The organism is Citrobacter sp. RHBSTW-00029 (assembly GCF_014104295.1).
Taxonomy (GTDB): domain Bacteria; phylum Pseudomonadota; class Gammaproteobacteria; order Enterobacterales; family Enterobacteriaceae; genus Citrobacter; species Citrobacter youngae.
Genome location: NZ_JABXRT010000003.1, coordinates 57,672 through 112,937 on the forward strand (window position 1 = coordinate 57,672; position 55,266 = coordinate 112,937).

Here is a 55,266-nt window from a genome sequence, read left to right on the forward strand (position 1 = left end):
TTTTGACGTTAATGGTGTGCATTCAGGTTTTCTCCTTATGGATTTATTAAATCGTTCGACTTCATCACTGAGCGGCAAAGGGCAATGAATAAAAAGGCGTGCAGCGCTTATATACCCTTTTATTTATTCCTGGCTGATGCTAAAAGCAGCCCTCTGCGAATTGATGAAAGAGACAAACAGAAGAATGCCGGATGAGAGGTGACAGGCAGGAATAAATAATAATATGACAATTATGCGTCTGAGTAATATGTGCGGCGTGTAGCGCAGCAGGTATTACCCTGCGCCGCAGGCGCGCGGCCTTTGACAGCAGTCGGGCAGGTTAACGTCGAACGCGTTACGGGAATAGATATTGCGAACAAAACCATCAGTACGCAGGGTCATATTTTTACGTGTCATCCTCGTTTCCCCTCTCACTCAGGATTTGTTAAAAATTTCAGACAGTGCGCCACGGATGAAATACAGACAGGCATCTGTGCGAGTGAACTTATCGCCGTAATGCGCATGAGCTTCCTGCACACAAGCCACGTTGTAGTGCCCACGGTCGATAATCCGTGCCATTTTTTTCACCCATCTTTTGGTAGATTCTTTGGTGGCGGTTTTGACCTTGACGTTCTGTGTGTTCATCCTGCGTTTCCTCTTGTCTGGTGATTAATCCATCTTTCGGTGAGTTCCCTGGCGGCAAAGGGCAAAGTAGCGACGACGTACGGAGGAAGGAAAGGGGCGGAGACAAAAGTTTTTGCGGCCCCAGGCAAAAAGTTTTGGCGGAGTTTATATACCCCTTGGATGACGACACGGCGGTGCTACGACCAGCCCTCCGCCCGGGGAACTCACCGAAAGATGGATTACCAGAGGCAGGGAAAGAGGATGAACACACCCGACACGGCGGAACGGCGTGGCGACATCAGAGTGACGGCAGTCTTATCGCAGGCACGGTGAAAAGCGGCGCATCCGTTTACGGATGCAGCAAGCGAGGGGTTGGTGTTGCGACAGCCTGGGATGGACACCCGCTGCCCCAAAGGAGCCGGGCAGAGACAGCATTGCTGGCTCTGTGCGAAGCATGACAGCCCCGGTTCCCGTCAGGGAAGTCGCCCGGGAATGGCTGTGATACCCGCCTGTTCAGTAGCCAGACCTGCCAGCGTATAGTTTTTTTTATCCAGCACATCAGCCCGCAGCAGCAGACTGTTAATCAGAAAGGTATCCAGCACCGGCATTCTGTGCAGACATGTCATTCGTAGCCCGCTGGCAGACTGCAGCAATATCATCCAGTGGCCACAGGCTTCTCCGGGGCTGGTCAGCATGATGAAGTGCCGACAATGCGGTGGTATATACCGCAGACAAACTGGCCATACTCCACCATACTCACAGAAAATTTCAGGTGAAGCCACCCAGCCCTCCGGCAAAAGCAACTCCCCCGCTACGGCCTGCGTCAGCACCTGACGTGACGACCAGCCATCAGCGCGAAATTGTTCAAAATCCCCGGGAGTCATGGAAACCAGCGCCGGTAATGTCAGTCCTGTATTCAAATTCGGCATCCCTCTATTACCTCTGTTATTACTGAATTCTGCATGCGCAGCATACCCGGTATCGTACCTGACTTCGCTCCCCTGCTCACTTTTGGGTCAGCAGGGGATAATAACCTGACTCAGCGGGGAGACTTTCCGCGGAAATACGCCGGGCGAGCTTCCAGTTCACGCCTGATAAATTCATCAGCAAACAACGGCGCGATACGGTTTACACGGCGTTCCAGATTCCGCCGACGGGCAGCCGCTTTCCGCTCATCACTCCAGCGCCGGACCTGACTTTCATCCAGAAAATCGACACACACCGCATACCCTGCGCCCGCCACCCAACGGGACATCACCGACTCAGGTGCGGGCTGCCCTGCCTCCACCAATTCTGACACCAGTTCCTGCGGTCCGGGACACGGTGTCCGGGGCAGTCTCCAGCGCAACGAGTAACGCCACTTCATGCCTGACTCCGGTGCATCAGCTTGTTGGGGACCATCCAGCGCTCCAGTTGTCTGACCGGTTCCGGGCTTTCTTTAGCGAGGGCATCAGATTCAACCATCACACTCCAGAAGGGCTGATTCACCATCATCCAGCGTTCCATTGGTGCCAGCGACGGAAAACGCTCGCTCCAGCGCCAGAACATTTCCTCCAGGTCGTACTGGTGCAGTTCAGTACCCGACCAGCGGGCGCTCCAGCTGCTGACCGTTTCCGGGGTATGAAAAGCCAGCTCAATTTCCGCCTGCCCCGCCAGCGCCTGATACGCCGTTTCGCGCTGGCACGCCTCCTTCCGGCGCTGGCGGGTGTATTTTTCAGCCCCCAGTTCACTGTGCCGGCGGGTACGCTCCTGCATCTGAAACTTCGTTTCCGGGAACAGTCGCCAGCCATCCGACAGCGACAGGGGCAACCAGCAACACGCGCCCCGGCTTTCAATCAGCCGGTCGATAGCCGCCAGCCAGTCCTGTTTATTTCCCCGCAGAGACTGTCCTGTCAGCCCCGGAGAGAACCAGCCGATATCCTTTACGGTGACACGCTTACTGCCGTTCAGGATGCGGAAAAAGGCATGGGCATACGCAAACTCCACAACATGAGCACCCCTTTCATACTTGTGCTCCACCTCTGCGATGGCCTGCATTGCAGCACGACGCTCATGACTCAGGGGGACCAGTGACAAACTCGCCGGGATCATTGTGCACCCTCCATCGCCAGAACACTGATAATGCTGGCCTGACTGTAGCCATCGGCATCGAGGCGGGCGACGAGACTCAACGTGTGGCTGATAACCTCCGGCGACCAGGCTGGCAGCGTGCGCATAACAGAGAACGGGCGACCACTGGCAGGAATAAACACCACCATCCAGGACGGGCTGATATCACCGGGGCTGCACACTGCCAGGCTGAAATTGCCGTGGGAGGGTGTGAAACGGATCTGCACCGGGAAAAAACCGCCGAACTCGCTGCGGTACTCGCCGTTCAGGACCCAGTGAACCGGGCAGTCAAGGTCACGCATCACGGCATGGGTCAGTTCGCGGCGTAAATCTTCGCCACCGTCGCGCCAGTCTTCAAACTCCTGGGGGATCATGGTGTTCAGTACATCGGGGGTAATAATGTTACGCATAATGTTCTCCTTAAATACCGCCCCGTAACGGGGCGGCCTCCGTTATCAGGCTGCGTCGTGCAGGGTGTGGGGGCTGTCTGCATCAAAAGCCGCATCGGGTGCATCAGTACTGCCGTTTTCAGTATCAGATACGTCGTTTTCTGCATCAGACGGGGATTTTTCTGCATCAGGGGCGCGCATCCAGACAGGCACCCATCGTGTACCGGAAAGACACTGTTCAGCATGGCTGGCGGCATCTCCTTTCTTCATACTCCCGATATCTGACGCGGCCCCTGACAGTCCGGCCTCTTTCAGCGCCTCCACAATCTGGTTCTTACTCAGCAGACTGAGGAAGTTTGCCGCCGTTGGCTGCCACCAGTCGCGCAGGTTGAACCCGATTGCCGTTTCAACGCCATCGAGGTCGCTCTGTGTCGTATGCCCCATTGTTCTGGTCTGCACGCCATCGACAGAACAGGCTGTACAGAAGACCATCAGGGACATCAGCATCTTTCCGTCAAGGGTAAAAAAGGTGGTGAAATCCTTTTTCCAGCCTTCCGGCAGCAGCGCCTCCAGACGGGCTTTTTCCTGCATCAGACACAGCCATGCCTGACCACTCTTTCCGGTCGGAGCCTCACTCGTGAGTCCGCTGTGGTGTACCTCCAGACGCATAACAAATGGATCACGGGTGGTGTTGCAATAGTCGAAAACGCAGGTACACAGCCGCCATACCATCAGGGCCACAGCTTTTTCGGGCTGCTGTACCAGGGCGGCCTGCACTGCCAGCGTTCTTTCTGAAGACATCTTTTTGAGCAGCGGGGCGCTGATCCCCTCCGTCACATCCGGCTTGCTGCTGACCACATGGAGGGAGCCGCCACTGCCATTATCTTCCTGCCCTTCTTTCGCCTCGTTCTGAGGCTTCTTCTGCACCCCACGCTGGACACAAAGCTCACCGTCATACAGGCTGACCACCACGCCACAGGCTGATTTCTGCTCCGGCGTCCACGCCCGGATCGATGCCGCATTTTCAATTTCGTCAATCAGCACCTGAATCGCGGCTTCATCCTCAAACGTTTCTGTGGCCTCCTGAGTGACGTACAGTTCATCAAGACGCTGCTGTTCGTCAGCGGTGTACTGTGCTTCCGGCTCTGGTAACAGCAGATAATGTTCGCGGTCATCACCGTAGTTTCTGACCGCGCCCTCCCGGGCCAGTGACCATGACCATCCTTCATGCAGTTCGATTGCCAGTGCGGCGGACTCAAGCTTCTCCTGCACCAGTCGTTCGACCAGCACACCGTCTGCCGTACCATCACCCTCCTGGGCGCTGAACAAATCCTCACGCACCACGCCCCCTGCAGACTCATACATTTCACGCCCGATAAACACGAAGCGGGAGTGGTTCACACCGATTTCGGTGTCCGTGATGGCGCGTTTAAGCATGTGCGCGGGGGCATAGCTGTGCTGCGCCTTCACACGCTCGTAAATCTCCACCTGACGCACCGGATCATTCTCCAGACTCAGTGCCTGACACTGCTCCACATCGAGCCTGTTCTCTGCCAGCAGGACGAGAAGTTCCGGGGCAAGGTTCGCCAGCTTCAGCATTCGCTGGACGTGGCGCGAGCTGTACCCCAGCTGGTCACCAATCTGCGCCGGCGTCTTACCCTGCTCAGACAACGTGCGAAACCCGCTGATTTGTTCTGCCGGATGCATCGCCGCCCTCTGGTTGTTCTCCACCATTGAGGCGACCACCGCCAGGTCGTCGCTGACGCGCTTGACGACAACGAGATACCCGGCATCGATGCGCTGTTCGCTGAGTAACAGTTGCAGGGCAGCAAGACGACGACCGCCCGCAGCAACGCCTGACAGGCCATCAGGCAGCGAGTGAACCACCAGATTCTGGATCAGGCCGACCGCGAGAATGGAGTCAGCCATTTCCCTGACACTCTCATCCGGGTACGGAATAATACGGACGTTCAGCGGGGATTTGACGAGCGCCGACAGCGGCACCATTTCAATCTGAGCGGCCTCAAGCGCCGCCTTAAGGGCTGCGGCTTCGGCAGGTTTAACCGTTTTTTTGCTGGTTTTCGCGGGGGTTTTTGCTTTAGACTCGGTTACTGACATAGTTGATACCTCACTGGATATTGATGACTGTCCGGCCCTGCGGAGTTAGCGCTCCGGCAGGGCACCTCTTACTGCTGTTTACGAATGCCGTAACGTTCGATGTAACGGTTAAGCCAGATCCCGGCATCCGCTTCAAAATTCCATGCCTGCCACACCATTTCGCCGTTCTGACGAACGACCAGGCGAAAATGCGAACCCTGATCGTCTTCGATGGCGACATTTTCAAACTGTGCCACCACTGCTTCCGCCTGTGCTCTGGTGAAGGTGTCATCTGGTAACGGTCCGGCGTTATAAATGCTCATATTTTCTCCTTTTACTGCCCCGCTGGTTGCGGGGCGTATTCATCATGCTGGTCAAAACGGGGCATCATCATCCATCGGTGGATAATCGTCCGGTAACGGCTGCGGCACCTGCTGAGACGGTGCGGCGCTCTGACGGCCTTTTCTGCCGCCCTTCGCTTTCGGGGATTTTTCAGGAGTGCCAGCTGGTTGTGACGGAGTGGCTGGCGTCTGCGGTTGTGCGGACTGCTGCTGCGGAGCCGTGCTCTGAGACTGACCGCCGTCACGACGACCACCCAGCATCTGCATAGTGCCGTTCTGTCCGACAACGATTTCAGTGACATAACGTGTCACGCCGCTGTCGTCCTGCCAGTTTCGGGTGCGCAGTTGCCCCTCGACGTACACCTGAGCGCCTTTGCGCAGATACTCGCAGGCCACTTCCGCGAGCTTGCCAAACAGCACCACGCGATGCCATTCGGTGTTTTCGCGCATCTCTCCGGTCTGTTTATCGCGCCAGGACTCCGAAGTGGCGAGGCTGAGGTTAGCGACCGCGCCGCCATTGGGCATGTAACGGACTTCTGGGTCCTGGCCCAGATTACCCACGATGATGACTTTGTTGATGCCGCGTACGGTCATGATGAATCTCCTTCCGTTTGTTTTGCTTTTAAAAACCATCACCCGTTGAGTTGCCGGGGCCGCGGTTTTGACGTTTTGCGGGGACCTGCTGAACACTCCCGCTGGTTATTACCTTCACCCGTTTGAGAGCCGTTCGCCGCAAGGGCGTAAACGACCACGGCCCGGTGCAGGTGTCCGGGGTGAGCGGTCAATTTTTTACGGTCTAATGAAGCCTGCGGAATGGCCGGAAAAAATTTATCGCGAAAGGCTTCGCCGTCCCTGGACAGCCAGGCGGGTTGTGGTTGTCTCAGCCCCGGCGAAAGGACTCAAAAGGGTGAAAAAACCAGGCAAGGAATGAGCAGGCCCCCGCCGCAACGACGGAAAGCGCGGGCGCGAAACGGCGTTGCGCCTTACAGCCCGGCGGCAGTTTGCCGGGGTGCGAAAAGCGCAGGAAACGGCGCGCCAGGGGCGGCGTGACCGGAACGGTCGCAGCAAGCCTACTTTTGACTTTCGCCATCAGACCCTAGCCGTATGGCCCGAAACCCGCAGGGATTCGGCGGAGACTGGCAGGTGCGCAGCAACTGCCCTGGCGGAGTGGGGCTCGACGACTGGACAGCGCCAGCTGGCCAGGAGCCGAAGGGGGCCAGTACCCTGATATTTCAGATTTCAAAAACACAGGGAAGCAGCAGCATGAAAAGGAACCGGAACAGGAACAGAAAACATCACCCTGTGAAACAGCAGAGAAAGCTCTCACCCGACAGACAGTCCAGCCAAAGAGACCATGAACAGACGCGGATGGAGGGCGGCGGCGCGAAGCGCGGCCCCCTTCAGCGCCGCAGGCGCGCGGCTTTTTCCGGCGCGGACAGACGGGGGCGTCCTCCCCCGCCCGGCTCACAGTGCCCGTCAGTTCTGAATTCTGAGAAGGACGGTTGATACATCGGTATACGTGAATGTGCCACGCGGCAGCGGCTCCCAGACATCAGACAGGGGTTTCAGGATCTTCTGCTGGCGTGGCCCGTTCAGACAAACCGCCGTCAGTATTCCGCCTGATTCGAGCAGCGTTAAGGCGTGCTGTATGTGGCGGATATCCTGCGCATGCTGAAACGGCGGATTCATCAGGATTTTGTTCCAGAGGCTTCCCGGCTTGTATTCCAGAAAATCCCCGCACCGGACGTTAACGCCCGGAAACGCCGCTTGCAGATGTGCGGCTAACGCGGCGTTAAGCTCCACGGCGTCACACCGTGCCAGCGGGGCCACCTCCCGGATGGCCCGTAAAATGGCCCCCGTTCCGGCCTCCGGCTCCAGAATACGATCAGAATCGTTAAGCTCTGCCAGGTCAGCCATCTGACGACAGACCGGATCGGGAGTGACGAAAAGCTGCGAGCTGGCCCGGATTTCGGCCACGGGGGTGCGTCCGTCAAGTCTGGCCCGCATCGCCTGAATACGGTCCCTGAGTTCACTATGCATATGAATGGCCCTTACCTCCCCGGCGTAATGCCGGGGAGTCTGTCGGTTATTTTTGCGGGATTTCCACGGTTTTCATGTCGGTGATGTACACATTATCGAGCGTGTAACCGCTGGTCATGATGCGGCGGAAGCGGTACGCGCCATGCTCATCATTTTCAGCGACACCCCGGACCGACTTATAATCAGCCGGGGTTTTCGACCATTCGGCTTTTGTCATTTCGCGGAAACCCTCCCCCGGATAGTTAACGATCGGCGGGCGTTTCGCGGCCTGTTTTGCGGCGCGGGCTTCTTCCGCAGACGGGGCTTTATAGTCCGTGATACGGTCGGGGGTCAGTGTCATGGTCCCGTTGCAGCGCATAAAGCTGTAATACGGGGTGACAACCGAACTGACCGCGCCGTTACTTTTATTGATGCGGATGATGGTCAGCCACTCGCCCCGGCTCTGAACCTGCCCGCCCGGCTCAAAATCCTGGGTACGGGTGACCACGCCGCCGCTTTCGTCCAGCATGGCGCGTTCATAGGCCAGGCGGTTCTGGTAATGATTCAGCCAGCGCTGCTGATGGCGGATCGTGCGTTCATGATATGGGGCGGCAATGTCGCGGGCCTGTTCAAAAGTAATAATCTCATTCTCAAGCGCCGAATGCAGGGACATCTGGCCTTCGTACTGGCTTTTCTCCGGCGGGCGCGGGTATTTTTCCAGCGTGAAACAGGTGTAAATATGATCGTAATTGCTGATAAGCCGCGCCATTTTCAGATCCAGCGTCTGCGCCCGCCACATCGTCAGATATTTCTGCGCCTGTGCAATATTCCGCTCCGCCTTGCGCTTGTCCGCCTCGATTTTTCTGATACGACGGTAACGCACATCCGGGCGTTCTTTGTATTTCGCCAGACGCAGGGAGGCATGCGCCCGATCCTCCCAGTATTCCGCACGTTCAAAGAGCATCACGGCGCGTTTCATACCGTTCTCAATACGCTGCGCATCCCGTCGCGCGCGGCGTTCGCTGTGATGGCCTACCAGGATCGGCTGTCCGAACGGGATAACCGACGCCAGCGCATCCACCTGCGCGAGCGTCTGCTCTGACTCCCCGGCGCGTTTTTCGCTGTAGCCGCTGAAACGGTCGGCGCGTTGCTCCTGACGGTCAAACAGGGTGTTGTCATCGTCTTCAATATCTCCGGCAAGAGACAGAAGCACGTCCTCACGGGCTGGCGTCCAGGCTGGCGCGACAAACAGTTTCTGTTTCGGCGCCCAGCGAAAACCCACGGCGTGGATCTTCTGATACGTTTCATCATCCAGACGCAGCGCGGCATACAGGCGCAATTTGTTGTCATCCGGGGAGTATGTCGCCCGGTACGACTGCACGGGGCTGTCTTCAGACGCGGGCGGCGGGGTGATGCTGGCAGTCAGTGCCAGTGCGGTAGTCTGTGTCATGTGAGTTTCTCCTTCCTGTGGTTGCCGCCCCTCGCGGGGCGGCTCACCTCATCAGTTAAATGCGCGTTTCAGTTCAAGCGTGCGGAGTACCTGCCCGTAGGCGGTATTTGTCATCGCGGGGATATGTACCCCGCGCCCCTTGCGGATACGTCTGGCGATGTGTCGCCCGAATGCCTTTAACGCGGGATTAATTTCTGATGCCGAAATATCGGCCCGAATGATGCGCGTATGACGGCGGGGCTTTACAGCCTCTGCGGAAGGTGAAACAATAGTTACTGTCACTTTAGTTAACTCCTTATGGTAGTTAATGAAGCCGTAAAAACCGTTACAGCGATTTTTACGGCGTGGGAAAAGCAGGGTTTACCCTGCTTTTTTCATGTCTGCGGGTTGCTGCCCGTTCCTTCTGCCTCCTTCTGTACTTTGTCCGTAATGTCTTCGGGGTCGCCTAAAAACCAGCCGCTGACGGGTTGATAACGTTCGATAAATGCCCTGACAGCCCGCTTTCCGGTCACGGCGCGGATACGGGTAAACATCGGTATAACGCCCTGTGCATCGCGTCCGCTGAACGCAATCTGATAAACACGCATCGCCTGAGCCTGCATTTTTCTTCCTCCTGGTTTTTAAAGAACATCACCCGTTGAGTTTCGGGAGCCGCGGTGTTGACGTTTGCGGGAACCTGCTGCGCTGCTCCCTCTGGTATTTAACTTCACCCGTTTGAGAACCTTCGCCGCAGGGGCGTAAACGAGCACGGGCGATGGCAGCCGTCCTGGGCGCGGTTTACCGCGTGCCATTTACCCTGGACGGCTGACAGCGTTTGTGCTTGTCTCAGCCCGGGCGAAAGGGGCTTAAACGGTGAAAAGGCACCAGAAGTGGATGAGAGCAGGGGCCCGCCGCAACGTCGGGGCGCGGCACGCGAAACGGCGTTGCGCCTTACAGCCCGGCAGCCTTACCGCCGGGGTGCGAAAAGCGCAGGAAACGGCGCGCCAGGGGCGGCGTGACCGGAACGGTCGCAGCAAGCCTGCCGTTGACGTTGCGACAGCCTGGGATGGAAACCCGCTGCCCGAAGGGCCGGGCAGAGACAGCGTAACTGGCTCAGTGCGAAGCATGACAGCCCCGGTTCCCGTCAGGGAAGTCGCCCGTCGTCAGCGAAATCCGTCAGGAAATATCGGCAGCAGGATGAAAGGAAACAGGAACAGGAACAGGAACAGGAACAGGAACAGGAACAGGCAACGTATTATCACCGGCAGAAAAAAACCTCACACACTGGCCAGAAAAAACTATCACCCGGCATGAGAAAAATCCGGCCAGCGACAGGCAGAATGCTTCAGGACTGAAGCTACTTTTTAACCTCATCCTCTTTTCTGGCATATTCCGGGGCATTTTTGTCAGGCAGCTGCTCACTGAACTGACGGTAATAGTGCAACCGCCCCCAAAAATACGCTCTGAGATGTTCAGGCAGTTCTCTGACCACCAGTTCAGCGACCACCGGCATAGCCAGCCTTTCTTTATACGCCACGCCTGAAGCGACCAGGTCAATGGCCACCTTATCCTGCTCTTCTTTCGATGTTGCGGCGAGATTAAATCCGGACATCATATACTCCGACAGAAAGGGAAACCGGCGGTAAGTGTACGCAATCTGAGTCAGGGGGGGAAAAGGACGGGGAGCGGCGCGAAGCGCGGCACGAGTCCTTCCTCCCGCAGGCGCCAGCCTGCATGGTTTTTCGCGCGGGCTGACAGGCGGCATAACCACCTGCAATCATGCTTACCTGCCCTGTCCTCCCTGTAAGATAAAGTGACCGCCGATGTACACGGCGCACTAATATCTGTCAGTAGTTCCCTTCGGTCTGGTTATGGTGAGGAATATTTGCGGAAAGCAGGTATCGCAACGTATCCAGTGCGGCTTCTTCTTCGGCGGCCCTGTCCTGCGTCTGGTAACGCGGAAGGTTCATTCCGGCTTCCATCAGGGGCAAAAGCGTGCGCAGCATATCTTCAGGGATGGCAATCTGGCGCGGGGGACGCTGTGCGACTAACTCGCGCAATACGCCCTCAACAAAGTTCTGGCCAATACCATCACGCCAGAGCGAATCACTGTCCGACTCGCCAATGGCGCGCAGTACGGCCTGTGTGTCATCAGCGGTCGGGTTAAACTCCGCCCCCACTTTGCGCACATCGTCTTCACACCAGACGATGACGGCTATCTTTTCGTTGTTCTCGTACACTTTCAGTAAGTCGCAGCAGATGGTGCTGACGGTTCCGTACATAACAGTCTCCCTTAAATAAATGAATGTCGCTTACAGCGGGGCGGCATCGCCGCCCCGTCGGTTAATCAGTCGAGCGCGGCATAAATGGCGGTGCATTCAGGGTGAAACGTAATGTGATTCCAGAGCTGGGTATCACGCAGCATGTACAGGCGTGTGAGCGCGGCATTGCCGCAGTCGTGATGTGTCCAGCAACGGCGGTTAATGGCAAGCGAGGTCAGAATAATCCCGGCGGCGTCGGCGCTGACGGTACGATCAAACCAGTTTTCACCGTTGATCATGTGTACCCGATCGCAGTCGGGCATCATGTACCCGCCGCCTTCCGGCAGACGGATGAAATGCCAGGTAACGCCGCTGTATTCGGGCATCCATTTTTTCGCCAGGGCATACACCTGTAATTCAGCCAGCATAAAATCGGTGCCGAACATGTACGGCAGGAAAGACAGGCGGTCGGATTCTTCGACGTTAAGGGTGTGCTGACGTGTAGCTAACTGCATGGTAAACCTCCGTAATCACATGGTCTGCGACACCGGGCGGTGCCGTGCATCCAGACCAGTCGGGCGATCGGGCGTGGATACAAGGGCGCAAGGGAAGCCGCAGCCTGACGCGCACGGCAGACGGGAGCTGAAGGGTGAGACCGTGAAACCTGAGCGGTCGAACGACCGGAAGATAACGGCTGACGTGAAGGAAGGACCGGGTGACCGCCGCGTGCACTTTACCCTTGTATCCACGACAGCCCGACTACGATGGATGCACGGCACAGCCCGCACACGGCTCCGGACTGACAGAGCGGAAAACCACCAGGCCACGTCACACCGGGACGGGGCCGCCATAAAAGCGGAGCCGGCGACATCCTTTTCAGCTTCTGAGTCACCGGCGGATAAAAGAAGGGGTTTCCCCCTTCCCTCCCTGACTTAATCCCCGATGGGGTCTGTGTTGCGGACCTCGTTCAGCACATCCCGCAACACGCGACGGTCAAACCAGCGGCGGACCGGTTCCCCCGGGAAACGCAGAAGATCGGTCATCACTCCGGCCGCTTCGATTTCCTCCCGGGACTCATTCACCAGGGTGAGCAGGACCGGACAAAACCGCGCACCCCGGACCAGTATGCCGTCCAGCACCTGATCCAGCCGTTCCCCGTCCTCACTGTCCAGCCAGTTGTCGTGCTCGTATTCGTCCGCAACCAGTCGCCAGTCTCCGAAACGTTTTTCCATCAGCCGCGGCGCGGCAGACGGCACCAGAGCCGCCGCGATGCGCTTCGCGTCCTGACGAACAATGTCACAGATCCGGTCAATGAAATCTTTCAGGAAGGCCAGCAGGTCCCCGCATTCGGCTTTTGTCAGCCATTCCTGCGCATACGGCAGACTGATACAGGTAAAATCAGTCAGGGCTTCGGGCCGGGGATAAGACTGAGCCGGATACAGATGCAGCCGGGCGGGCGTACCTGCCAGCCGTTGCGCGCTGGCGGTCAGCAGTTTCGCCCGTCCGTCATTCAGGGCCTGGCACAACCGGGTTGTCAGCGCCAGGATCTCGTCTGCATCGAGCACGCCACTGGCGAACAGCCAGCCGGGTACGGTTTCGGGCGCGACGGGCGTCATACCAACTGAGTCGGGCCAGCCGGACCGGCGCAGCAGATTGTCACCGTGGCGCAGAATGAGGGCGTTCAGGGTATCGTTATTCATGGTTATTCTCTCTGTATACTGTACGGGAAGTGTCGCCCCGTCAGAACGGGCGGGGCGGTCGGTCACATCAGGCGGCCAGGAGCTGCCTGAGCCACGTAATATCGGCCTGGGCATCAGCCACGGACGGGTAATGCTGGCTAACAAGCGGCCAGGCCCGGGCGTCCTCTGCGTCCAGCGCCAGCCCCGCGACGTCAGTCAGGCGGGCCAGCAGATCAGCGGGAACGATGACGGTCGGGATGTCGGCCCGTAATCCGGCATACATCTCCTGGACCGTGCGAAATGAAATACCCTCTTCGGTATGGCCGGTCACGCTGCCGATTTCCTGCAAAATCGCAGCGGCCTCGCTTTCCGTCATGTTTTCCACCTGGGCCATTACGTCCTGCTTCGTCCAGACCAGCAGGGCAAAGTGATCATTGTTGCCAAACATACGTTTCAGCTTTTTATTCAGTTCCTTACGGGTGCCGTACATCATGATCTTATGTTCCTCTGAGCAGATTCAGTCCACGCCGCCGGGGCGGCGTGGGTATTCAGTTTTTCAGTAAGGCGCGCACTTTCGCCGTATCAGCCAGGCGGCGGGTCACGCTGTCCGGGACCGGGTGGTTGCCGTCGCGGGCGGTCCATTCCCTGTGCCATAACGCCTGTTCGGCGGTCGTCAGCAGGGTTTCAAGCAGGTCAGCCGGCACCATCACCGCCGGAACGGCCTGTTTCACCTGATCAATCAAATCCATGACCGCACTGGCAGACACGCCCGACTCAAGCCGCTGTTCTTCCGGTATGGCGTCCAGACGCGCCAGAACGTCCTTTATGTCCTGTTCAGACACGGCACATTCCATGCCGTCGGCCAGCGCTTCGATATCCGCCGGGGACCAGACAACCAGGTTCAGCGGGGTTTCTGCGGGATACTGCTCACTCAGCAACCGGCAGAGGGTTTCACAGGTTCCGTACATGTTTTTCTCCTTAGTCCTTAAAGCAGGTATCCAGCTCAAGCATTTCGTTGTACGCCGCCATAAACAGGGCATTGATGCGGAAGAGCGTCTGACGAGCCAGGCGTTCGGTCAGCACTTCGGAATCAAAGCGATAGCGGTGCTGCATGTCGTTCAGCGCGTCCCGCAGGTCACTCATGTTGTTGGCCAGTTCCGCCACGTCTGCGCGGAGTTTTTCGTGTCCGGCATAGTTCATTACGCGGCCTCCGGATAAAAGACGTCGTTGGCTGCCGGGCGCTGCATGGCGCGCTGCACGGATGACAGGCGCTCAATTCCGGCTTTGTGGTACTGCTCCATCAGCTCAATCCCGATATAACGGCGCCCTGCCTGGACGGCGGCCACACAGGTGGAGCCGGAACCGGCAAACGGATCGAGAACAATGGCGTTCGGGTGTGTGAAGCTCTCGATCAACGGTTGCAGACTGGTCACGGGTTTTTCGGTCGGATGGTGACGGTTGCCGCTGTATTTCCAGCCCAGAACATCCGGTAACGGGTCCGGCGGCAGCGCCGGACGGCCTTTCGCCAGGATATAGGCGCATTCATGGCGGTAGCCGACATAGGCCGATTTCGACGAGTAGGTTTTGGTGAAAACCAGATGCCCGACCACGCTGAACCCGGCGCTTTTCCATGCGGCCATGAAGCGATCGACGCGGTTCCAGCCGTAGAAGCTCACCATCAGCGCGTCTTTTTTGAGGACGCGATACATCTCATTGCAGGCTGGTTGGAGCCATTCATCGGTTTTGTCACCGGCAATACTGCGGCCGGAACGGTCACGGAACCCGACCAGATACGGGGGATCGGTGAGAATGAAATCAACGGCACGCTCCGGAAAGCCGGACATAATATCGACGCAGTTACCCAGGATAAAACGGGACATAGGGACACCTCGTGGTTACAGGGGGCACCCAGGAGGACGTCGGTACGACGTCCGTTCCCTGCTGCCCGGAGCCTGTACGCCGCGACCGGTAACGGGTCAAGCTGACCGTGGAATAACGAGCCGACAGTCCCCATCATCGGCGAGCTTATGCCGCGAAAGCAGCTTGAAGGGCGCTCCTTAAAGTGCGAGTGGATGGCGTAAAATCACAGCGACGCCGGACAGGAGCGGAAACGCCGCCCGTCCCGTGTCCGTCCGGGCGCGGCACACTGGCTCCGGGCAGTGGATATCCCCGCGCCCCGCGCGGCATGGATGCGGAGCAGCGCGACATCATTATTCCGGCCTGAAGTACCGGGCAGTCGGCCTGCCCGGTCTTCCGTCAGCGGGTAATATCCCGCCAGTCGTTCCCCCACTCATCGTGCAGTCGCGGCATATCCGTTGAGCCGGTCACTGTCCACGCATCGAGGAACTTCAGCCCGCGCAGGATACTGTTTTCCACGTCATCGAGCAGAATAATGCTGTTAAACCAGACCACGCCTTCGGGGAACTCCCAGCGATGCCGGTCATCCTCGCGTCTCAGCGATGGCCACCAGGTGCGCCCCATTTCCAGAATGCCCGCTTCAGCCTGCGCCAGGTCACTCGCGGAAACCAGGTAATACACCATCATTTCAGTGCCACCGATGTCGACGCTCAGGCCAACAAGCCAGGTATTCAGATTTAATTCCATGTTATTCCGGGCGGTTTCCCGCCCGCCTCCGGTCAGCCGCCAAAATGCGCCACGTTGTTGATAATCCACTCCGGGCCGATCACATCAGGGAAGCTGTCCTCATCGTCCGGGTCAGCCTCGCCCCATTCCAGCTCGTCAGTGATGTACACGTCCGTTTCGCCGCTGACGTACCGGGCATAACCGCAGTAATTGCAGCCCTGCTCCGCAAACCAATGCTCCACTTCACCGCCATATCGCTGACTGAGTTCAGCCACAACGACCTCGCCAACCGGACTCCAGGGGGTGTCAAAATCCACCGTCAGCGTGTTCTCTCCGGCGAAACAGATATTTGACTCATAACCGACCGGCCACTTGCAACCGTACCGGGTCAGATAGTGGTCATATGACGACGGGACACCCGTCAGCAGGCCACCGTTGAAGCCGTTCACTTCAATATCCAGGCGCGTCGGCAGGACATCACGCAAATCCACTGGCTCTGCGGCAAACAAATCATCACCAGCATCGCACAGGCTGTTCCACCATTCCTCCACCGGCGCAGGCCGGAAACTGTTTCCCCAGTCAAAAGATTTTTGCTGGTACAGCTGCCGGATGACTACCTGTTCCGGTTCACTGAGGGTAGCCCAGCGGGCATGCCCGATATGGCTGTCCAGCCAGCACTGATGCAGCGTCTGGCAGGTTTCCACATCCAGCACAGCTCCGGCCATAAACATCGCCAGCCAGTCGCTGTATGCCTGGGCTGAAGCCCGGTTGTCTGCGGCCATCCCGTGAGCAACCAGTTGCGGGTATGGCGTGTAACACAGTTCTGTCAGGGGGCGCAGTATCCCCGCACAGCCTGCCAGGAAAAGCTGAATACCGTCTTTTCTGGCGCGGCGATGCAGGGACAGCCCGCCTCCGGCAATCCACGTTTTGAGGGCATCACTGTTTTGAATACCACTGAACATCAGTCGGTTGGCACACCAGTTCGGCATGGGAAGCTCCTTACACAGTCAGGGTGGGCAGGAGGCATCACCGCGATACCGTTCCCTGCCGCACGCTGCCTATTCGTCGCGTCCGGTAACGGGTCAACGCCGACCGTGGAATAACGAGCCGACAATTCTCATCGTCGGCGAGCTTATGCCGCGAAAGCGGCTTGAAGGGCGCGCCTTAAACTGGCGAGGGTATGGCGTAAAATCACAACGACGCCGGGCCTGAGCGATAAAGACGCCCGTCCCGTGACAGGCCGGACGCGGCACACTGGCAGCGGGTGGCAGTCAGCAACAGGCGGGCAGGAATGGCCGTGGTGATCAGAGGATTTGTGGGAAGGGAAAACACCAGAGAGGGAGCAGATGACATACCAACAGTTCTGCGCCGGTCCTCCACAGGGTTATTAACCGATTCTGTGGATAACCTGACATCTGTTTTTCCAGGCAGAACAGTTACCTGACGGGAAACAGCAAAATTTCACTTGCAGGACAGGAAATATCTTAAATAATACTGTATATGCAAACAGGTGTTTTAAGAGGTATGCCATGTTACTTTTTGTCGCCCCCGAACAGGAGCCGGTGCAGTCCACTGCCCCGCTGTTCACCGAACGTTGCCCGGCGGGTTTTCCGTCGCCGGCCGCCGATTACACCGAAGAAGAGCTGGACCTGAACACTTACTGTATCCGGCGTCCGGCTGCAACGTTCTTCGTCAGGGCTATCGGGGATTCGATGCGGGATATGGGTCTGCATTCCGGCGATTTAATGGTGGTCGACAAAGCAGAGAAACCCATGCAGGGGGATATCGTTATCGCGGAAACAAACGGCGAATTCACGGTTAAACGCCTGCAGCTGAAGCCCCGCATTGCCCTGCTGCCGATGAACCCGGCCTACCCCACGCTCTATCCGGAAGAACTGCAGATTTTTGGGGTGGTGACGGCTTTTATACACAAAACCCGGAGCACAGACTGATGTTTGCGCTCGCGGACGTGAATTCGTTCTATGCCAGCTGCGAAAAGGTCTTTCGCCCTGATCTGCGGAATAAACCCGTTGTCGTTCTCTCAAATAATGATGGCTGCGTCATTGCGAGAAGCCCTGAAGCGAAGCGGCTGGGCATAAAAATGGGGGTACCGTGGTTTCAGCTGAAGTTGGTGAAATTTCCGGAGCCGGTCATCGCGTTCTCCAGTAATTACGCGTTGTATGCGAGTCTCAGCAACAGAGTGATGATCCATTTAGAGGAAATGGCGCCACGGGTGGAGCAGTATTCCATTGATGAGATGTTTCTGGACATTCGCGGCATAGACCGCTGCATTAATTTTGAGGACTTCGGTCGGCAGCTGCGTGAGCACGTCCGGAACGGAACCGGCCTGACTATCGGCGTGGGTATGGGGCCAACTAAAACGCTGGCGAAGTCAGCTCAATGGGCCTCCAAAGAATGGTCGCAGTTTGGTGGCGTTCTGGCGTTAACGCCGGGAAATCCCCGCCGCACGGAAAAACTGCTCTCACTGCAGCCGGTGGAGGAAATCTGGGGGGTTGGCCGGAGAATTTCGAAAAAGCTGAACACAATGGGAGTCACCACGGCACTGCAGCTGGCGCGCGCGAACCCTGTATTTATCAGGAAGAATTTCAGCGTTGTGCTGGAGAGAACCGTCCGGGAACTCAACGGAGAAAGCTGTATTTCGCTGGAAGAAGCGCCTCCGCCGAAACAGCAGATTGTCTGCAGCCGATCCTTTGGGGAGCGTGTTACGACGTATGAAGCCATGCGCCAGGCAGTTTGTCAGTACGCTGAGCGTGCAGCTGAAAAGCTGCGCGGCGAGCGTCAGTTCTGCAGGCATATTGCCGTGTTTGTGAAAACATCGCCATTCGCCGTAAATGAGCCCTACTACGGTAATCTGGCCAGTGAAAAACTGCTCATCCCCACGCAGGATACACGGGACATCATTGCCGCTGCCGTCAGAGCTCTGGACAGGATCTGGGTGGATGGTCACCGTTACGCAAAGGCAGGCTGTATGCTGAACGATTTCATGCCAACTGGGGTATCGCAGCTGAATTTGTTTGATGAAGTACAGCCGTGGGAACGGAGCGAGCAGTTGATGCAAGTTCTGGATAGTATTAACCATTCCGGTCTGGGGAAAGTGTGGTTTGCGGGACGGGGCATTGCTCCTGAGTGGCAAATGAAACGAGAAATGCTTTCCCCTGCGTACACAACGCGCTGGAATGATCTCCCGGTGGCAATGATAAGATGATCTGCCACCGAAAGATTTCGCATGCGAAATCTAGGTTGTATCAACCCGTCAGAAATCGTCATCTGAATAGCCAGATTTCGCATGCGAAATCTCTGCTTCAGCGGCAGACAAACTTATCTCTTTATGGCCTACCGGGGTTACTAACGATGTATACTTAACGCCCCTGATTTCATGGATCTCAATACTGCCCAACTTCAGTTCAAGTACGTCTTGCTGAGGTTTGTTTCGGGAGAGAACGGTAAACTCTCGTCTGAAATCACGATTGGTCGTTGTCATCTGAGGGTCAAACTCAGCGTAGTCATCGTCTTCTCTATACATTGAAACTTGCGCTTCCAGTCGTCTGAGTTTGGCGTTTTTAACTGCCGATGACTTATGAAACAAGATCACATTACACGCGTTTTCCTCCCCTTGGCCAGAAGGCATTTGAGCAGACGAAAACTTGATTCCATCCAGTGAATATTTGTCCGTGATAGACAGATAATCAGCAATAGCTTGCGTAAGCAGATAGTTCGATTCAGCGAGCTCAGGCACAACCGGCATAACTAGTTTGCGTGATAGTGTTGCTATGAAACGGCTACGCTCATATCTGACCAGATATTCAGGATCAAAACGGCTTACACCGTTTACAGCCACTCTGCCGAGTACCGTCAAATCGAGGAGACGTACAGGACGCAGTACCCGAAATTCAGAAACTACTACGAAACTACCGACCGGAGGACGGACTTCCGAAACGGCATTAGTTTTGGATGTTGCTCCATAAAATACAGATATTCCTTTCGCGTTCATCCGACCATAAGGTGCTAAATCGGAAGGAGGGGGGCCAAGCCTTGATTCTGGCATGTGCAACGCAGACTTAATGTCATCCTCGGACTTAAAAATCCGTCCACGATAAAGAGGCGTATCTGGAGTGAAATCGGTAAAGGCTGAAGGGTGATTATCAAAGAGATAACCGAACACTTCATCAAACGTTTCAAGGGCATCATGATTGAAAAAACGATTACTTTCACGAAGCTTCTTTTCCATTAAAGCCCATTTGTTGGAAAGCTTAGAAGAAATTGATATTGCTGAGATGAAGAGTGGATCTTCACCATATTTATGTTCTTCAGTTCCCCGTTCGAACCAGCAATCCAACAGTATTTTTGAAAGGTCTTTAATCACATCGATGTTGGATGAAACCTCTTGTTCAAGAATCTCGATAAGAGGAGAACCTTCCTGAACACCATACTCATGGTCTACTTCGCCAGGAGAATAATATTTTTCTATCAGCCAGTCAGTTTTATTTCCCAATGCATGCATAGACATGGTTCGGTCTTCATTACCACAGTAGTCGCATGGTCTGTAAGAATCCGGGTCATTAATGATCATGTGAAAGAGAACCGGGTCATTCTTCAAACAGTGACTGCAAACTCTCTTGTAATTCTCGTCAAGCATCGTGATGCTCCTGTAAAAATTTCGCATGCGAAATCTCAATATCTAATTTCGCCGATAGAGTTCTTTAACGCTTGCAGATAGCTGGTAGTGCTGTTTTGCCCACCGCCCGTAGTTATTAACGGACTCATACTGACGCTCGGCAGCACCATCACGGTAATACTGTATATGGATAATCCCATGTAGCTGCAGATAGCTGGCTACCGTTGTTACATTATTGCGAATGAAGCGCGTGTGGCTCTGGAACACATCAAGATCAACTCCGTCCTGTCCTTCATCAAGCGCATCAAGAATAAAAGCGATTAATGCAGAAGCGATAGAACGTCTGCCAGAGCCTGCGATACAAGCATCAAGCTCTTGAAAGGTCATGTGGATTTCCTGTTGTAACGGTAGCTGGCATCCTCTTCAATTGCCGCCACGAACCATCCGGTAGCCGTTTGCCTGTCTATGCTATCAGGCAAGGAAGCGACTAACTGCTCAAGTGGAAGTGTACGATTAGCTCTGAATATCAGCGCCGACATACCACACCAGTCCTGGTTACTTTCTGGCTTCCAGCCGATGCTGAGCATCAATGTTAACGCTGTCTGAGCTGCCCACAACGGAGTTTCAGCCGGGTTAGAGGACCATGAAAGTAACGCCGCGCCGGGTACGGGCCTGCTTCTTGTAACATATCCCAGATTGATAGCCGCTTCTGTTAATGCGGCAGCTGCTTCGGATTGAGTTCCGGGATATCGAAGCGCCCAGAGGCGGACAATTTGGCCACGGAATGCCATGGCCATTTCGGTGAACGGGGTTGATTTCATCACTGAGAGCGCATCCCTTTGACGCGTAGTTCAGAAGCCTCAACTGAAATCTCACCAATTTCCATTTTCACCCACACATACCCAGCTTTATCTGGCGCACGGTCAGTCATTATTACCCCTTGCTGACCGTCTATCTCGACAACAACCTGCCATGTTTTTACATCTGAATTACAGTCTAAAAGCTTGGTTGATTTTTTGTTCTGAGACTTAGATTTCGCATGCGAAATCTCACCTTTGCTTTTGTTCTTAACTGCATCAAGAACAGCTTTAACCTGCGAACGTGAAATACCAGACTCTCGCGCAGCTGCGACAAGCTTCTCGGCCTCTTCGGGAGACTTTTCATTTACCTGTATCAGTGTGTATGCCAGATCGACATCGGATGTGATTTTATCCCGGAGAAGGGCGGTAACATTTTCTGGTGCATCAATGAGACGAAGGTGTTTACTGACAAATGAGGTAGGCTTACCCATTGTTTTTGCGATCTGCTCACCCGTCATATTGAACTCATGCTTGAGCTCATAGAACGATTTTGCAGTCGCTAATGGTTTCAAACCAGACTGCTGCAGATTTTCAATGAGCTGACCGATGATGCGTTCTTTTCTTTCCCGTGGTGGTTTACCGACATAAATATCAATGTGGGTATCACCACGCTTGCGGGCAGTGCGAACACGCGTTTCGCCTAACCATATCTGGTAGCCACGTCTGTCACGAGGATAACAACGAGGCGGGGTAAGCATCCCTATCGTTTCGAAGGTATCAGCCATACCATCGATAATATCTTCCTCGAAGTCTTCTTCAGGTCGCACTTGTTCTTCAGCATAAACCAGATTTATATCGACACGGATTATCTGTCCATCAGGTTCGATATCCGGTCGGGCAATATCCGCCATAATCTGGTGCGCAGCTATATCATGGTTCTGCTCATCTGGTTGTTTATTTGCAATGACCTGTTCAATATCAGAAACAACAGATGCATTTTTTTTCATTTCCTGCTGCGCCTGGAGTCGTCTCATAAACGGTTTCTTGGCCATTACTTACCTCCTGCGAGCAGAATAATTTTCTTAGTAAGTTCTTTATACTGAATTGCAGGAAGACATTTGGGGTCATATTCATCAAATGAGAGACCAAGTTCGATCGCTTCCTTTGCAGCAGCAGGTACAAATGATATATAGGCGAGAATGTATTCTTCAGAGTAGCCTTTTCCCTGAAGGATCTCGATGAGGAGATTCAGGTTCAGTGTATCAATAGGCCCCAGATATCCTTCTTTAAGTGGCTTTTTATAATTTTTGACCTGCGTCTGCGTCACATAAGTCCCCATGAACTGCAGCGAAGGATTGTAGTTCCGCTTAATTTTCTGCATATAAGTAAGCTGTTTACCAACTGCATTACGGGCCTGCTTCTCCAGCAGGGTAGGGATCAGAAGGTAATCAGCTGACATATGCGCTGCGATCATGACATTTGAATAAGATGGCGCTGAATCAGCAATAATAAAATCAAACTGTTTCTTCAGTTCTTCAATACGGTCCCTGAAGTCGAACATGCAGTCGCTGTTTCGGTAGTTAATTTCATTAAGTTCACTGGTAGCACCGATAAAAAAGCGCCCGCCAGGAAGCTCAATCGGTCGAATCTCTGTTTCAGAAAAGAAAAGCTGATATGTATTCGCTTCACCGGGTGTAAAACTGTTACTTAAAGGTTCGCGTTCTATCTCATAAGGTAAGCCGTCAGGGAATGCCCTCTCCGTCAGACCAGTTGTCCAGTCCATATCAATTTCAAGCACACGGAAACCAGCTTCACGAAGGTCATGTGCGATTTCACTGGATGACTGCGATTTAACGATTCCGCCCTTCTGACTACATACAACGATCAGTTTTCCGATAGGTCCAATTTTCAGTGTCATGTAACAATCCTTAAGATTTCGCATGCGAAATGTTTGAGAAGGGGCGGCACGGCTTGAAAGAGTATTTCAATAATGAAATGAATTCATTGCGGGATTTCATACACACTCCTGTGAGTCAGGCGTTTCGCCAGGTGCAGAAGCAGCTATCTGCCACTGCGTTTGTTGTCGCGCTTTCATGACAACACAAACAGTATACAGAGAAAATATAAGATATCAATAATGATACGCAATAGATTTCGCATGCGAAATCACATTTTATGTCCGTTAGTAAAAGCCGAACCAGCGGCTTTTTTACGTCACTGGTTTAATACCCTCGCCATCTGGACACTCCGATAATTCTGTCCAGTTCTGCTGGCAGCGCAGGATCTGGCCTGATAGTCTTGGGTAATAACTACAGGAGGTAGAGATGACATTTTTCCTTATTATTGCGTTTGCTCTGATAGTCGTCGGTAGGCTTCTGCTGCGAAAGAGCCTAAATAAACTCCACAATGAGTATTACCGCCGCGCTGACGAGCGGGGATGCGCGGAACGTTATGAATCGTTCGTTCGCCTTTACAATTCCAGAGATCCCCGCATTTTAGAAATTGCTTATCTGGAAGCCATTTCCTGCACTAAGGCCGCTTGAGCGGCCTTTTTTATATCCCTCGTTTAATTCTCCGCTCGGTTAGACATTCAGGTATTTCTGTCCACGTCAGTTAGCTCAGGTCCATAACGAAAGAATCCAGCCAGCTATCACATCGTTTGAAATTGATGCGAAAACTCCACACGCGCCTCCAAGCCACCATTTATGCTTTCCCACAAAACGCTTTAGCTTTTCCCCTCTGGTAAGTGATGCCTCATGCAATTCGATAAGCGTTATCCATTCCTGTATCTTCTGTTTATAATAATTCCAGCTATTCTTATCTACCTGTTCCTGAGATAGCGGTTTTATTCTTCTGGAGATCCAGCCGCAGAATTCGGGAGGCATAATTTCCGATAACTCTTTTACACCAAAATCAAACCGGTGCTGGTTAAGAAGAGATATAATTTCTCTCTGTTCAGCGGTGTTAAGCCCAGCGCGGTCGCGGACTTCAATTAGTTGGTCCAGTGTCATAAGCAAGCCCTCTTATGGTTGAAGACCCCTATTTTATCACCTCCGGAACATGGCCGTAGAAGTCGCCCTGTTATGTCCATTTATAATAAATTTGCGTTCGCCTGGACGTTCAGTTGTTTCAGTTCACTTACTTACCTTACCTCCGCCAGAACGCCCACCATGCATGTTGTTTGCCCTGAAGTGCAGCTTTATCCTGAAGTAATTCAGCACTAACTACCCCCTGAAGCATAGAAACGGAGTCTCTCGCGGCATTACGGTAGGAATCAATAAGATCACTGGGCTTTCTGAGCAAAATAAATTGCGATACTTTTGCCTGAGTATCAAACGCATAAACTCGTAATTCAGACGAAGAAGTGAGACTCACAATATTATGCAACCGCATATAATCGGTGTAGTCCTCGCCACCTGGATCACATGATTCATAAAGATATTTCTGCATTAGCAATTGCGATGAAGAAAGGAAATCTATATAGCGGTCAGTTTTTTTATCTATATCACGCAGTCGCTGAGCTACTGCTTCTTTCCTAATTTCATGGAGGTGTGTTAATTTCAGTGTAATCCAGCCGCCAACAATGGTGATTAACGCGCCCAGACCGATTTTAACGGCACTGTCAGCCACATCCACCCACTCAAGCGCCATCTGCTATCCCTTCTATTTCTGTGATGATCATGACTGTCAGTATAAATCCCCGGCGGATTGGACATACAGCGCTTTCTGTCCAGTTCAATCCATGCCTCGCTCTATCACCTTCAATCATGCACCAAGAATGTACAAAAAATGTTTTCTAACTTGGACATTTCGGCACTATCGGAAAAAGTGTCCAGAAAATATTTCTGGTGATCGTATTTAATTTTGTTGACCCGCTGCGCAAACCGTGAGTCTGTTCAGAACTTGCTTCTGAACAGGGGAGGGGTTGGACAAGCCCGCCGGGCGCGTCAGCAAGTCACATTGGGGTATGCTCTATATATACCACCCGAAAAAATACTGGCGAATGTTATTGTTACCACATAAGTGATACCATTATAAGCAAGACCACTTAAAAGTTACCAGAAGGACAAAATATGTTCGTTTTTGGTTACCTCCGGGCATCCACTTCAGAGCAGGATGCCAGCCGCGCAAAAAATGCGCTGAAGGCATTTGCAAACCAAAATGGCCACCGTATTGCTGGCTGGTATATCGATAATGTCTCCGGTACGACAATGAACCGTCCTGAACTGATCAGGCTTCTTGGTGATGCGGAACCTGGTGATGTGATTCTCATAGAACAGGTCGACAGGCTTACCCGCCTGGATGATGCAGGCTGGGAGACACTCAGAAAGCAAATTACCGATAAGCAGCTGGCCATCGTCAGTCTTGATCTACCGACCAGCCATCTGGCGCTATCCAGCACAGTAAGTGATGACTTTACCCGAAGCATGCTGAAGGCCGTAAATGGCATGATGCTGGATATGCTCGCCGCTATTGCCCGAAAAGATTACGAAGACCGTCGACGCCGTCAGTCAGAGGGTATCAGTAAGGCGAAAGCTGAAGGAAAATACCGAGGCAGGGTGGCCGATGCACAGAAACATGAATTGATACGCACTCTGCGTCTGGCCCACGGAAAATCACTGCGTGAAACAGCCCGGCTAGCTGGCGTATCAAAGATGACAGTAATCAGAGTCTGTAACGGCAATCATAAACAGGATACTGATTGACGATACTTATTCACGTTAGGTTCAGAACAAACAATTAAGCTTATGGAGCGAATATGGCTGAAAGAATATCTCAAAGAGAACAGGAGTTGTTGGAGGAATTCCTTTGTACTGTTCTGGATGATTTCAGTAAAGGCAGTATAACCCGCCATCAGGCTGTCAGCGGTATCGCGACATTATATACAGCTGCCGCAGAAGGACGGAGAGAAGAGGTTTTAGAATATCTGAGAGAGGGAAGAAAGTTGCTAAGGCAGTAATTGATGATGAGTAAAGATGGTTTAGGGAGGGGACCGAACCACCCCGGAACGGCCCCCTGAAGGAATGGCAATTCCGTTCACCGCCAATATTAGCTTTTTCCAGGCTGTGATAACATCTCCGGGTCATTTTTCAGAGCCAGGGCAGATGAAGAAGAAAAACAGCATACCCACTCCTCACGATGCCACGTTCAGGCAGTTCCTGACGCAACCGGATATTGCCCGGGATTTCATGGAAATCCACCTGCCTGCAGAGCTGCGAGCAGTCTGCGATCTCAGCACGCTGAAACTGGAATCAGGCTCGTTCGTTGAGGATGATCTCCGCCAGTATTTCAGCGACGTCCTCTATAGCCTGAAAACTACAGCCGGCGACGGCTATATTCATGTTCTGGTCGAGCACCAGTCAACGCCGGACAAACATATGGCTTTCCGCCTCATACGCTATGCGGTAGCCGCCATGCAGCGCCACCTGGAGGCAGGGCATAAAAAACTGCCACTGGTGATACCGGTGCTGTTCTATACGGGTAAGCGCAGCCCGTATCCGTACTCTACTCGTTGGCTGGATGAATTTGACGCTCCCGAGCTGGCAGGCAAACTCTACAGCAACGCTTTCCCGCTGGTAGACGTTACGATCATTCCGGATGATGAAATCGCTGGCCATCGCAGCATGGCCGCCCTGACTTTACTGCAAAAGCATATTCACCAGCGGGACCTGGCAGAACTGGTCGACCGGCTGGCACCCATCTTGCTGGCGGGATACTTGTCTTCATCGCAGGTGATATCGCTGGTACACTATATAGTGCAGGCAGGCGAAACATCCGACGCCGAAGCCTTTGTACGCGAACTGGCACAGCGTGTGCCGCAACACGGAGACGCACTTATGACCATCGCACAACAGCTTGAACAGAAGGGCATCGAGAAGGGGATTCAGCTCGGTGAACAACGCGGCATTGAAAAAGGCGAGCGCGAAGCCACCCTTAAAATTGCACGAACCATGCTCCAGAACGGCATTGACCGCAATACCGTCATAAAAATGACCGGTCTGACTGAAGACGACCTGGCGCAGATCCGCCACTAATCACCCTTTCCTGGCACTCCCTGTCTGGTCATCAGCGAATACTGGTGGGGCAGGGAGTCACCAGACTCAAGTTCAGCCAGCCACAGCGATTAAACAGCTTCATCACCTCGCCACATTCCCCCGTCAGACACGCTGTCAACGGATTTATCTGTAAAGCGACATAGAGATTGGCTCGTAAGAGATAAATGCCGTTCACACCCGCACTGAGCGCCACAGCATTCCGACCGGCCCCCAGTTAGCAGCTTCTCAGTCGGGCACAATCCAGTAAAAAAGCGATGAGTCATCGATGGAGATACAGGCTAGAAAAGTGCGGTTCTGGCTTGTTCATATCCCGAATGACCACGTGCGTAACATTTTCATTAAATACAATTATGTCAATTATTTTTATTCACAATATGGGGTCGGTTCCGGCTGAGGGCGAAATGACACCCTAAGCTTTCGGTTCCTTGGGCCAAAGATATTCGCCAGTCAGTAGAATGTGCGCCCAGCCCAATGGGGATATGTGGGGAAGAAATTCAGGGGGAACATCCAACCCTTCGTTCCGCCGCTCCGTGACGGCATGACCAAGATGGACGGTATTCCAGTAAATGATCACCGCAGTCAATAAATTGAGCCCAGCGATTCGGTAGTGCTGCCCCTCTGTCGTGCGATCGCGAATTTCCCCCTGCCTCCCGATACGGAGCGCATTTTTGAGCGCATGGTGGGCCTCTCCCTTGTTAAGACCGATCTGAGCACGCCGCTGCATGTCCGTATCCAGGATCCACTCAATAATGAAAAGGGTCCGTTCAATACGACCAACTTCACGAAGCGCAACTGCAAGGTTGTTTTGTCGTGGGTAAGAAGCGAGCTTGCGCAGGAGTTGGCTGGGCCTGATTTTGCCAGCGGTCATCGTCGCGGCACAACGGAATATCAGGCCAGTTCGCAACGATAAGATCCTCCCGGGCTTTTCCACCTACCAACTTGCGTAACTCCCTGGGGGTCGTATCGGGATTAAATACGTACAACCGCTTCGATGGCAGATCCCTGATTCGCAGAACGAGATTGTAGCCGAGCAGGCTACTGGCTCCGAACAAATGGTCGGTGAATCCTGCTGTATCGGCATACTGTTCGCGAACATGGCGACCGACCTCGTTCATCAGTAGTCCATCGAGAATATACGGTGCCTCGCTCACGGTCGCCGGGATCGACTGACAAGCGAATGGCGCGAACTGGTCGCTTACGTGAGTATACGCTTTGAGGCCGGGAACAGAACCATATTTGGCATTGACCATGTTCATGGCTTCGCCATGCCGCGCTGTCGGGAAAAACTGACCATCGCTCGATGCTGACGTGCCCATCCCCCAGACGCGTGACATCGGCAGTTTACCCTGCGCGGCCACCACAATTGCCAATGCCTGGTTCATGGCTTCGCTTTCAACATGCCAGCGGGCAAGGCGTGAGAGCTGCCAGTAATCATGCGTGTTTGTAGCTTCCGCCATCTTACGCAGGCCCAGATTGAGCCCTTCAGCGAGCAGGACGTTGAGCAGACCGATCCGGTCGCGACATGGAGCCCCGGTTCTCAGATGGGTAAACGCATCTGTGAAACCAAGGGCTGCATCAACTTCAAGCAGCATGTCGGTAATCCGAACGGACGGCATTCGGCGATACAGATCCAGTATGAGTGCCTCGGCACCATCCGGCACGTCTGCTGTCAACCTGTCGATCCGCAACGTTCCATCTTCTATGCTACCGTGCGGAATAGTGCCGTTACGGGCAGCCCGGGCCAGCCGCTTAAGAGCGATCGTGAGTCGCGCCTTTCTGTCTGCCAGCCAATCCTGTGGGTTGGAAGGCACGGCCAGTTTTGCATTTTCCTGCGCCGCGATCATCGGCACCAGTACCTGCTTGAGGTCACCATAGCGGCGCGAATGAGCGAGCCAGACATCTCCGGAACGAAAAGCATCCCGGAGGTGAAAGAGTACCGCCACTTCCCAAAGACGGGTATCTCCTTTTTCCTGAGCTCGTAAATGACGGTTCCATTTGGAGTTGGGCCGCAGGAAACGCCTTTCTGGCGATGCAACACCTTTCATCTCTCCGATCGACAAAGCTGCTGCTACCAATGGTCCGGCGACCGGCGCGGCTTCGAGCTTCAGACAGCGCAACATGCGGGGCGCATAACGACGAAAGCGATGGTATCCCTGCCCGACATATGCAAGAGGCTCATCGGCTAGCGTGTTGCTGAGTTGAGTCCCTGTCGCTACCAGTTGAGCGAGCCGGTCCCATGCAACCGAACTGGCGACAGCCATCTCCAGCGGGGTTCCGTCACTGCGGGCCTCAAGCAACGAAGCTCCCAGCGCGGTGAAGGTACGGATCGTATCCGTGAGTGTGGCTTTAGAGCCGGAAATTGTTTCGTCATGCTGGCGCTTCGCTTCCCGCCAGGTTTTTCCTACGATCCTGTCATGGGTTTCGACTATGGCATCAGCAATCGCCGCTTCCCACTCCACAACACAGACGGCAAGGATCGCCCAGCGGCGGTCCGAAGTGATGTCACGCAAACCGTCGGTGAAGTAGCGTGGCACTGTTGCAAATAGTCGGTGGTGATAAACTTATCATCCCCTTTTGCTGATGGAGCTGCACATGAACCCATTCAAAGGCCGGCATTTTCAGCGTGACATCATTCTGTGGGCCGTACGCTGGTACTGCAAATACGGCATCAGTTACCGTGAGCTGCAGGAGATGCTGGCTGAACGCGGAGTGAATGTCGATCACTCCACGATTTACCGCTGGGTTCAGCGTTATGCGCCTGAAATGGAAAAACGGCTGCGCTGGTACTGGCGTAACCCTTCCGATCTTTGCCCGTGGCACATGGATGAAACCTACGTGAAGGTCAATGGCCGCTGGGCGTATCTGTACCGGGCCGTCGACAGCCGGGGCCGCACTGTCGATTTTTATCTCTCCTCCCGTCGTAACAGCAAAGCTGCATACCGGTTTCTGGGTAAAATCCTCAACAACGTGAAGAAGTGGCAGATCCCGCGATTCATCAACACGGATAAAGCGCCCGCCTATGGTCGCGCGCTTGCTCTGCTCAAACGCGAAGGCCGGTGCCCGTCTGACGTTGAACACCGACAGATTAAGTACCGGAACAACGTGATTGAATGCGATCATGGCAAACTGAAACGGATAATCGGCGCCACGCTGGGATTTAAATCCATGAAGACGGCTTACGCCACCATCAAAGGTATTGAGGTGATGCGTGCACTACGCAAAGGCCAGGCCTCAGCATTTTATTATGGTGATCCCCTGGGCGAAATGCGCCTGGTAAGCAGAGTTTTTGAAATGTAAGGCCTTTGAATAAGACAAAAGGCTGCCTCATCGCTAACTTTGCAACAGTGCCATAATCGGCGCCACGCTGGGATTTAAATCCATGAAGACGGCTTACGCCACCATCAAAGGTATTGAGGTGATGCGTGCACTACGCAAAGGCCAGGCCTCAGCATTTTATTATGGTGATCCCCTGGGCGAAATGCGCCTGGTAAGCAGAGTTTTTGAAATGTAAGGCCTTTGAATAAGACAAAAGGCTGCCTCATCGCTAACTTTGCAACAGTGCCTCAATTATAACAATTGGTTATTTCCTTAGCGTACGTTTTCGTTCCATTGGCCCTCAGACCCCGTGTAAGTGAACTGTAGCTGCCATGTTTTACGGCAGTGAGAGCAGAGATAGCGCTGATGTCCGGCAGTACTTTTACCGTTACGCACCACGCCTTCAGTAGCTGAGCAGGAGGGACAACTGATGGAGATGGAAGCCACGGGAGCACCTCAAAAACACCATCGTACACTAAATCAGTAAGTTGGCAGCATTACCCATTTTTTTCATTTCCTGAATTTCGGCCGTGATAGCAAAAATCGATGTGCGGAAGCTGCACGTTATCAGCAATCGGTATACGCAGCACATAATCTTAATCTGAGGCAGCATCTTGCAAGGCTGGGCAGGAAGTCGCTGTCGTTCTCAAAATCGGTGGAACTGCATGACAAAGTCATTGGACATTATCTGACGATAAATCATTACCCATAAATTGGAGTCATGACCGTCAGACGGGAGTCTTCACTTCACTTCACTTCACTTCACTTAATGCCTGCGCAATCTGCTTAAAGCGCTCGAAGCGTTTTCTCAGCATTACGTGTTTAGCCGGGTTTGGCTCCAGGCGAAGGGTGGGCGGCTGGCAGTGCTTCATTGCCGTCTGGAAATCGCTGTATTCACCGGCCCCCACCGCCGCACAAATCGCTGCCGCGCGGCAGCCGGACTGCTTCACGTCGACGATTTCCAGCGGCAGGTTGCTGGCGTCGCAAAACATTTGCATCCAGATATTCGAATGAGTTGGCCCGCCGGTAAAGCGGATGAAGTCGCTGCCTGTGCCCAGATCTTGCACGCGATCCTGATGCAGCAGATGTGAGAAGACGATGCCCTGATAGATGGCGTAGATAATGTCTTCCCGGCTGTGGTGGCCGCTTAAGCCAAGGAAGCCACCGTGCAGGCTATCGTGGAAGTTGGAGCCGTACAGCCACGGATAAAACAGGATGTTGAGATCCTTTTCGTAGCCGTCTTTCGCCCACTGGTTAAGCTGGCGATAGCTGTCCGGCAGATCCGGGAAGAACTGCTGCACAAACCAGGCGAGGTTGCTGGCCGAGGTCGGACTGCCTTCATGAACAAAGAAAGTGCCGGGAATGCAGTATTTCCCCCACACGTAGGGATAGTCAGACGGTTCAATACAGTCGAAAACGCGAGTGGCAATACTCCAGGTGCCTGCTACGGCGCTCAGGCAGGAACTGTCGTGTACGCCCGAGGCCAACGCTGCGCCGACAACGTCAAACAGCCCGCCGAACACCGGCGTTCCGGCTTTTAAACCGCACCGCACGGCGGCCTGTTCGGTGACGTATCCGGCGCATTCGGCGGAACCGATCACCGGCGGCGCTTTCTCCGCCATCTCTGCAATACCGAAGATGTTAAACAGAGTAGGGTCGAATGCCCCCTGCTGCTGGTTAAACAAATTGCTGCCGGAGATATTGGTTTCTTCGCAGGCGAACTTGCCGGTCAGGCAGTAGCGGATATAGTCGTGGACCATCAGAATATAGCCCGTGCGCTGATAGCTGTCCGGCTCATGCTCCTTCAGCCAGCCGAGCAGCGCCGCCGGATGCGACGGCCACAGCTGTTGCAGGCTGCGCCCGTAAGCTTCGGCGTCGCGGCCTTCACTTTTCCAGCGGCTGACCAGTGGCTGTGTGCGTGAGTCGGAGGAGACGATGCCGTTACGCACCGGCTGGCCCTGCTTATCCACCAGGTACAGACCCTTACCGTGGGCGGAAAAGCTCACGCCGTGAATCGCATCTGCCGCAATACCGCTGTCTTTCAACACCTGGCGAATCACCTGGCTGGTGGCGGACCACAGCTCTGCCATATCGCGTTCGCAGAACCCCATCTGTTCACTGAGCAGCGGTACTGCCAGCTCAACGACTTTGATCTCCAGACCGTCCGCGGTGTAAATCCCCGCTTTGGTTACCGTCCCACCTAAATCAACTCCCATAAAGTAGTGGCTCATACTGCCTCCGGGCTGAGCAGCGCGGCGCGAGTTTCACCCCAGCCGGCTGCGGCCATTTTGTCTTCAATCCAGCGACGGGCGCGAATGATTTCCAGCAGTGGCTCGTCGGCTTTTTCCGTCCACATTTCAATCAGGAAGGTGCCGCGATAGTTCAGGCGGCGCAGGGTTTTAAAGAACTGGACGAAATCAACACAGCCCTCGCCAAACGGCACATCGCGGAACTGGCCCGGCGAGTCCGGCGTGACCGGCAGCGTATCTTTCAAGTGGATAGCCGCAATGCGATCGATACCGCCGGTCAGCTCGCTGTCCACCTCATTTCCCCAGGCGCTGAGGTTGCCGATATCGGGATAGACGGTGAACCATGGCGAGTTAATTTTCTGATTCAGCGCCTGCCACTTGCTGATGGAGTTCATAAACGGCGTGTCCATGATTTCCACCGCGCACATCACCTGTGCCCCGGCGGCCAGTTCAACGGCCCAGGCCACGGAGTCCTCAAAGCGGGCGATAGTGTCGTCGTCCTGTGGTTCGTAATAGACGTCGTAGCCTGCCAGTTGAATGGTACGGATGCCCAAATCTTGCGCCAGCCGCACTGCTTTTTCCATAATGGCATACGCCTGCTGGCGGGTCTGCGCGTCGCGGCTGCCGAACGGGAAGCGGCGGTGTGCCGACAGGCACAGGGTGGGAATACGCACGCCGGTCTGCTGAATCGCCTGGATGATCTCCATGCGCTCTGCCTGCGTCCAGTCCAGGCGCGCCAGGCGTTCATCGCTTTCATCCACCGACATCTCGACGAAATCAAACCCGCAGGATTTCGCCACGGCCAGTTTCTCCACCCAACTGGTCCCTTTCGGTAGGGCCTTCTCGTAAATCCCTAATGGATGCTTACGCATTATCTTTCCCCACGTGTTGCCAGCAACTGCCGGTGCTTTTTCTGGTTCAGCTTCATTGCCCGCTGCGCCTGCCATTTGTTTTTAAAGAATTTGAACGCCAGGGCGAAAATCAGCGTGATGCCCCATACCGCCAGATTGAAGTGCAGGCTGACACCCGCCAGGCTTAGCCCGGTGGCAATAACCTGTAGCACCAGCAGCGCACAGAAGACGTGGATAATTTTGCCCACGCCGCCGAACGGATCGGTTCCGCCCAGCACAATAGCCAGCACCGTCAGCAGCAGATAGGAGTCTCCGTAGCCCATGCGCGCCGAGTTAAAGCGGGCCATCATGATAAGCCCCGCCAGCACGCACAGCAGGCTGGAAATGGCGTAAATCGCCATCATGATTCGGTCGGTGCGGATGCCGCTGAACCAGGTGGCGTTAATGTTGCTGCCGCACATGTAGATATTTTTGCCGAGGCGCGTTCTGCCCAGTAGCAAGGCCAAAAATACGGTGGCGACGATAAAGATAATCAGCGGAACCGGGACTCCCCATATCACTTCCGATCCCATACTGCGCACGATCGGCGGCATGCCGCTCAGCGCCGCGCCTTTGGTCAGGTACACCCCAATGCCGCTGATAATGGTCATGCTGCCGAGGGTCACCAGAATCGGGTGCGCGCCCACGCGGGAAATCATCAGCCCGGTCAGTACGCCAATCAGCACCGCAATCCCCGCCGCGCCTAGCAGCGCCAGTACCAGCCACATCAACTGAATGCCGATGCTGGCATCAACCGGAATGTAGTTGATCAGCAGCCAGGCCATAAACAGGCTGGTGAGGTTGGCTGTGCCGATAATCGACAGATTCAAGCCGCCGCTCAGCATGGGTACAAACATCGCAAAGGTCAGCAGGCCGAGTTCCGGCAACTGAAACGCAATGCTCAGAAAGGTGTTTTCGGTCAGAAAGCGGCCCGGCATCGCCAGTGAAAAGGCCACCGTGGCAATCAGGCAGATAGCCAGCAGACCGGTGCTGGTACCGTCCAGAGGTAAAAAGGGTTTATTTTTCATTAAACAGTCTCCGTCAGACGAAGCCGACATCGGTTTCTTTGCGTTTCTTGTAGTGGGTGACGCAGATCGCGGCGACGATAACGACGCCAATCACGATGTTGACGAAATAGCTGGAAACGCCGATCAGGTTCAGGCCGTTTTTCAGAATGCCGATCAGGAATACGCCCATCAGCGTGCCGATCACCGAGCCTCTGCCCCCTGAGAGACTGGCACCGCCCAACACCGCCGCAGCCAGCACATCCAGCTCGCCGCCAACCAGCGCGTTAGGCACCACTTCGCTCATGCGGTACGCCTGCAGCATGCCGCCAATCGCCGCCGACGCGCCCAGATAGCCGTAGGCAAACAGATAGATAACGGAGACGCGGATGCCGATACGACGGGCGGATTCGTTGCTGCCGCCGACGGCGTAGAGCTGCCGACCGATATGGGTTTTATTCAGCAGCAGCCAGGTCAGCAGCGCCATGCCCAGCATCACGACCACCGGCAAGCCCACCTGGTAGCTTTCGCCGCCGTATTCGAAGGGCAGGATAGTGCGCTGGCTGATCCACCAGTCGGGCAGGTCGTAAATGCTATGACCGTTGGTAATCCACATCAGCATGCCGAACAGCAGCGACTGCATACTGATGGTGATAATGATCGAGACGATATTGAGGTAGTAGATCAGCACGGCGTTAATCAGCCCGAAGACCACACCGCAGACAATCGCCAGCACGATGCACAGCAGTGGGCTGGCAATCACATCGTTGAGCAACAGTGAGGCAATAAAATACTGCGCTACGGAAGCCACGGCGGCGAAGGAAATATCAATGCCGCCGGTCACCAGCACCACAAATAAACCCAGCGCGAAAATCCCGGTTACGGCATAGCTTTCGGTCAAATCCAGCAGATTCTGGATCGACAAAAACTCGCTGCTTAAGGTTGAAAACAGCACCAGCATTAACGCGATAACCCAGCCCAGCCAGCCTTCGACCGAACGTGGCATTTTAAAAATGTTAGCCATTGATGGCCTCCGCGAATTGATGTTCGCTCAGCGTTGAAGGAATTAACTCGTTAATGATTTTTCCCTGCTTCATATGCAGCACGCGATCGCAGTTGTAATAGGCTTCCGGGGCTTCATCAGTGATCAGCAGCACCGAAATACCGACGCCGGACAGGCGGTGGATCAACTTGTAGATACTGTCTTTCGCACCGATATCCACGCCGACGGTGGGCGCATCAAGAATCAACACTTTTGGCCGGGTGAGTATCCATTTCGCCAGCACCACCTTCTGCTGGTTGCCGCCGGAAAGGGTTGAAAGCGGGTTATCCGGGTTGGTCACCTTGATATCCAGATCTTTGATCCACTCCTGCACCAGCGCGTCTTTGCGCTGTTCATCGATCATATGCCACGGTGTTTTGATCTCATCGAGAATGGAAATCACCATGTTGTCGGCAACCGACTGCGGCAGAATGGCACCCAGCGTCAGACGGTCTTCTGAAACATAGGCAATGCCCATTTCTCGTGCCTGGGTGTTGTCTTTGATCTGTACCTGTTTACCATCAAGGAGGATCTTGCCGCTATCGGGATGAGTGATACCAAACAGGCTCAGCGCCAGCTCGGTACGGCCGGAGCCCAGCAGGCCGCACAGACCCAGTACTTCGCCACGATGTAGCTGGAGGGAAATATCGTCAAACTGGCCTTTGCGGCTGAGGTGATTCAGCTCCAGCACCACTTTACCCAGTTCGGCGTTCGGCAGCTTCTGCTGGTGTTCAATGACTAATCCGGTCATCAGCTCGGTGATTTTGCCGGTGGATAGGGCGGCGGCGTCCCAGGTGCCGATCTTCTCGCCGTCGCGGATCACGGTAATGCGGTCGGAAATTTCTTTCACTTCATCCAGACGGTGGCTGACGAAGACCACAGTGATGTTTTTATCACGCAGGTAGTTCACTGTGCGCAGCAACTGGTTCACTTCGGTTCGTGTCAGCGAGGCGGTGGGCTCATCCATAATCACCAGCCGGGCATCTGCAACCAACGCGCGGCAGATGGCGATTTGCTGACGTTGGGCTATTGGAAGATGCTGCACCAGCGCGTCCGGATCGATATTGAACGCCAGTTCGTTGAGGATCTGCTGCGCTTTTTCTTTCAGTTTTTTTTGCTTAAACCAGCCGAAATAGCCCTTAAGGTTGTATTCGAAGGCAATGTTTTCGGCGACGGTCAGATTCGGAAACAGCGACAGGTCCTGATAAATCACTTGAATGCCTAAGGCCCTGGCGCGATCGGGCGTCAGGCGAGCATGGGTTTTGTCGTCGATGATGATTTCGCTGCCGGCATCGGGCGCGTAGACGCCGCTGATGGTTTTAATCAGTGTACTTTTACCGCAGCCGTTGGCTCCGGCCAGGCAGTGGACTTCGCCCTGGTTTAAGGTCAGCGTGATGTTTTTTAATGCCTGATGACCGCCAAAGCTTTTTGACAGCGCGTTCAGCGTGATCAGCGCGGCGGCATTATCGACATTGTTATTATTAAGCATCGTTCTTGCCCTGGTGTTAGACGTGAATAAAGCCGGAGCGCAAAGGCTCCGGCGATACGGCTCAGGGTCAGAGGCCCAGTTTCACCAGACGTTTGGTGTTTTCCACATCCAGTTTTTCCGGGTTATCGCTGAGGATGGTGTTGCCTTTTATTTTGATTTCGCCCATGTCGCCCAGTTTGACGCCGTCTTTGATCGGTTCTCCGTTCATCATCGCCGTCGCCACCTGCACAAAGACCTTGCCGGCGGTCATCGGGTTAGAGATATAGCCGCCATCGATCGCTCCTTTCTCCAGCAGCTTGATGCCCTGACCCGGGGTAAATGTACCGAAGACGCAGATATCATTGTTTTTCTTACGCTTGTCGATAGCGCGGCCTGCGCCGATTGGGCCCTGCGAGCCGAAGGACATAATGCCTTTCAGATCTTTGTGTTTTGACATCAGGTCGTTGGCGGTACGCATGGAGTCATCTACCGATTCGGCGACGCCAAAACGGTCTTCAACCAGCTGCATTTTCGGATAGTGTTCTTTCTGGTAGGCGATGGCCGCGTTGGCCCAGTCGTTTACCAGCGGAACGGTCAGGCTGCCAACGAACATGGCATATTTGCCTTCTTCACCCATGCAGGCAGCCATATCTTTCATATGGTTAGCGCCCATGGTTTGGGTGTCGAGCAATTCAAAGTCCCAGTCCGCATTGGCCTGTGCCGGTGATTCGTGGGTAATAACCTTGATACCCGCTTCCTGCGCGCGTTTCAGTACCGGTTCCAGCACTTTGGCGTCGTTTGGTACCACGCCAATCACATCCACTTTCTTGGCAATCAAATCTTCAATGGCGCGCACCTGCTCGGCCGGATCGGCGGTGGTTGGCCCCACCTGCCAGGCGTTCACACCCAGGGCTTTACCTTCTTCTTTAATCCCCTGTTCCATCACGTTAAACCAGGGAATCCCACCTACTTTCACCACCACGCCCATGGTAAAAGGCTTGTTGGCTTTTTGAGGGACCGCTGCGTCATCAGCCCAGGTGGAAAATGAAGCGATCAGTGAGGCGATTACACAGGGTAAGAGTAATTTTTTCATTATTAGATCCTCAGAAGGTTATTTTAATTTTCATCGTTGCCTAATAGTTCGTTATTTGGTTGGTTTCCCCTTCGCCATTACACCGCGCGTTGCTAAATAAAATGAGCGGCAACGGCTAACGCAAAGTATGCATTAATCCGCTTTAGCCATTGAATAAAACAATGGTGATAGTGTATTTCGGTTCCGGTTTATTACAACTTTTACTGTTATTGACGGTAATAAAACCGTTCTGGTTAATTGAGCCAGAACGGACGGGTTTTATTTTTGCTAAAGAACTTATTTATCAACTTCAATCACACTAAATTCAGGACTGTCTCCCCAGTTTCTTTCTTCAGCCACTTTATTGGTGATTAAAATGTCAATGTCATCGAGCATGCAAATCTTACAAAATGCGAACTGATCGAATTTACTGGAGTCGGCCAGCAGAATTTTCTTGCCGGAAACCTGTAGCATCACCTGCTTTAAGCGGGCGTTAATTTCACTGCCGTCACGAATGCCATTTTCCAGATTCAGTCCCTGACAGGAGAAAAAGAAAGTATTGATCTGAAAGTTACGAATCGCGCTTTCCGCCACCGGGCCGTGGAAATCCTCGTGGCGTTCAGAGTATTCACCTCCGCAGCCAATAATACGCACTTTATCGCGGCAGGCCAGCGCCTGGATGATTTTGAGCGAGTTGGTTACGACGGTGATATCAATATCCGGGATCTGTCGTGCCAGGAACCAGCAGGTGCTGCTGTTATCCAGCTGGATGCAGTCGCCGGGTTGAATAAACTGCAGCGCAGCCTTGGCCAGTTTCATCTTGATATCGGGATGTTCTTCCGTTCTTTTGCGTAACGATTCTGCCCAATCAATAGTATCCGCTTTGTAGAAAGCATTCTGCACGGGCCGGGTGCGGTCATCATAGTCATCAAGTGACACTGCGCCGCCAAAGCTGCGAATCAGTTTCTTGTTACGTTCCAGCAGATTTAAATCGCGGCGGATAGTTTCCTGCGAAACGCTGCACATAGCCGACAGTTCAGCAACCAGCGCGGAGCCATTCTGTTGCACATAGCTACAAATCATCTTATAACGCTCAGCCTGTAACATAAATAGCCCGATTCCATTGCTTATCACATGGCCTAATATTCATACTTTTCAGTTATTTTTAAAGTGACTGATTTCAAGAAACCTGATCGCTGGGTTTTTCATATACCATAACGTGATAAATATCACAATACATTGATGTTTTTATTTATTTTTTGCATTTTAATGTGATTTTTATCACTTAAAAGCGGGCGTTATTGCAGATAAAAATTCATTAACAGCTTTAAATCAACATAAACGGTCAAGTCATAAATGCCCGTTTTTGACCAAATTCGACCGTTTTCGTTTGTTTGGCTAATTTTGCCATTCCCACAGGCTTTTCGCCGCGGAGTATTAGACGTAACGTAATAAACCATTCACTCCTTCTTAATTGATGAAATGAATATTTGCAGCGATTTATTCGTCATCTGCAAATAAGTTTTTTATTACGTGAGGTTAAACTATGCTGCAGAAATTAAAACAACAGGTATTTGAAGCAAACCTATTATTACCCGCCCACAAGCTGGTTACCTTTACCTGGGGAAACGTCAGCGGAATCGATCGTAAATGCGGTCTGGTGGTGATTAAACCTTCCGGCGTGGATTATAAAGATATGCGGCCGGAAGATATGGTGGTGGTCGATCTGCAAACCGGGAAAGTGGTAGAGGGTGATAAAAAACCCTCTTCCGATACCGCGACGCATCTGGTGCTGTATCGTGCCTTTGAGCATATCGGCGGCGTGGTACATACTCATTCTCGCCACGCGACGATCTGGGCGCAGGCCGGTCAGCCGCTGAAGGCGCTGGGCACCACTCACGCCGATTATTTCTATGGCACGATTCCCTGCACCCGGCTGATGCGCGATGAGGAAATTAACGGTCAGTATGAGCATGAAACCGGGAATGTCATTGTGGAAACGGTGAATCAGCAGGGGATTAGCGCGAAGGATATCCCTGCGGTGCTGGTCAACGGCCACGGTCCCTTTGCCTGGGGCATCGATGCGGATAATGCCGTGCATAATGCCGTAGTGCTGGAAGAGATCGCCTATATGAATCTGTTCACCCGTCAGCTACAGCCCGGCGTTGACAGTATGCAGCAGACGCTGCTGGATAAACACTTCCTGCGTAAGCACGGGGTGAATGCGTATTACGGGCAATAATCGCGTTCTACTCAGGAAGAGAGAATTTATTCGTTCTGGTATGGTGGATCGGCCATGCCAGTTTTATGTAATGTGGATTTGACCCTATATATCCAGACGCTTTTTCTCCCTTACGGTTGCGATAACTTCCTGCGTATATATTCCCGTGGTGAGCGCTACCCCAGCGCACGGTAGGGATGATGCTCGTTGTAATGACTGAACGCCACCGCCAGATTCACCTGCGCCGACCGACTTTGCGCTTTCGGCTGTGAGTTCAACCGATGGATGCAACACACTCATTGAACCGCTCTGCGGGTGATTCATAGTCTGGTGTTTTTCGTGGCCTCTCGTTGAGCTGCCTGGTGATTAGAAGTGAGATAAATGAACAGGGATAAGCGAGATAATTGTGGGATTCTGTGGTTGTCCCGGGGATTTAGGTAATGGTGCCAACTTACTGATTTAGTGTACGATGGTGTTTTTGAGGTGCTCCCGTGGCTTCCATCTCCATCAGTTGTCCCTCCTGCTCAGCTACTGAAGGCGTGGTGCGTAACGGTAAAAGTACTGCCGGACATCAGCGCTATCTCTGCTCTCACTGCCGTAAAACATGGCAGCTACAGTTCACTTACACCGCCTCTCAGCCCGGTACACACCAGAAAATCATTGATATGGCCATGAATGGTGTTGGATGCCGGGCAACCGCCCGCATTATGGGCGTTGGCCTCAACACGATTTTACGTCACTTAAAAAACTCAGGCCGCAGTCGGTAACCTCGCGCATACAGCCGGGCAGTGATGTGATTGTCTGCGCTGAAATGGACGAACAGTGGGGCTACGTCGGTGCTAAATCACGTCAGCGCTGGCTGTTTTACGCGTATGACAGGATACGGAGGACGGTTGTGGCGCACGTCTTCGGTGAACGCACTCTGGCCACACTGGAGCGTCTTCTGAGCCTGCTGTCGGCCTTTGAGGTCGTGGTATGGATGACGGATGGCTGGCCGCTGTATGAATCCCGCCTGAAGGGGGCAGTGACCGGGTAGCTGCGATAACTGCCAACTTTCAGGCAACCACGTCGATCGGTAACCTTGTTTCCATATCAAGCTCAAATATCCCATAGGGGTTTACATGAGCGTAAATCAGCGGTGTCAGTGCTCTGAAGTCTTCTGCCTTCATTCGTGACAGCCATACGGGCTCATGGAGTACCTGCTGGATCATCAGCGTGTTCACGTAGACCAGGCAAATCTGCAACAGATGCAGCGCCAGAACAGACAACTCCTGCTCTTCCAGACGGTTTGTCGCCACCTCTCCGCCTTTACCATAAAAAATGAACGCATTTGCACTATTCCAGTTTTCCACTACGTTCAGCCCTTCATTTATCTCAATGCGAAGATCTTCGGAGCCAATATACCGGCATAAGAAAATGGTTTTTATTGCTTTCCCCAGCTCCGCCAGAGCCTTATGGAAGGTGCGAACAAGTCCCTGATATGAGATCATGTTTGTCATCTGGAGCCATGGAACAGGGTTCATCATGAGTCATCAACTTACCTTCGCCGACAGTGAATTCAGCAGTAAGCGCCGTCAGACCAGAAAAGAGATTTTCTTGTCCCGCATGGAGCAGATTCTGCCATGGCAAAACATGGTGGAAGTCATCGAGCCGTTTTACCCCAAGGCTGGTAATGGCCGGCGACCTTATCCGCTGGAAACCATGCTACGCATTCACTGCATGCAGCATTGGTACAACCTGAGCGATGGCGCGATGGAAGATGCTCTGTACGAAATCGCCTCCATGCGTCTGTTTGCCCGGTTATCCCTGGATAGCGCCTTGCCGGACCGCACCACCATCATGAATTTCCGCCACCTGCTGGAGCAGCATCAACTGGCCCGCCAATTGTTCAAGACCATCAATCGCTGGCTGGCCGAAGCAGGCGTCATGATGACTCAAGGCACCTTGGTCGATGCCACCATCATTGAGGCACCCAGCTCGACCAAGAACAAAGAGCAGCAACGCGATCCGGAGATGCATCAGACCAAGAAAGGCAATCAGTGGCACTTTGGCATGAAGGCCCACATTGGTGTCGATGCCAAGAGTGGCCTGACCCACAGCCTAGTCACCACCGCGGCCAACGAGCATGACCTCAATCAGCTGGGTAATCTGCTGCATGGAGAGGAGCAATTTGTCTCAGCCGATGCCGGCTACCAAGGGGCGCCACAGCGCGAGGAGCTGGCCGAGGTGGATGTGGACTGGCTGATCGCCGAGCGCCCCGGCAAGGTAAGAACCTTGAAACAGCATCCACGCAAGAACAAAACGGCCATCAACATCGAATACATGAAAGCCAGCATCCGGGCCAGGGTGGAGCACCCATTTCGCATCATCAAGCGACAGTTCGGCTTCGTGAAAGCCAGATACAAGGGGTTGCTGAAAAACGATAACCAACTGGCGATGTTATTCACGCTGGCCAACCTGTTTCGGGCGGACCAAATGATACGTCAGTGGGAGAGATCTCACTAAAAACTGGGGATAACGCCTTAAATGGCGAAGAAACGGTCTAAATAGGCTGATTCAAGGCATTTACGGGAGAAAAAATCGGCTCAAACATGAAGAAATGAAATGACTGAGTCAGCCGAGAAGAATTTCCCCGCTTATTCGCACCTTCCCTAACCATTCATTCAAATCTTTCACAGAGGAAGTCGGTGTGCCATAAGTGATATCGTGAACTTTAATCATGTCAGTTCCTTATAAAAAGGGGGATGCTTAGTGGGCGCTAAGGCCAAAACGGCTGTTTGGAAAACGATTGTCAGCAGTGTCGGCTTTCAGCCCTTACGTACAATGAAAAGTTTCGCAATTCGGTGATCGGTGTGCTTCGGGATTGCGGCTATATCCCCCATCGTAAATGGAAATATTTCGTCGCATTTTTTTGAGAAACGGCTTCTGAGAGCGATTACTGGCTTCTGAAGGGCTATATCACTAGCAGATTGAACTAACAGAAAGATTTGATCCTTTACGATCCAGAAAAGGATCTGCGAAGTTATGAGCACGCTCACTTCCGAGCGAGACTCCAACTTTCCCAGAAATCATTCACAAACAAAGTTATTTACCTTCTGTTCACAAAACGAGAAGCGGCTCACTGATCAAACAAACCTAAACGTTTATGTTATGGTTCCATAAACGTTTAGGTTTAGATAATAACCGTATATATCGCAGGTAATTTCTTAGATGCAGAGACCGAAAAATGCGTAAAGCAACAATGCGGGATGTGAGCGAAGCAACGGGATTTTCCATGTTTACCGTTTCGCGCGCGCTAAACGGTGGCGATGGCGTCGCTGACGACAGCCGGGAGCTGATTTTAAAAGTGGCGCGAGAGCTCGGCTACGTACCCAACCGCGCGGCCCAGGCGCTACGCCGTTCGAGCAGAGACTCGGTGGCGGTGATCACCGCCCATGCGTCGAACTATTACTATCTCAACCTGATGTCCGGCATTCAGCAGATACTGCAGCCTTCACAGTGGACCGTGGTGCTTGGCGATATTGCGGTCAACGGCATCTATGACCGCGCGCAGGAAGATCGGATGATTAACCGCCTGATAGAGTCACGGATGGCCGGGATCATTTCGACGGTGACGCTGCAGCCGGAAAGCCTGACTCTGCTGGCGAAATGGGATATCCCGGTCGTCTTCGTTGATTCCCCGCCCTGCGGCGAGCACAACTTTCCCAGCGTCACGACCGACAATTACCATGCCAGCCTGCTGGTTGGAAACCATCTGGCGCAGTACGACTATAAAAACTGGCTGCTCCTTATCTACCCGGACCGCTGGACTACGCGTTTTGAACGCGAGCGCGGAATACGCGAGGCCGCCGAGCGGTGCGGCGCTACGCTTGGAGTTGTCGAAACGGAAAACGACGCGCAGTCGGCTGCAGACAAACTGAGCCAGTACCTCGACCGCCAGAAAGCGCTGCCGGATGTCCTTATTGCCGGTAACAACCCTATTCTGCTGGGTTCACTCAAACAGCTCCAGCAGCGCCAGATAGCCATTCCAGAGGATATGGCCCTGATTGCCTACGACGAATTCGACTGGGCGCCGCTATTAAATCCGCCGCTGACGGTGCTCAATGAAAATAGTGAAGAGATTGGCAGACAGTCGGCTGAAATGCTTATCCAGTTAATTAACCTGGAAGGGAAAGGAGAAATCAACACCCAACGTAAAGTTCCCGCCGAGCTGGTTATTCGCCAGTCCTGCGGCTGTAAAAAAACGCATAACAATTAAAAGACATTATAGAGATTGCTGACAACGTTTCGCCCGAATGGGCCTGCCCGACGCCGCTTCGCTCGCGCGGGCCTGAAGAACTGCTGTCGCGTTTTTGCCAGGCCCGCTAAGGTGCCTGTCGGCTAACAGCGGCAAAGCGTTTGCCATCCCTCTCTAATCATTTTAGAGCTTTAAATAACGGCTGAATAATCGGCCGACAGTAAAAAAACAACATCAGAGGATTATTTCTGAGGCTTCCCCACACCTGGCCGTACGTCATACCACACGATAATGAAAGGAACAGAATATGACCAAACTTCACAAAGCATTTCTGGCTGTCGCGGTTACTGCGGTAATCACCACCATGACAGGATTTATCCCCGCCGCCAGCGCCGCGCCGCAGGAGAGCAAAAAAATAACCCATATCGGCTTAATGGTGCAGGACATGTCTAACCCTTTCTTCTCTGCAATGGAAAGGAACGCAAAGCAGGCCGCGGCAAAAATCGGCGCAACTCTTAACGTACAAGATGCGCAGGTCGATCTGGCAAACCAGAACACGCAGATTGACGCCTTTATTCAGCAGAAAGTGGATCTGATCATTATTTCCGCCGTCGATGAGTCCGGCATCGAGCCGGCCATTCAGCGGGCAAAAGCCGCCGGAATTATCGTTATCGCGGTCGATACGCCCGCCAGGGGCGCTGACGCGGCGATCATGACCAATGCCATCCAGGCCGGCGAAACCTCCTGCGAATATCTGTTCAGCCAAATGGGCGGCAAAGGCAAAGTGCTGCTGGTGGACGGCACGCCGATTCAAACCATTATTGACCGCATCAAAGGCTGTAAAAACGTCGCGCAAAAATATCCAGATATCAAAATCGTCGGGCAGCAGGCATCCCGCAACGACCGCGCTTCCGGCCTGATGGTCACCACCGATATGCTCACCGCCAATCCGGATGTCTCCGGTATTTTCGGTATGAACGATCCTGCGGCGCTCGGCGCGGTGCTGGCCGTTGAGCAGGCCGGCAAAGCCGGTGCGATTAAAGTCACCGGCGTAGACGGCAGCCCGGAAGCGGTTGAAGAACTCAAGCGCAGCGGCTCACCGTTTATTGGTACCGCCACGCAAAACCCGGGCGAAATGGTGCGCCAGGCCATCTCGCTTGCTCAGGATATGGTTGATGGCAAGCATATTGCGTCCCCTACCGTATTGATCCCCAGCGTGCTGGTCACGCGCGACAACGTAGATAGCTATCCTGGCTGGTAATCACATCATCACTCAAGAGGCAAAAACGGGATGACGATTGGGTTCATCCCGGAGGGCAAAGACAATGGCCGACATCACTTCATCCCCCTTGCTTAGGCTGGAAGGGATTTCAAAACGCTACGGCGCGACCCTCGCACTGAACAACGTACGCTTTGATTTATTCGCCGGAGAGGTCCATGCCCTGATGGGGGAAAACGGCGCGGGTAAATCCACGCTGATGAAGATCCTCTCCGGAAACGAGCAGCGCGATAGCGGCGCGATCTATATCAACGGGCAGGAGATTGATATTCGCACGCCAAGAGATGCGCGCAAATATGGCATCGCCATCATCCATCAAGAGCTGAATACGGTTCCCGATATGACTGTGGCGGAAAATCTATTTCTCGGCCAGGAACAGACCTCTTTCGCCGGTATTCTCTATCGCAAACGGATGCTCCGTGAGGCCCGGGAGAAGCTGGACCGGATTAACGCGGACATCGACCCGCAGGCGCCGCTCGGCTCGTTGAGCATCGGACGTCAGCAAATGGTCGAGATTGCACGCGCCGTCAGTGAAAACGCAAAAGTACTGGTGCTTGATGAGCCGACCGCCGCTCTGTCGCGGGCAGAGACCCTCCAGCTTTACCGGCTTATCGAGCAAATGCGTCAGGATGGGGTCGGGATGGTCTACATCTCACACCGCATGGAAGAGGTATGGCAGCTGGCAAACCGGGTCACGGTGTTCAGGGACGGCACGTGGATCGGCACGGAAACTCTGAGCAGCGTCTCGACCACCGATATCGTACGCATGATGGTTGGCCGTCAAATCGTCGATCTCTATCAGCACGAACCGCGTACGCCCGGCAAAGTACTGCTGGAGGTCGCGGATCTGGCGGGTAGCGCAACCGGCCCGGTCTCCTTTGAGGTCAAAGCGGGCGAAGTCGTCAGCATGTCCGGGCTGGTTGGCTCTGGCCGAACCGAAGTGGCCCGGCTGTTATTCGGCGCCGACCCTCGTAGCCAAGGAAGCGTGCGTATTAACGGCAAGGTAAGCCATCCGTCAGATCCCACCGCCGCCATCGCCGACGGAATCGGGATGGTGACCGAGGACCGCAAAACCCAGGGCCTGTTTCTGGGTCATTCGGTTGAGCACAACATTGATATCAGCTCGCTGGAGAACTTTGTCGCCGGCGGCGTGGTTAAACGCAAAACCATCCGCGCCGCCGTCCTTGAGCAGATGCGACGGTTACGGCTGCGGGAAAATGCGGTCGAACTACCCGTCAGCGCCCTGTCCGGCGGAAACCAGCAGAAAGCGGCGCTGGCGCGCTGGCTGCTGCGCGATTCGAGGCTGCTAATCCTCGATGAACCGACCCGCGGCGTGGATATCGGCGCCAAAAGGGAAATTTACGAACTGATAGACAAACTCGCCCGCGCCGGGAAAGCCATTCTGGTGATCTCCTCCGATTTACCGGAGGCCATCGGCATCAGCGACCGCGTGCTGGTTATGCGCGGCGGCCGAATCGTTCACCAGTTACCCTCATATTCAGCAACGGAAGAAGAAGTGATGCTGCACGCAACAGGAACCTTTACCAGTCAATCCGGAGAATGCCATGGACAACAATAAACCTGTGACGGAACTGCCGGTCAAAGCGCCGTTTGATTTTGCGAAATGGTGGGATCGGGTGGGGATCTTAATCGTTCTGCTGGTGCTGCTGATCCTGATGTCGACCTTTGCACCAAACTTTAACCGCGTCGATAATCTGCTGAATATCGCCCGCTCGATTTCCGTCAACGCTATTCTGGCGGCGGGAATGACCTTCGTCATTTTAACCAGCGGAATTGATTTGTCCGTCGGGTCTATCGTCGCCGTCTCCGGCGTGATCTCGGTGGTTGCGGCGATGGCCGGGATCCCTGCGCCGCTGGCGATTCTGGCCGGCGTGGGCGTGGGCGCGCTCTGCGGTCTGCTGAACGGCGTGCTCACCGCCTATCTCGCTCTCGCGCCCTTTATCGTCACTCTCGGCACAATGACCTTCCTGCGCGGTATGGCCTATACCATTACCGAAGGGCAACCTATTGTATCGAGTAGCCTGAGCTTCCGCGAGCTGGGGAATGGCTATCTCGCCGGCATCCCTGTTCCGGTCATTATTATGCTGGTGGTTTATCTGCTGGCGTGGTTTATTCTTGAGCGCACGCGGTTCGGTCGTCATATCTATGCCGTCGGCGGCAACGCCCAGGCCGCGCGCCTGGCCGGCGTCCGGGTAAAACGCGTACTGGCGGCGGTTTATATGATTGCCGGCGTCTGCGCGGGTCTAGCGGGCATTATCTTCGCCGCCCGGGTCATTTCCGCCCAGCCTACGGCGGGTACGGGATATGAACTGGACGCCATTGCGGCGGTAGTGCTGGGCGGCACCAGCCTCGCCGGAGGACGCGGGCGAATTATCGGCACCCTGATTGGATCGATAATTCTCGGCGTGCTCAGCACCGGCCTGATTCTGCTGAGCGTCCCCTTTTTCACCCAGCTATTGATTAAAGGCATCGTCATCATTCTTGCCGTGGCGATTGACGGACTGAAGCAGCATCCGGAACTGTTTACCTTCTGGCGGAAAAAAGAGATCGCCCGTACCCGCTAGCTTTCCCTGACGCTTTGTTTATCCGCCGCGCTGGCGGCGGGTCTTCGCATGCTTAAATTTTAATGGAGTATACGCCCATGACATATCACATTACGCTGACGGACCCGATGAACGGTACCCGGGATCGCGAACCGATTACGTTTACTCTCCCCGAGAAACTGCAGGAGCCCCTGTGGTGGGCAATCACCAGCGAGGACCAACGGATCCTTTGCCAGCGCCTCACTCATGAGTCGACGCAAAACAGTACCGCCTTTATCGCAACGGTAAGCTTCAGCGGCACGCTCCGGATGCGGCTTGACCGGCCGCTAACGGCGGCAGAAGTCGGTGACGTCGCCGGTATCCACCGCCTGCCTGGCCGGGAGAAAGACTGTTTTGTCCGCCTCAATACCGGCTGCTTCGATCTGGAAATGTGTCGGGGAACCGCCCAGGGCGTGGGTTCATCCAAGTGGGGACTGCGCCATTTTCGCTGTCTGCAGGACAACGTCGAGCTGCTTCCTTCCGGGAATAACGCCATCGGCGGTTTTTACGGTCCGTTCTTTACCCCGGAAAATGGGCTGATTAACCCGCCGGAACATACCCTCGTAGATATTGAAATTGTTGAGGAAGGCCCAGTCTATCATCACTATCGCATGCACGGCACGATCCCCGATGGATTATTAGCGGAGCTGCGCGGTAAGCACTTCACCATCGACTGGAAGTTCAGCTGGAATACCCCGTGGTTTCAGCGGCGCTACTGGGTTGATGACTTTTCGACGGTCATTAACGGGCGTTCGGTGACCAACAAGATCACCGTCGGCGACGAGTTTGAAAGCGGTCCGGGAAAACTGCTGTTTGACCGCTTCGCGGCCTACGGCGGTACCCGCTATCGCGCAGGCGATCCCTACGCCGAAGAGCTGGTCGCCATGGTGGCTCATACCGTTACCACCTCTGAAAACCAGAGTCCGAAATTTGCCGAATTCCGCGAACAGCTCGCCGATATGGCCTCCGCTCATTGGGATCTTTACTGGCGAATGTTCTGCCGCTGGGAAAACGTGCTGGATGAAACTGAAATCCGCGAAAGGCTTGGCGTAGTGCGCGCCCGGGCGCACGTACGAGCCGACCTGAATGAACGGAAATGGCACCTGACTGATTCTCCCGTCAACGTTTCCGCTGTGCCGGATGAAACCGTGTTCCCGGGACCAGCCAGTAAAACCGTCGAGTACGATTCAGCGAGCGGCCGGGCGATGATCTGGTGGACCTCCCGCCCCTCCGGCGCGTTTCAGATAGTCCAGCGCCGTCAGTCCGGTTGGGTGAACTGGGGCAGCAACGGGGAAAACGAGTGTCCGGAGCTTCCGGTCGGGGTTGATATCAAAACCGCCTGCGGGATATTCGCTGACAACTGGATGCAGGTAGCCGACAATCTGGAAACGCCGCCGCAGGTCGCGGTGAGTCAGGAGGAAAAGCCATGATCCTTTGCTGCGGAGAAGCCCTGATCGATATGCTGCCCTGCCGGAGCCGTGAAAATGCTCCCGCCTTTACGCCCTGCGTCGGCGGCGCGGCGTTCAATACCGCCATTGCCCTGGGGCGCCAGGGGATAGCGGTCGCGCTGTTTTCCGGTTTATCGGACGATTTTATGGGTGACATGCTGCGCCACACGCTTGAGGCCTCTGGCGTGGATTATTCGCCCTCAACCCGCGCACCGCTACCGACCACGCTGGCCTTTGTCAGGCTGGAAGGCGGACAGGCGCGCTATACCTTTTACGATGAGAATAGCGCCGGCAGAATGCTGACTGAAAGCGACCTGCCGACGCTCGGTGATGACGTATCTGCCGTCCTGTTCGGCTGCATCAGCCTGATAGCCGAACCGTGCGGCAGCGTTTATGAAGAGCTGATGGTAAGAGAGGCGCCGCGCCGGGTGATGTTCCTCGATCCCAATATCCGTGAAATCTTCATCCTGGACCGGCAGAAACACCTAGCGCGCATGATGCGGATGATTGCCCTAGCGGATATCGTCAAGCTTTCCGATGAGGACCTCGCGTGGTTTGCCGAACCCGGCGAAGAACACGAGGTCATACGCCGTTGGCTTGCTCTGGGACCAAAACTTATTGTGGTCACCCGCGGGGCTGACGGCGCCGATGCCTGGACCGCTAATTTCCATCTTCATGTTCCAGGAGTTCGCGTAACGGTTGCCGATACCGTCGGCGCCGGGGACACGGTCAATGCCGGTATTCTCGCCAGCCTTTCGCAGGCCGGACTCCTTGAGAAGCCTAAATTAGTCACATTGTCACGAGAGCAGGTGCGCCGCGCGATCAATCTCGGTATGCGTGCCGCCGCGGTGACGGTCTCCAGGCCAGGGGCTAACCCGCCGTGGGATCATGAACTCTGAAGACTGACGACGCTAACCCTTGTAAATCACAGGCGGCCGAATGATGGCCTGAACATTTGCCCGCGCATTCTCCCCCCTTTCAGGGGGAGTCTGGCGGGTGGTCATTGCGTAACTTTATTTGACCTTCGTATTGGCGAGTGACTGCTTAACGGCTCCGAAGAGTCGTTATGACTAGCGGTGTATCAGGTCCAGTCTTCATAGCCATAGTCATGGATCCAGACTATGCCGCCAGGGCATTTTTTCGTCAGAAACCATCCTCTTCCATTTCCTCCTAGTTTTCGGGAAAGTTTTCACGATACAAAGAAATTTGTTCGCCGATGCTGCCTTCCAGATATTTTCCTCGACTTGCTATACGTTTTCGTTACCAGAAGATATTTTTGAAGGGCGAGTTAAGACCGTTAAATTTCAATACAAACAATGAATTAACCTCTTGGCGTGGTTTTTTACATCATTGGACCTCGAACCCCGTTCACTGAAAAGCCAGCCGTAGTTCGGGTGTTCAGCATTCATGTCTGTCGTCTCCGTAACGACATTTTTTTTCGGTTTTATTTTACCCAGTCTTCCAGCATCAGGCCCGGGACCCGCGCAAACTCTCTCACATTGTTCGTCACCAGGACGGCACTGGCCGCGATGGCGTGCCCGGCAATGGCCGTGTCGTTCGGGCCGATCGGCGTCCCGGCGAGGCGCAGCGCCACCCGGATGTCCGTCGTGGCGTCCACCGCGGCGCGGTCCCAGGGCAGGACAGCATCGAGGCGCGCGCAGAACGCGTCGACCAGCTGAATATGGCGCGGCGAGGCCTTCGGGCCGGTGGCGCCGAAGCGCATCTCGGCGTACGTCACGGCCGAGACCACGATGCGATCACCGCGCAGCACCGCCTGCTCCAGGCGCTTCAGCACCGCTGCCGGCTGCTCGCGCATGATGAACGAGCAGATGTTAGTGTCGAGCATCCAGGTTTTCTTCATGGCTCAAAGCGTCCTTCATCGCTGACCACATCCTCACGCTCCGCCATAAAGTCCGGATCGGCCCTGTCCAGCTGCGCGAATGAGCCCCAGGTCGGCCGGACGGGACGCAGAATGATGCTGTCCCCTTCCCGGACGATCTCCAGCTCGCTGACGCCGTCAAAATCCAGGTCCCGGGGCAGACGGATGGCGCGGTTATTGCCGTTTTTAAATATAGAAACTGTGCGCATGGATGTTCCTCCGGCTGATCATGCATGATGTGTGAGTGCATATGTGCAGTATATGCCTGCCGGATTGATTTGTATAGGTGTCACATATGCAGATGCATGGCATATGGATATGCTGTGCATATCCTGTTTTCTCATTTATCCATCGCAGATCCGAAAAATACCAAAACCGGATCCGCACTTTTCCAGCCTGAAGTGACGTCGTTGGCCATACAGCTTTATTTCGGAATTGTGCCCTACTGAGAAGCAGCTAACTCAATTTCGGAATCGGCGCAGATGAGTTTCGGGAACAAAATAAATGTTGCCGCGCGCCCGTGAGCATGCCACGTACAGCCTGTTACGGGACGACGGTGGAAGGGCTGCCAGTTCCTGACGGGTTAGAAGTTTCCAGTGGGAGGATCCCATCACAATGCAGACATCCTTAAAGTGGTCGAGCCCTTTACTGACGCCCCAGTTCATGGAATAGCAGCCGTAACGGTGATGTTCACGATAGAAGAGCTTAATCACCGTATTATCGGCGTGCAGGGTGGCTGTGCGCTCTGCATCTGTGATCGTTTCAATCAGGGTGGCATGTCTCCCATGGGCAGCGATACGGATGTTCAGTTGCCCGGTGATAAACTCGCACACTGAAGCTGAGCAACGCCATGTTCGGTTGAGCGTGTCCCGGTCAACCTTGAAACCTGCTGCGTCGAAGCGGGCCTCATATCGCGTAATGTCATCGTGCAGCGTTGAATTAACGTTGCCGTCATGGCTTGTATCAAAGGTATGTTGATAAAAATCGCCGCAACAGAGCACAGTGATTTCCGCGCGGCAGAGCTCCAGCAGAAAATTAAAGTCATGTCCGGCAAAGTCCTGGACTTCATCGACAAGCAGTTCATCGTAGTAACGGGCAAGCCGGGTACGGATATCCGGCAGCAGCCCGCGGGCTGTCAGCAAGTGTGCGAGCCTCCGGTGATACAGCCGTCCGGCGGGATCCTGATAATGCCTAGCATTCGTGCGCGGTATTCTGGGTGGGGGCTGGTCGAAGCTCAGGCCACGCGATACCAGCTGCTCCTGCAGGTAAGGCCGGAAGCAAAAACCGTGCAGAAACTCAAACCAGGTCATCACCCTGATCCCGTCCGGGATAAAGCCAAAACGTCTGATAATCTGCGCCCGCAGATGCGCTTCATTATTCACGGTGAAGGTCAGGAGCAGCGTCCTCCGGTCCTCACTCAACCGTCGTATCAGCAGCGTGGTCTTGCCCGAGCCGGCAACCGCAAATATCACTCTCTTGTCCATGCCAGTGCCTCCTGAATATAAACAGGTACTGTCAGCTCTTCGGCGTGCAGCTGTAACAGCCGGAATGCTGCTTCTGCCTTATTGGCCAGCATGTATTCCTGCACCGTGAGTGTCCGGCGGGTTCCGCGGAAAAGCGCATCACACAGACCAGCGTTATCCTGATACAGGCAGATTTCAAATGTGGATCGGGTGTTGTCGCGATCAGCAAATACCCGGGAGCGGGAACAAAGCACGTCAGCATAGCGTTCATCGCAGTTTTGCTGATAGTTGCCGTCATTATCACGAAGGGCCGCGACGCGATTTTCCAGAAGACGGGCCAGTTCAAGATAACGACGGAAACTCGTTCCGCCGATAGCGATGATGTGAACCCCGTCATCCTCCGGCGCCCTGCCATACAGGTGGCGATAAAAGGCCTCGATCAGAATAAACTCAGCATCCCCCTCCACGAGCAGCACACGTCTGGCCAGCGCAAATTCCAGCACGTTATTATCCGGTGCTTTCATGAAGAAGGCGGCAGTCTCAGCGGAAAGTTCATTCATCAGTACCGGCCGGGTAGACCCGAGGAGGATTGCCTTACGCAGATCGAGGCGGGAGGAGATATGGCTGCTGTGTGTGGCAATAAACACCTGCGTCTGCCGTTCAGTGGCAAGCTGATTAACCAGCTTCTTCATACTGACATGGCTGAGATGATTCTCCGGCTCCTCAAGCAACAGTGCGTGGAGCTCTCCCTGCTGCTGATGCCGCTGCAGCGCAAACTCCGTTTTGATGAAGCACTGCCTTCCTTTTCCACGGTGACGAATGGAAATACCGTCCTCGGTAATGTCCAGATTCGCCTCAAGACCTGACTTAGCACCGGAACGCACGCCAAACTGATACGTTTCCAGCGTGTCGTTTATGGCTGACAGATGCCGGGTGCAGAAGTGCATTTTCTGTTGCCGGTAACTGTTTTCAAGCCGGTACCGATCGGCCACCGGCACATGGACGCTGTAAACTGTACGCGTATATTCCTGTGCGGCGTGCTCGTTATCGATGCGTGCACTGTCTAACAGCAGATGGCGCAGATAGCGTCTGAAGCCGGCGAAATGACCACCGGAGAAGGTGCTGAACCGCACGGAATAGTATTCATAGGGAAAATTATCGGGATCCTGCTGTAGTACATTGTGAATATCCTGACCGTATTCCTCCATCATTGGTGCAATGCGCATTCTGAGACCATCCGCATCGATACCCGCCAGATTTTGCCTGCCATTCAGGTCAGGATCTCCCCCATTACTCAGGAAAACGTCAGCTGTCAGCACGGGTAACTGATCGGCGCGGCGCTCACCTTCCTGAAACTGCCTGACTGCTGCCTGGGACAGGAGCGATTCCACACCCAGCGCCTCGACCCGGTGCCGGCTGTCACTCAGCACAAGGTCAAGGGCCAGCAGAATCGTGCTTTTCCCGGACTCATTGTCCCCGACCAGAATGTTACGGTCATGAGTGAAGCGCAGGTCCAGTTCCGGAAACTTTTTAAAGTTTTGCAGCATAAGCCGCGTGATCAGAGGCATCTTTTATTCCTTTATATACCGCTGACTGAAAGAGTGTCCGGCAGCGCCAGACCGCCTGTTTTGTTTTACAGCGTTATCTTACCCAGTCTTCCAGCACTAGACCCGGTACCCGCTCAAATTCCCGCGTATTATTCGTCACCAGCACGGCACCGGCGGCGATGGCGTGCCCGGCAATAGCCGTGTCGTTCGGGCCGATCGGCGTGCCGGCCATGCGCAGCGCCACCTTAATCTCCGTGGTCGCATCCACCGCGGCGCGATCCCAGGGCAGGATGGCATCGAGGCGGGCGCAGAACGCGTCAACCAGCTCGATGTGGCGCGGCGAGGCCTTCGGGCCGGTGGCGCCGAAGCGCACCTCGGAGTAGGTGATGGCCGAGACAACGATGCGCTGGTTACGCAGCACCGCCTGCTCAAGGCGCTTCAGGACGGCTTCCGGCTGCTCGCGCATGATGAATGAGCAGATGTTGGTGTCCAGCATATAGGTCTTGTTCACAGGTTAAATCGTCCTTCGTCGGTGACAACGTCCTCG

59 protein-coding genes and 9 pseudogenes (2 of these 68 running past the window's edge) are annotated in these 55,266 nt (G+C 54.3%); 20 read left to right on the forward strand and 48 right to left on the reverse strand.

Annotated elements, in window-relative coordinates; translation table 11 throughout:
* From HV041_RS24150 to HV041_RS24155, 3 genes are all read right to left on the reverse strand, one after another.
* Positions 1-22: the beginning of an antirestriction protein gene (locus HV041_RS24150; protein ID WP_071687493.1), read on the reverse strand. The gene continues 509 nt to the left of window position 1, outside the view; the window shows 22 of its 531 coding nt (coding positions 1-22); the start codon lies at positions 20-22; the stop codon falls past the left edge of the window.
* A 251-nt stretch (positions 23-273) separates the two neighbouring features.
* A complete protein-coding gene (locus tag HV041_RS25205) occupies positions 274-396 on the reverse strand; it encodes a hypothetical protein (protein WP_256259396.1) in 123 nt (40 codons plus the stop codon).
* Between the two features lie 18 nt (positions 397-414).
* A complete protein-coding gene (locus tag HV041_RS24155; RefSeq protein WP_071687494.1) occupies positions 415-624 on the reverse strand; it encodes a hypothetical protein in 210 nt (69 codons plus the stop codon).
* Positions 625-779: 155 nt separating this feature from the next.
* Between HV041_RS24155 and HV041_RS24160 the strand changes: the two genes are divergently transcribed.
* Positions 780-1,061, forward strand: a complete 282-nt coding sequence (locus tag HV041_RS24160; protein WP_127702263.1) for a hypothetical protein — start codon at positions 780-782, stop codon at positions 1,059-1,061.
* A gap of 15 nt (positions 1,062-1,076) precedes the next feature.
* On the opposite strand, the gene HV041_RS24165 is transcribed toward HV041_RS24160, so the two are convergent.
* From HV041_RS24165 to ssb, 7 genes are all read right to left on the reverse strand, one after another.
* Positions 1,077-1,532, reverse strand: a complete 456-nt coding sequence (locus tag HV041_RS24165; protein WP_114141096.1) for a conjugation system SOS inhibitor PsiB family protein — start codon at positions 1,530-1,532, stop codon at positions 1,077-1,079.
* A 110-nt stretch (positions 1,533-1,642) separates the two neighbouring features.
* Positions 1,643-1,969, reverse strand: a complete 327-nt coding sequence (locus tag HV041_RS24170; protein WP_071687495.1) for a theronine dehydrogenase — start codon at positions 1,967-1,969, stop codon at positions 1,643-1,645.
* Entirely contained in the window at positions 1,966-2,694 is a 729-nt protein-coding gene (locus tag HV041_RS24175; RefSeq protein ID WP_071687496.1) for a plasmid SOS inhibition protein A, read from the reverse strand. The genes HV041_RS24170 and HV041_RS24175 overlap by 4 nt, the downstream gene beginning before the upstream one ends.
* Positions 2,691-3,125, reverse strand: a complete 435-nt coding sequence (gene psiB / locus HV041_RS24180; RefSeq protein WP_182294298.1) for a conjugation system SOS inhibitor PsiB — start codon at positions 3,123-3,125, stop codon at positions 2,691-2,693. Before psiB ends, HV041_RS24175 begins: the two co-directional genes overlap by 4 nt.
* Positions 3,126-3,167: 42 nt before the next feature.
* A complete protein-coding gene (locus tag HV041_RS24185; RefSeq protein ID WP_127663647.1) occupies positions 3,168-5,219 on the reverse strand; it encodes a ParB/RepB/Spo0J family partition protein in 2,052 nt (683 codons plus the stop codon).
* 68 nt (positions 5,220-5,287) lie between these two features.
* On the reverse strand, positions 5,288-5,521 hold the full coding sequence (locus HV041_RS24190) for a DUF905 domain-containing protein (protein ID WP_071687499.1): 234 nt from the start codon (positions 5,519-5,521) through the stop codon (positions 5,288-5,290).
* 51 nt (positions 5,522-5,572) lie between these two features.
* Positions 5,573-6,133, reverse strand: coding sequence for a single-stranded DNA-binding protein (gene ssb, locus HV041_RS24195; RefSeq protein WP_071687500.1), 561 nt, complete (start codon positions 6,131-6,133; stop codon positions 5,573-5,575).
* A 333-nt stretch (positions 6,134-6,466) separates the two neighbouring features.
* Between ssb and HV041_RS25165 the strand changes: the two are divergent.
* A pseudogene (locus tag HV041_RS25165) lies at positions 6,467-6,609 on the forward strand (hypothetical protein); the annotation flags it as partial.
* A 406-nt stretch (positions 6,610-7,015) separates the two neighbouring features.
* On the opposite strand, the gene HV041_RS24200 reads toward HV041_RS25165, so the two are convergent.
* From HV041_RS24200 to HV041_RS24265, 14 genes and pseudogenes are all read right to left on the reverse strand, one after another.
* Positions 7,016-7,579: a class I SAM-dependent methyltransferase gene (locus tag HV041_RS24200; RefSeq protein WP_071687501.1), complete on the reverse strand. Its 564-nt coding sequence runs from the start codon at positions 7,577-7,579 to the stop codon at positions 7,016-7,018.
* Between the two features lie 46 nt (positions 7,580-7,625).
* On the reverse strand, positions 7,626-9,008 hold the full coding sequence (locus HV041_RS24205; protein WP_071687502.1) for a DUF3560 domain-containing protein: 1,383 nt from the start codon (positions 9,006-9,008) through the stop codon (positions 7,626-7,628).
* Positions 9,009-9,059: 51 nt separating this feature from the next.
* Positions 9,060-9,290 carry a hypothetical protein gene (locus tag HV041_RS24210; RefSeq protein WP_071687503.1) on the reverse strand — a complete coding sequence of 77 codons (231 nt, stop codon included), beginning with the start codon at positions 9,288-9,290 and terminating at the stop codon, positions 9,060-9,062.
* 92 nt (positions 9,291-9,382) lie between these two features.
* A complete protein-coding gene (locus HV041_RS24215; RefSeq protein WP_071687504.1) occupies positions 9,383-9,610 on the reverse strand; it encodes a hypothetical protein in 228 nt (75 codons plus the stop codon).
* Positions 9,611-10,265: 655 nt separating this feature from the next.
* A pseudogene (locus tag HV041_RS24220) lies at positions 10,266-10,599 on the reverse strand (DNA polymerase III subunit theta); the annotation flags it as partial.
* A 235-nt stretch (positions 10,600-10,834) separates the two neighbouring features.
* On the reverse strand, positions 10,835-11,269 hold the full coding sequence (locus HV041_RS24225; RefSeq protein ID WP_182294295.1) for a DUF1380 family protein: 435 nt from the start codon (positions 11,267-11,269) through the stop codon (positions 10,835-10,837).
* A 65-nt stretch (positions 11,270-11,334) separates the two neighbouring features.
* Positions 11,335-11,763: an antirestriction protein gene (locus tag HV041_RS24230; RefSeq protein ID WP_071446529.1), complete on the reverse strand. Its 429-nt coding sequence runs from the start codon at positions 11,761-11,763 to the stop codon at positions 11,335-11,337.
* Between the two features lie 417 nt (positions 11,764-12,180).
* Positions 12,181-12,948, reverse strand: coding sequence for a hypothetical protein (locus HV041_RS24235; RefSeq protein WP_071446530.1), 768 nt, complete (start codon positions 12,946-12,948; stop codon positions 12,181-12,183).
* Positions 12,949-13,015: 67 nt separating this feature from the next.
* The gene (locus tag HV041_RS24240; RefSeq protein WP_071446531.1) at positions 13,016-13,420 is read right to left on the reverse strand and encodes a DUF1380 family protein; all 405 of its coding nucleotides are present in this window, start codon (positions 13,418-13,420) and stop codon (positions 13,016-13,018) included.
* A gap of 55 nt (positions 13,421-13,475) precedes the next feature.
* Complete coding sequence (locus tag HV041_RS24245) at positions 13,476-13,895, reverse strand: DUF1380 family protein (protein ID WP_071446532.1); 420 nt, start codon at positions 13,893-13,895, stop codon at positions 13,476-13,478.
* Positions 13,896-13,905: 10 nt separating this feature from the next.
* Entirely contained in the window at positions 13,906-14,127 is a 222-nt protein-coding gene (locus tag HV041_RS24250) for a hypothetical protein (protein WP_071446533.1), read from the reverse strand.
* Positions 14,127-14,807, reverse strand: a complete 681-nt coding sequence (locus HV041_RS24255; RefSeq protein WP_071446534.1) for a DNA methylase — start codon at positions 14,805-14,807, stop codon at positions 14,127-14,129. The genes HV041_RS24250 and HV041_RS24255 overlap by 1 nt, the downstream gene beginning before the upstream one ends.
* A gap of 376 nt (positions 14,808-15,183) precedes the next feature.
* Positions 15,184-15,531 (reverse strand): hypothetical protein, encoded by a 348-nt coding sequence (locus tag HV041_RS24260; RefSeq protein WP_071446535.1) that lies wholly within the window; start codon positions 15,529-15,531, stop codon positions 15,184-15,186.
* Positions 15,532-15,563: 32 nt separating this feature from the next.
* Positions 15,564-16,499 (reverse strand): DUF1281 domain-containing protein, encoded by a 936-nt coding sequence (locus HV041_RS24265; RefSeq protein WP_071446536.1) that lies wholly within the window; start codon positions 16,497-16,499, stop codon positions 15,564-15,566.
* Between the two features lie 540 nt (positions 16,500-17,039).
* Here HV041_RS24265 and umuD point away from each other — a divergent pair.
* Positions 17,040-17,462: a translesion error-prone DNA polymerase V autoproteolytic subunit gene (gene umuD, locus HV041_RS24270; RefSeq protein ID WP_045911947.1), complete on the forward strand. Its 423-nt coding sequence runs from the start codon at positions 17,040-17,042 to the stop codon at positions 17,460-17,462.
* The gene (locus tag HV041_RS24275; RefSeq protein WP_071687509.1) at positions 17,462-18,736 is read left to right on the forward strand and encodes a Y-family DNA polymerase; all 1,275 of its coding nucleotides are present in this window, start codon (positions 17,462-17,464) and stop codon (positions 18,734-18,736) included. Before umuD ends, HV041_RS24275 begins: the two co-directional genes overlap by 1 nt.
* Before the next feature lie 48 nt (positions 18,737-18,784).
* Here the strand turns inward: HV041_RS24275 and HV041_RS24280 are convergent, their stop codons facing one another.
* The 5 genes from HV041_RS24280 to HV041_RS24300 form a co-directional block, all read right to left on the reverse strand.
* On the reverse strand, positions 18,785-20,038 hold the full coding sequence (locus HV041_RS24280; RefSeq protein ID WP_224776425.1) for an RES family NAD+ phosphorylase: 1,254 nt from the start codon (positions 20,036-20,038) through the stop codon (positions 18,785-18,787).
* Between the two features lie 171 nt (positions 20,039-20,209).
* Positions 20,210-20,533, reverse strand: a complete 324-nt coding sequence (locus tag HV041_RS24285; protein WP_071446655.1) for a hypothetical protein — start codon at positions 20,531-20,533, stop codon at positions 20,210-20,212.
* Positions 20,530-20,967: a hypothetical protein gene (locus HV041_RS24290; protein ID WP_071446654.1), complete on the reverse strand. Its 438-nt coding sequence runs from the start codon at positions 20,965-20,967 to the stop codon at positions 20,530-20,532. The genes HV041_RS24285 and HV041_RS24290 overlap by 4 nt, the downstream gene beginning before the upstream one ends.
* On the reverse strand, positions 20,967-21,998 hold the full coding sequence (locus HV041_RS24295) for a ParB/RepB/Spo0J family partition protein (RefSeq protein WP_071446653.1): 1,032 nt from the start codon (positions 21,996-21,998) through the stop codon (positions 20,967-20,969). The genes HV041_RS24290 and HV041_RS24295 overlap by 1 nt, the downstream gene beginning before the upstream one ends.
* The gene (locus HV041_RS24300) at positions 21,998-22,864 is read right to left on the reverse strand and encodes an AAA family ATPase (RefSeq protein WP_071446652.1); all 867 of its coding nucleotides are present in this window, start codon (positions 22,862-22,864) and stop codon (positions 21,998-22,000) included. The genes HV041_RS24295 and HV041_RS24300 overlap by 1 nt, the downstream gene beginning before the upstream one ends.
* Positions 22,865-23,270: 406 nt before the next feature.
* On the opposite strand from HV041_RS24300, the gene HV041_RS24925 reads away from it, so the two are divergent.
* Entirely contained in the window at positions 23,271-23,489 is a 219-nt protein-coding gene (locus HV041_RS24925; RefSeq protein WP_071446651.1) for a hypothetical protein, read from the forward strand.
* A gap of 75 nt (positions 23,490-23,564) precedes the next feature.
* On the opposite strand, the gene HV041_RS24305 is transcribed toward HV041_RS24925, so the two are convergent.
* On the reverse strand, positions 23,565-23,957 hold the full coding sequence (locus HV041_RS24305; RefSeq protein WP_071446650.1) for a hypothetical protein: 393 nt from the start codon (positions 23,955-23,957) through the stop codon (positions 23,565-23,567).
* 136 nt (positions 23,958-24,093) lie between these two features.
* Entirely contained in the window at positions 24,094-24,597 is a 504-nt protein-coding gene (locus HV041_RS24310; protein WP_071446649.1) for a peptidase M14, read from the reverse strand.
* Between the two features lie 422 nt (positions 24,598-25,019).
* Here HV041_RS24310 and HV041_RS24315 point away from each other — a divergent pair, with 422 nt between their 5' ends.
* From HV041_RS24315 to HV041_RS24325, 3 genes are all read left to right on the forward strand, one after another.
* Complete coding sequence (locus HV041_RS24315) at positions 25,020-25,652, forward strand: recombinase family protein (RefSeq protein WP_042005150.1); 633 nt, start codon at positions 25,020-25,022, stop codon at positions 25,650-25,652.
* 53 nt (positions 25,653-25,705) lie between these two features.
* Positions 25,706-25,906: a hypothetical protein gene (locus tag HV041_RS24320; RefSeq protein ID WP_045358108.1), complete on the forward strand. Its 201-nt coding sequence runs from the start codon at positions 25,706-25,708 to the stop codon at positions 25,904-25,906.
* A gap of 145 nt (positions 25,907-26,051) precedes the next feature.
* Positions 26,052-26,981, forward strand: a complete 930-nt coding sequence (locus HV041_RS24325) for an Rpn family recombination-promoting nuclease/putative transposase (RefSeq protein WP_071444535.1) — start codon at positions 26,052-26,054, stop codon at positions 26,979-26,981.
* On the opposite strand, the pseudogene HV041_RS24930 reads toward HV041_RS24325, so the two are convergent.
* A pseudogene (locus HV041_RS24930) lies at positions 26,978-27,210 on the reverse strand (hypothetical protein); the annotation flags it as partial. The gene HV041_RS24325 and the pseudogene HV041_RS24930 sit on opposite strands and share 4 nt — an antisense overlap.
* Before the next feature lie 201 nt (positions 27,211-27,411).
* Positions 27,412-29,530: pseudogene (locus tag HV041_RS24330) on the reverse strand (Tn3-like element Tn5403 family transposase); the annotation flags it as partial.
* 64 nt (positions 29,531-29,594) lie between these two features.
* Between HV041_RS24330 and HV041_RS24335 the strand changes: the two are divergent.
* Both HV041_RS24335 and HV041_RS24340 read left to right on the forward strand, forming a co-directional pair.
* A complete protein-coding gene (locus HV041_RS24335; protein ID WP_001067855.1) occupies positions 29,595-30,299 on the forward strand; it encodes an IS6-like element IS26 family transposase in 705 nt (234 codons plus the stop codon).
* Between the two features lie 52 nt (positions 30,300-30,351).
* Positions 30,352-30,513, forward strand: a pseudogene (locus tag HV041_RS24340) (IS6 family transposase); the annotation flags it as partial.
* 104 nt (positions 30,514-30,617) lie between these two features.
* Here HV041_RS24340 and HV041_RS24345 read toward each other — a convergent pair.
* Positions 30,618-30,764 (reverse strand): annotated as a pseudogene (locus HV041_RS24345) (IS1 family transposase); the annotation flags it as partial.
* Between the two features lie 101 nt (positions 30,765-30,865).
* Between HV041_RS24345 and HV041_RS24350 the strand changes: the two are divergent.
* Positions 30,866-31,029, forward strand: a pseudogene (locus tag HV041_RS24350) (IS1 family transposase); the annotation flags it as partial.
* Positions 31,030-31,069: 40 nt separating this feature from the next.
* On the opposite strand, the gene HV041_RS24355 reads toward HV041_RS24350, so the two are convergent.
* The 7 genes from HV041_RS24355 to HV041_RS24385 form a co-directional block, all read right to left on the reverse strand.
* The gene (locus tag HV041_RS24355) at positions 31,070-32,548 is read right to left on the reverse strand and encodes an FGGY-family carbohydrate kinase (protein WP_058670812.1); all 1,479 of its coding nucleotides are present in this window, start codon (positions 32,546-32,548) and stop codon (positions 31,070-31,072) included.
* On the reverse strand, positions 32,545-33,438 hold the full coding sequence (locus HV041_RS24360; protein WP_058670811.1) for an L-ribulose-5-phosphate 3-epimerase: 894 nt from the start codon (positions 33,436-33,438) through the stop codon (positions 32,545-32,547). The genes HV041_RS24355 and HV041_RS24360 overlap by 4 nt, the downstream gene beginning before the upstream one ends.
* Positions 33,438-34,484 carry an ABC transporter permease gene (locus tag HV041_RS24365; protein WP_058670810.1) on the reverse strand — a complete coding sequence of 349 codons (1,047 nt, stop codon included), beginning with the start codon at positions 34,482-34,484 and terminating at the stop codon, positions 33,438-33,440. Before HV041_RS24365 ends, HV041_RS24360 begins: the two co-directional genes overlap by 1 nt.
* Positions 34,485-34,497: 13 nt before the next feature.
* Positions 34,498-35,484 (reverse strand): ABC transporter permease, encoded by a 987-nt coding sequence (locus tag HV041_RS24370; protein ID WP_058670809.1) that lies wholly within the window; start codon positions 35,482-35,484, stop codon positions 34,498-34,500.
* Positions 35,477-36,991, reverse strand: coding sequence for a sugar ABC transporter ATP-binding protein (locus HV041_RS24375; RefSeq protein WP_058670808.1), 1,515 nt, complete (start codon positions 36,989-36,991; stop codon positions 35,477-35,479). Before HV041_RS24375 ends, HV041_RS24370 begins: the two co-directional genes overlap by 8 nt.
* A 67-nt stretch (positions 36,992-37,058) precedes the next feature.
* Positions 37,059-38,063 (reverse strand): substrate-binding domain-containing protein, encoded by a 1,005-nt coding sequence (locus tag HV041_RS24380; protein ID WP_058670807.1) that lies wholly within the window; start codon positions 38,061-38,063, stop codon positions 37,059-37,061.
* 276 nt (positions 38,064-38,339) lie between these two features.
* Positions 38,340-39,149, reverse strand: coding sequence for a DeoR/GlpR family DNA-binding transcription regulator (locus HV041_RS24385; RefSeq protein WP_058670806.1), 810 nt, complete (start codon positions 39,147-39,149; stop codon positions 38,340-38,342).
* A gap of 439 nt (positions 39,150-39,588) precedes the next feature.
* On the opposite strand from HV041_RS24385, the gene araD reads away from it, so the two are divergent.
* Positions 39,589-40,284 (forward strand): L-ribulose-5-phosphate 4-epimerase, encoded by a 696-nt coding sequence (gene araD, locus HV041_RS24390; RefSeq protein ID WP_058670805.1) that lies wholly within the window; start codon positions 39,589-39,591, stop codon positions 40,282-40,284.
* Positions 40,285-40,754: 470 nt separating this feature from the next.
* Positions 40,755-41,284, forward strand: a pseudogene (locus tag HV041_RS24395) (IS1 family transposase); the annotation flags it as partial.
* Between the two features lie 34 nt (positions 41,285-41,318).
* Here the strand turns inward: HV041_RS24395 and HV041_RS24400 are convergent.
* A pseudogene (locus HV041_RS24400) lies at positions 41,319-41,720 on the reverse strand (Tn3 family transposase); the annotation flags it as partial.
* Positions 41,721-41,787: 67 nt separating this feature from the next.
* Between HV041_RS24400 and HV041_RS24405 the strand changes: the two are divergent.
* From HV041_RS24405 to HV041_RS24435, 7 genes are all read left to right on the forward strand, one after another.
* The gene (locus HV041_RS24405) at positions 41,788-42,768 is read left to right on the forward strand and encodes an IS5-like element IS5 family transposase (protein WP_000019403.1); all 981 of its coding nucleotides are present in this window, start codon (positions 41,788-41,790) and stop codon (positions 42,766-42,768) included.
* Positions 42,769-43,489: 721 nt separating this feature from the next.
* Positions 43,490-44,521, forward strand: coding sequence for a LacI family DNA-binding transcriptional regulator (locus tag HV041_RS24410; RefSeq protein WP_040219205.1), 1,032 nt, complete (start codon positions 43,490-43,492; stop codon positions 44,519-44,521).
* A gap of 286 nt (positions 44,522-44,807) precedes the next feature.
* Complete coding sequence (locus tag HV041_RS24415; RefSeq protein ID WP_008322243.1) at positions 44,808-45,761, forward strand: ABC transporter substrate-binding protein; 954 nt, start codon at positions 44,808-44,810, stop codon at positions 45,759-45,761.
* Between the two features lie 64 nt (positions 45,762-45,825).
* The gene (locus HV041_RS24420) at positions 45,826-47,358 is read left to right on the forward strand and encodes a sugar ABC transporter ATP-binding protein (protein WP_040219208.1); all 1,533 of its coding nucleotides are present in this window, start codon (positions 45,826-45,828) and stop codon (positions 47,356-47,358) included.
* Positions 47,345-48,364 carry a ribose ABC transporter permease gene (locus tag HV041_RS24425; RefSeq protein WP_004113181.1) on the forward strand — a complete coding sequence of 340 codons (1,020 nt, stop codon included), beginning with the start codon at positions 47,345-47,347 and terminating at the stop codon, positions 48,362-48,364. The genes HV041_RS24420 and HV041_RS24425 overlap by 14 nt, the downstream gene beginning before the upstream one ends.
* A 77-nt stretch (positions 48,365-48,441) precedes the next feature.
* Positions 48,442-49,812, forward strand: a complete 1,371-nt coding sequence (locus HV041_RS24430; protein ID WP_008322237.1) for a hypothetical protein — start codon at positions 48,442-48,444, stop codon at positions 49,810-49,812.
* Positions 49,809-50,729 (forward strand): carbohydrate kinase, encoded by a 921-nt coding sequence (locus HV041_RS24435; protein WP_008322235.1) that lies wholly within the window; start codon positions 49,809-49,811, stop codon positions 50,727-50,729. The genes HV041_RS24430 and HV041_RS24435 overlap by 4 nt, the downstream gene beginning before the upstream one ends.
* 545 nt (positions 50,730-51,274) lie before the next feature.
* On the opposite strand, the gene HV041_RS24445 is transcribed toward HV041_RS24435, so the two are convergent.
* The 6 genes from HV041_RS24445 to vapB (HV041_RS24470) all read right to left on the reverse strand — a co-directional run.
* Positions 51,275-51,691 (reverse strand): type II toxin-antitoxin system VapC family toxin, encoded by a 417-nt coding sequence (locus HV041_RS24445; RefSeq protein ID WP_008322233.1) that lies wholly within the window; start codon positions 51,689-51,691, stop codon positions 51,275-51,277.
* Positions 51,688-51,918 (reverse strand): type II toxin-antitoxin system VapB family antitoxin, encoded by a 231-nt coding sequence (vapB, locus tag HV041_RS24450; RefSeq protein WP_001261276.1) that lies wholly within the window; start codon positions 51,916-51,918, stop codon positions 51,688-51,690. The genes HV041_RS24445 and vapB (HV041_RS24450) overlap by 4 nt, the downstream gene beginning before the upstream one ends.
* A 252-nt stretch (positions 51,919-52,170) precedes the next feature.
* Positions 52,171-53,193, reverse strand: a complete 1,023-nt coding sequence (locus HV041_RS24455) for a helicase UvrD (RefSeq protein ID WP_008322227.1) — start codon at positions 53,191-53,193, stop codon at positions 52,171-52,173.
* Positions 53,178-54,740: an AAA family ATPase gene (locus HV041_RS24460; RefSeq protein ID WP_008322224.1), complete on the reverse strand. Its 1,563-nt coding sequence runs from the start codon at positions 54,738-54,740 to the stop codon at positions 53,178-53,180. The genes HV041_RS24455 and HV041_RS24460 overlap by 16 nt, the downstream gene beginning before the upstream one ends.
* A 73-nt stretch (positions 54,741-54,813) precedes the next feature.
* The gene (locus HV041_RS24465; protein ID WP_071687807.1) at positions 54,814-55,230 is read right to left on the reverse strand and encodes a type II toxin-antitoxin system VapC family toxin; all 417 of its coding nucleotides are present in this window, start codon (positions 55,228-55,230) and stop codon (positions 54,814-54,816) included.
* Positions 55,227-55,266 carry the 3' end of a type II toxin-antitoxin system VapB family antitoxin gene (gene vapB / locus HV041_RS24470; protein ID WP_008322219.1) on the reverse strand. It continues 191 nt past the right edge of the window, so 40 of the gene's 231 nt are visible here — the last part of the coding sequence; the start codon falls outside the window, past its right edge; it ends in the stop codon at positions 55,227-55,229. The genes HV041_RS24465 and vapB (HV041_RS24470) overlap by 4 nt, the downstream gene beginning before the upstream one ends.

Coding starts and splice junctions, on each gene's coding strand:
- HV041_RS24445 (WP_008322233.1), bottom strand. CDS start 51,691: ATGAAGAAAACCTGGATGCTCGACACTAACATCTGCTCGTTCATCATG.
- vapB (WP_001261276.1), bottom strand. CDS start 51,918: ATGCGCACAGTTTCTATATTTAAAAACGGCAATAACCGCGCCATCCGT.
- HV041_RS24225 (WP_182294295.1), bottom strand. CDS start 11,269: ATGTACGGAACCGTCAGCACCATCTGCTGCGACTTACTGAAAGTGTAC.
- HV041_RS24380 (WP_058670807.1), bottom strand. CDS start 38,063: ATGAAAAAATTACTCTTACCCTGTGTAATCGCCTCACTGATCGCTTCA.
- araD (WP_058670805.1), top strand. CDS start 39,589: ATGCTGCAGAAATTAAAACAACAGGTATTTGAAGCAAACCTATTATTA.
- HV041_RS24205 (WP_071687502.1), bottom strand. CDS start 9,008: ATGACACAGACTACCGCACTGGCACTGACTGCCAGCATCACCCCGCCG.
- HV041_RS25205 (WP_256259396.1), bottom strand. CDS start 396: ATGACACGTAAAAATATGACCCTGCGTACTGATGGTTTTGTTCGCAAT.
- HV041_RS24190 (WP_071687499.1), bottom strand. CDS start 5,521: ATGAGCATTTATAACGCCGGACCGTTACCAGATGACACCTTCACCAGA.
- HV041_RS24335 (WP_001067855.1), top strand. CDS start 29,595: ATGAACCCATTCAAAGGCCGGCATTTTCAGCGTGACATCATTCTGTGG.
- HV041_RS24300 (WP_071446652.1), bottom strand. CDS start 22,864: ATGACACTGAAAATTGGACCTATCGGAAAACTGATCGTTGTATGTAGT.
- umuD (WP_045911947.1), top strand. CDS start 17,040: ATGTTACTTTTTGTCGCCCCCGAACAGGAGCCGGTGCAGTCCACTGCC.
- HV041_RS24415 (WP_008322243.1), top strand. CDS start 44,808: ATGACCAAACTTCACAAAGCATTTCTGGCTGTCGCGGTTACTGCGGTA.
- HV041_RS24315 (WP_042005150.1), top strand. CDS start 25,020: ATGTTCGTTTTTGGTTACCTCCGGGCATCCACTTCAGAGCAGGATGCC.
- HV041_RS24240 (WP_071446531.1), bottom strand. CDS start 13,420: ATGATGTACGGCACCCGTAAGGAACTGAATAAAAAGCTGAAACGTATG.
- HV041_RS24255 (WP_071446534.1), bottom strand. CDS start 14,807: ATGTCCCGTTTTATCCTGGGTAACTGCGTCGATATTATGTCCGGCTTT.
- HV041_RS24370 (WP_058670809.1), bottom strand. CDS start 35,484: ATGGCTAACATTTTTAAAATGCCACGTTCGGTCGAAGGCTGGCTGGGC.
- HV041_RS24355 (WP_058670812.1), bottom strand. CDS start 32,548: ATGAGCCACTACTTTATGGGAGTTGATTTAGGTGGGACGGTAACCAAA.
- HV041_RS24230 (WP_071446529.1), bottom strand. CDS start 11,763: ATGCAGTTAGCTACACGTCAGCACACCCTTAACGTCGAAGAATCCGAC.
- HV041_RS24420 (WP_040219208.1), top strand. CDS start 45,826: ATGGCCGACATCACTTCATCCCCCTTGCTTAGGCTGGAAGGGATTTCA.
- HV041_RS24295 (WP_071446653.1), bottom strand. CDS start 21,998: ATGGCCAAGAAACCGTTTATGAGACGACTCCAGGCGCAGCAGGAAATG.
- HV041_RS24410 (WP_040219205.1), top strand. CDS start 43,490: ATGCGTAAAGCAACAATGCGGGATGTGAGCGAAGCAACGGGATTTTCC.
- HV041_RS24235 (WP_071446530.1), bottom strand. CDS start 12,948: ATGAATAACGATACCCTGAACGCCCTCATTCTGCGCCACGGTGACAAT.
- HV041_RS24285 (WP_071446655.1), bottom strand. CDS start 20,533: ATGACCTTTCAAGAGCTTGATGCTTGTATCGCAGGCTCTGGCAGACGT.
- HV041_RS24215 (WP_071687504.1), bottom strand. CDS start 9,610: ATGCAGGCTCAGGCGATGCGTGTTTATCAGATTGCGTTCAGCGGACGC.
- HV041_RS24310 (WP_071446649.1), bottom strand. CDS start 24,597: ATGGCGCTTGAGTGGGTGGATGTGGCTGACAGTGCCGTTAAAATCGGT.
- HV041_RS24425 (WP_004113181.1), top strand. CDS start 47,345: ATGGACAACAATAAACCTGTGACGGAACTGCCGGTCAAAGCGCCGTTT.
- HV041_RS24385 (WP_058670806.1), bottom strand. CDS start 39,149: ATGTTACAGGCTGAGCGTTATAAGATGATTTGTAGCTATGTGCAACAG.
- HV041_RS24925 (WP_071446651.1), top strand. CDS start 23,271: ATGACATTTTTCCTTATTATTGCGTTTGCTCTGATAGTCGTCGGTAGG.
- HV041_RS24305 (WP_071446650.1), bottom strand. CDS start 23,957: ATGACACTGGACCAACTAATTGAAGTCCGCGACCGCGCTGGGCTTAAC.
- HV041_RS24320 (WP_045358108.1), top strand. CDS start 25,706: ATGGCTGAAAGAATATCTCAAAGAGAACAGGAGTTGTTGGAGGAATTC.
- HV041_RS24245 (WP_071446532.1), bottom strand. CDS start 13,895: ATGTACGGAACCTGTGAAACCCTCTGCCGGTTGCTGAGTGAGCAGTAT.
- HV041_RS24170 (WP_071687495.1), bottom strand. CDS start 1,969: ATGAAGTGGCGTTACTCGTTGCGCTGGAGACTGCCCCGGACACCGTGT.
- HV041_RS24365 (WP_058670810.1), bottom strand. CDS start 34,484: ATGAAAAATAAACCCTTTTTACCTCTGGACGGTACCAGCACCGGTCTG.
- HV041_RS24430 (WP_008322237.1), top strand. CDS start 48,442: ATGACATATCACATTACGCTGACGGACCCGATGAACGGTACCCGGGAT.
- HV041_RS24200 (WP_071687501.1), bottom strand. CDS start 7,579: ATGCATAGTGAACTCAGGGACCGTATTCAGGCGATGCGGGCCAGACTT.
- ssb (WP_071687500.1), bottom strand. CDS start 6,133: ATGACCGTACGCGGCATCAACAAAGTCATCATCGTGGGTAATCTGGGC.
- HV041_RS24265 (WP_071446536.1), bottom strand. CDS start 16,499: ATGCCGAACTGGTGTGCCAACCGACTGATGTTCAGTGGTATTCAAAAC.
- HV041_RS24435 (WP_008322235.1), top strand. CDS start 49,809: ATGATCCTTTGCTGCGGAGAAGCCCTGATCGATATGCTGCCCTGCCGG.
- HV041_RS24290 (WP_071446654.1), bottom strand. CDS start 20,967: ATGAAATCAACCCCGTTCACCGAAATGGCCATGGCATTCCGTGGCCAA.
- HV041_RS24280 (WP_224776425.1), bottom strand. CDS start 20,038: ATGTCTATGCATGCATTGGGAAATAAAACTGACTGGCTGATAGAAAAA.
- HV041_RS24260 (WP_071446535.1), bottom strand. CDS start 15,531: ATGGAATTAAATCTGAATACCTGGCTTGTTGGCCTGAGCGTCGACATC.
- HV041_RS24155 (WP_071687494.1), bottom strand. CDS start 624: ATGAACACACAGAACGTCAAGGTCAAAACCGCCACCAAAGAATCTACC.
- HV041_RS24325 (WP_071444535.1), top strand. CDS start 26,052: ATGAAGAAGAAAAACAGCATACCCACTCCTCACGATGCCACGTTCAGG.
- HV041_RS24185 (WP_127663647.1), bottom strand. CDS start 5,219: ATGTCAGTAACCGAGTCTAAAGCAAAAACCCCCGCGAAAACCAGCAAA.
- HV041_RS24360 (WP_058670811.1), bottom strand. CDS start 33,438: ATGCGTAAGCATCCATTAGGGATTTACGAGAAGGCCCTACCGAAAGGG.
- HV041_RS24175 (WP_071687496.1), bottom strand. CDS start 2,694: ATGATCCCGGCGAGTTTGTCACTGGTCCCCCTGAGTCATGAGCGTCGT.
- HV041_RS24460 (WP_008322224.1), bottom strand. CDS start 54,740: ATGCCTCTGATCACGCGGCTTATGCTGCAAAACTTTAAAAAGTTTCCG.
- HV041_RS24165 (WP_114141096.1), bottom strand. CDS start 1,532: ATGCCGAATTTGAATACAGGACTGACATTACCGGCGCTGGTTTCCATG.
- HV041_RS24455 (WP_008322227.1), bottom strand. CDS start 53,193: ATGGACAAGAGAGTGATATTTGCGGTTGCCGGCTCGGGCAAGACCACG.
- HV041_RS24275 (WP_071687509.1), top strand. CDS start 17,462: ATGTTTGCGCTCGCGGACGTGAATTCGTTCTATGCCAGCTGCGAAAAG.
- HV041_RS24405 (WP_000019403.1), top strand. CDS start 41,788: ATGAGTCATCAACTTACCTTCGCCGACAGTGAATTCAGCAGTAAGCGC.
- HV041_RS24250 (WP_071446533.1), bottom strand. CDS start 14,127: ATGAACTATGCCGGACACGAAAAACTCCGCGCAGACGTGGCGGAACTG.
- HV041_RS24375 (WP_058670808.1), bottom strand. CDS start 36,991: ATGCTTAATAATAACAATGTCGATAATGCCGCCGCGCTGATCACGCTG.